The sequence below is a fragment of the Rhizobium sp. WYCCWR10014 genome (assembly GCF_001657485.1).
Classification (GTDB): Bacteria; Pseudomonadota; Alphaproteobacteria; order Rhizobiales; family Rhizobiaceae; genus Rhizobium.
On record NZ_LXFU01000046.1, the window covers coordinates 56,336 to 112,209 of the forward strand.

Annotated in this window: 58 protein-coding genes and 1 pseudogene (2 of these 59 running past the window's edge); 37 read left to right on the forward strand and 22 right to left on the reverse strand. The window is 61.1% G+C overall.

Annotated elements, in window-relative coordinates; genetic code table 11:
- On the forward strand, positions 1-564 hold the 3' portion of the coding sequence (locus A6U98_RS25445; protein ID WP_064653785.1) for a carbon-nitrogen hydrolase family protein. 222 nt of this gene lie to the left of the window's left edge; the window shows 564 of its 786 coding nt (coding positions 223-786); its start codon lies beyond the left edge, outside the window; the stop codon is at positions 562-564.
- Between the two features lie 51 nt (positions 565-615).
- Here A6U98_RS25445 and A6U98_RS25450 read toward each other — a convergent pair whose 3' ends face one another.
- On the reverse strand, positions 616-993 hold the full coding sequence (locus A6U98_RS25450; protein WP_064653786.1) for a VOC family protein: 378 nt from the start codon (positions 991-993) through the stop codon (positions 616-618).
- Positions 994-1,242: 249 nt separating this feature from the next.
- Between A6U98_RS25450 and A6U98_RS25455 the strand changes: the two genes are divergently transcribed.
- From A6U98_RS25455 to A6U98_RS25465, 3 genes are all read left to right on the forward strand, one after another.
- Positions 1,243-1,737, forward strand: coding sequence for an N-acetyltransferase (locus A6U98_RS25455; RefSeq protein WP_064653787.1), 495 nt, complete (start codon positions 1,243-1,245; stop codon positions 1,735-1,737).
- A 55-nt stretch (positions 1,738-1,792) separates the two neighbouring features.
- Positions 1,793-2,302: a GNAT family N-acetyltransferase gene (locus A6U98_RS25460; RefSeq protein WP_064653788.1), complete on the forward strand. Its 510-nt coding sequence runs from the start codon at positions 1,793-1,795 to the stop codon at positions 2,300-2,302.
- A 104-nt stretch (positions 2,303-2,406) separates the two neighbouring features.
- Positions 2,407-3,024 carry a class I SAM-dependent methyltransferase gene (locus A6U98_RS25465; RefSeq protein ID WP_064653789.1) on the forward strand — a complete coding sequence of 206 codons (618 nt, stop codon included), beginning with the start codon at positions 2,407-2,409 and terminating at the stop codon, positions 3,022-3,024.
- 44 nt (positions 3,025-3,068) lie between these two features.
- On the opposite strand, the gene A6U98_RS25470 is transcribed toward A6U98_RS25465, so the two are convergent.
- Genes A6U98_RS25470 through A6U98_RS25480 form a run of 3 tightly spaced genes read right to left on the reverse strand, consistent with a single transcriptional unit; the run spans position 3,069 to position 5,350 of the window.
- Positions 3,069-3,614: an AAA family ATPase gene (locus A6U98_RS25470; protein WP_064653790.1), complete on the reverse strand. Its 546-nt coding sequence runs from the start codon at positions 3,612-3,614 to the stop codon at positions 3,069-3,071.
- 14 nt (positions 3,615-3,628) lie between these two features.
- The gene (locus A6U98_RS25475) at positions 3,629-4,705 is read right to left on the reverse strand and encodes a D-alanine--D-alanine ligase family protein (protein ID WP_064653791.1); all 1,077 of its coding nucleotides are present in this window, start codon (positions 4,703-4,705) and stop codon (positions 3,629-3,631) included.
- 30 nt (positions 4,706-4,735) lie between these two features.
- A complete protein-coding gene (locus tag A6U98_RS25480; protein ID WP_064653792.1) occupies positions 4,736-5,350 on the reverse strand; it encodes a C39 family peptidase in 615 nt (204 codons plus the stop codon).
- Positions 5,351-5,524: 174 nt separating this feature from the next.
- On the opposite strand from A6U98_RS25480, the gene A6U98_RS25485 reads away from it, so the two are divergent.
- A complete protein-coding gene (locus A6U98_RS25485; RefSeq protein WP_064653793.1) occupies positions 5,525-6,433 on the forward strand; it encodes a LysR family transcriptional regulator in 909 nt (302 codons plus the stop codon).
- Between the two features lie 394 nt (positions 6,434-6,827).
- On the forward strand, positions 6,828-9,344 hold the full coding sequence (leuS, locus tag A6U98_RS25490) for a leucine--tRNA ligase (protein WP_064653794.1): 2,517 nt from the start codon (positions 6,828-6,830) through the stop codon (positions 9,342-9,344).
- 58 nt (positions 9,345-9,402) lie between these two features.
- Here the strand turns inward: leuS and A6U98_RS25495 are convergent, their stop codons facing one another.
- Positions 9,403-10,446, reverse strand: coding sequence for a LacI family transcriptional regulator (locus tag A6U98_RS25495; protein ID WP_064653795.1), 1,044 nt, complete (start codon positions 10,444-10,446; stop codon positions 9,403-9,405).
- A 454-nt stretch (positions 10,447-10,900) separates the two neighbouring features.
- Here A6U98_RS25495 and A6U98_RS25500 point away from each other — a divergent pair, with 454 nt between their 5' ends.
- From A6U98_RS25500 to A6U98_RS25555, 12 genes are all read left to right on the forward strand, one after another.
- Positions 10,901-12,136 (forward strand): ABC transporter substrate-binding protein, encoded by a 1,236-nt coding sequence (locus A6U98_RS25500; protein WP_064653796.1) that lies wholly within the window; start codon positions 10,901-10,903, stop codon positions 12,134-12,136.
- Between the two features lie 181 nt (positions 12,137-12,317).
- Positions 12,318-13,223: a sugar ABC transporter permease gene (locus tag A6U98_RS25505; RefSeq protein WP_029870732.1), complete on the forward strand. Its 906-nt coding sequence runs from the start codon at positions 12,318-12,320 to the stop codon at positions 13,221-13,223.
- Positions 13,216-14,160: a carbohydrate ABC transporter permease gene (locus A6U98_RS25510; protein ID WP_028741155.1), complete on the forward strand. Its 945-nt coding sequence runs from the start codon at positions 13,216-13,218 to the stop codon at positions 14,158-14,160. The genes A6U98_RS25505 and A6U98_RS25510 overlap by 8 nt, the downstream gene beginning before the upstream one ends.
- Before the next feature lie 4 nt (positions 14,161-14,164).
- Positions 14,165-15,256, forward strand: coding sequence for an ABC transporter ATP-binding protein (locus tag A6U98_RS25515; protein ID WP_003540428.1), 1,092 nt, complete (start codon positions 14,165-14,167; stop codon positions 15,254-15,256).
- Positions 15,257-15,487: 231 nt separating this feature from the next.
- Positions 15,488-17,947 (forward strand): glycoside hydrolase family 2 protein, encoded by a 2,460-nt coding sequence (locus A6U98_RS25520; protein ID WP_064653797.1) that lies wholly within the window; start codon positions 15,488-15,490, stop codon positions 17,945-17,947.
- Between the two features lie 37 nt (positions 17,948-17,984).
- Positions 17,985-18,746, forward strand: coding sequence for a sugar phosphate isomerase/epimerase (locus A6U98_RS25525; protein ID WP_064653798.1), 762 nt, complete (start codon positions 17,985-17,987; stop codon positions 18,744-18,746).
- Positions 18,747-18,755: 9 nt separating this feature from the next.
- The gene (locus tag A6U98_RS25530) at positions 18,756-19,889 is read left to right on the forward strand and encodes a Gfo/Idh/MocA family oxidoreductase (RefSeq protein WP_064653799.1); all 1,134 of its coding nucleotides are present in this window, start codon (positions 18,756-18,758) and stop codon (positions 19,887-19,889) included.
- 153 nt (positions 19,890-20,042) lie between these two features.
- Entirely contained in the window at positions 20,043-21,074 is a 1,032-nt protein-coding gene (gene mgrA, locus A6U98_RS25535) for an L-glyceraldehyde 3-phosphate reductase (protein WP_064653800.1), read from the forward strand.
- Between the two features lie 95 nt (positions 21,075-21,169).
- On the forward strand, positions 21,170-22,783 hold the full coding sequence (locus tag A6U98_RS25540) for a glycoside hydrolase family 43 protein (protein WP_064653801.1): 1,614 nt from the start codon (positions 21,170-21,172) through the stop codon (positions 22,781-22,783).
- A gap of 512 nt (positions 22,784-23,295) precedes the next feature.
- Entirely contained in the window at positions 23,296-24,222 is a 927-nt protein-coding gene (locus A6U98_RS25545) for an ABC transporter ATP-binding protein (RefSeq protein WP_064653802.1), read from the forward strand.
- The gene (locus A6U98_RS25550) at positions 24,219-24,980 is read left to right on the forward strand and encodes an ABC transporter permease (RefSeq protein WP_064653803.1); all 762 of its coding nucleotides are present in this window, start codon (positions 24,219-24,221) and stop codon (positions 24,978-24,980) included. The genes A6U98_RS25545 and A6U98_RS25550 overlap by 4 nt, the downstream gene beginning before the upstream one ends.
- A gap of 113 nt (positions 24,981-25,093) precedes the next feature.
- Entirely contained in the window at positions 25,094-25,831 is a 738-nt protein-coding gene (locus A6U98_RS25555) for an SDR family oxidoreductase (protein WP_064653804.1), read from the forward strand.
- Here A6U98_RS25555 and A6U98_RS25560 read toward each other — a convergent pair.
- The 5 genes and pseudogenes from A6U98_RS25560 to A6U98_RS25575 all read right to left on the reverse strand — a co-directional run bounded on the left by A6U98_RS25560 (position 25,794) and on the right by A6U98_RS25575 (position 29,169).
- Positions 25,794-26,716: pseudogene (locus A6U98_RS25560) on the reverse strand (LysR family transcriptional regulator). The gene A6U98_RS25555 and the pseudogene A6U98_RS25560 overlap by 38 nt on opposite strands.
- Before the next feature lie 130 nt (positions 26,717-26,846).
- Entirely contained in the window at positions 26,847-27,284 is a 438-nt protein-coding gene (locus tag A6U98_RS25565; protein WP_064653805.1) for an EamA family transporter, read from the reverse strand.
- Positions 27,285-27,451: 167 nt separating this feature from the next.
- A complete protein-coding gene (locus tag A6U98_RS25570) occupies positions 27,452-28,153 on the reverse strand; it encodes a TIGR02281 family clan AA aspartic protease (protein ID WP_064653806.1) in 702 nt (233 codons plus the stop codon).
- The gene (locus A6U98_RS36300) at positions 28,150-28,368 is read right to left on the reverse strand and encodes a DUF1289 domain-containing protein (RefSeq protein WP_082933988.1); all 219 of its coding nucleotides are present in this window, start codon (positions 28,366-28,368) and stop codon (positions 28,150-28,152) included. The genes A6U98_RS25570 and A6U98_RS36300 overlap by 4 nt, the downstream gene beginning before the upstream one ends.
- An 18-nt stretch (positions 28,369-28,386) precedes the next feature.
- Positions 28,387-29,169 carry an adenosylcobinamide-GDP ribazoletransferase gene (locus tag A6U98_RS25575; protein ID WP_064653807.1) on the reverse strand — a complete coding sequence of 261 codons (783 nt, stop codon included), beginning with the start codon at positions 29,167-29,169 and terminating at the stop codon, positions 28,387-28,389.
- A 169-nt stretch (positions 29,170-29,338) separates the two neighbouring features.
- On the opposite strand from A6U98_RS25575, the gene cobT reads away from it, so the two are divergent.
- Together cobT and A6U98_RS25585 are read left to right on the forward strand one after the other, a co-directional pair.
- On the forward strand, positions 29,339-30,355 hold the full coding sequence (gene cobT / locus A6U98_RS25580; RefSeq protein WP_064653808.1) for a nicotinate-nucleotide--dimethylbenzimidazole phosphoribosyltransferase: 1,017 nt from the start codon (positions 29,339-29,341) through the stop codon (positions 30,353-30,355).
- A 139-nt stretch (positions 30,356-30,494) separates the two neighbouring features.
- Entirely contained in the window at positions 30,495-30,878 is a 384-nt protein-coding gene (locus A6U98_RS25585) for a diacylglycerol kinase (protein WP_064653809.1), read from the forward strand.
- Between the two features lies 1 nt (position 30,879).
- On the opposite strand, the gene A6U98_RS25590 is transcribed toward A6U98_RS25585, so the two are convergent.
- Positions 30,880-32,415 (reverse strand): HAMP domain-containing sensor histidine kinase, encoded by a 1,536-nt coding sequence (locus A6U98_RS25590; protein WP_064653810.1) that lies wholly within the window; start codon positions 32,413-32,415, stop codon positions 30,880-30,882.
- A gap of 106 nt (positions 32,416-32,521) precedes the next feature.
- Between A6U98_RS25590 and A6U98_RS25595 the strand changes: the two genes are divergently transcribed.
- From A6U98_RS25595 to A6U98_RS25615, 5 genes are all read left to right on the forward strand, one after another.
- Positions 32,522-33,079 carry a thermonuclease family protein gene (locus tag A6U98_RS25595; protein WP_064653811.1) on the forward strand — a complete coding sequence of 186 codons (558 nt, stop codon included), beginning with the start codon at positions 32,522-32,524 and terminating at the stop codon, positions 33,077-33,079.
- A 4-nt stretch (positions 33,080-33,083) separates the two neighbouring features.
- Positions 33,084-33,716 carry a uracil-DNA glycosylase family protein gene (locus tag A6U98_RS25600; protein WP_064653812.1) on the forward strand — a complete coding sequence of 211 codons (633 nt, stop codon included), beginning with the start codon at positions 33,084-33,086 and terminating at the stop codon, positions 33,714-33,716.
- 69 nt (positions 33,717-33,785) lie between these two features.
- A complete protein-coding gene (locus A6U98_RS25605) occupies positions 33,786-34,274 on the forward strand; it encodes an Lrp/AsnC family transcriptional regulator (protein WP_003540387.1) in 489 nt (162 codons plus the stop codon).
- A 717-nt stretch (positions 34,275-34,991) separates the two neighbouring features.
- On the forward strand, positions 34,992-36,014 hold the full coding sequence (locus A6U98_RS25610) for a porin (RefSeq protein WP_064653813.1): 1,023 nt from the start codon (positions 34,992-34,994) through the stop codon (positions 36,012-36,014).
- A gap of 437 nt (positions 36,015-36,451) precedes the next feature.
- Positions 36,452-37,348 (forward strand): LysR substrate-binding domain-containing protein, encoded by an 897-nt coding sequence (locus A6U98_RS25615; protein WP_064653814.1) that lies wholly within the window; start codon positions 36,452-36,454, stop codon positions 37,346-37,348.
- Positions 37,349-37,375: 27 nt separating this feature from the next.
- On the opposite strand, the gene A6U98_RS25620 is transcribed toward A6U98_RS25615, so the two are convergent.
- The gene (locus tag A6U98_RS25620; RefSeq protein ID WP_064653815.1) at positions 37,376-38,059 is read right to left on the reverse strand and encodes a DNA alkylation repair protein; all 684 of its coding nucleotides are present in this window, start codon (positions 38,057-38,059) and stop codon (positions 37,376-37,378) included.
- The gene (locus A6U98_RS25625; protein WP_064653816.1) at positions 38,056-38,925 is read right to left on the reverse strand and encodes an NAD(P)-dependent oxidoreductase; all 870 of its coding nucleotides are present in this window, start codon (positions 38,923-38,925) and stop codon (positions 38,056-38,058) included. Before A6U98_RS25625 ends, A6U98_RS25620 begins: the two co-directional genes overlap by 4 nt.
- A gap of 164 nt (positions 38,926-39,089) precedes the next feature.
- On the opposite strand from A6U98_RS25625, the gene A6U98_RS25630 reads away from it, so the two are divergent.
- From A6U98_RS25630 to A6U98_RS25675, 10 genes are all read left to right on the forward strand, one after another.
- Entirely contained in the window at positions 39,090-39,506 is a 417-nt protein-coding gene (locus tag A6U98_RS25630; RefSeq protein WP_064653880.1) for a hypothetical protein, read from the forward strand.
- A 148-nt stretch (positions 39,507-39,654) separates the two neighbouring features.
- A complete protein-coding gene (locus A6U98_RS25635; protein ID WP_064653817.1) occupies positions 39,655-40,620 on the forward strand; it encodes an aliphatic sulfonate ABC transporter substrate-binding protein in 966 nt (321 codons plus the stop codon).
- 385 nt (positions 40,621-41,005) lie between these two features.
- Positions 41,006-42,196, forward strand: coding sequence for an FMNH2-dependent alkanesulfonate monooxygenase (gene ssuD / locus A6U98_RS25640; RefSeq protein WP_064653818.1), 1,191 nt, complete (start codon positions 41,006-41,008; stop codon positions 42,194-42,196).
- A 78-nt stretch (positions 42,197-42,274) separates the two neighbouring features.
- Positions 42,275-43,111, forward strand: coding sequence for an aliphatic sulfonate ABC transporter permease SsuC (gene ssuC, locus A6U98_RS25645; RefSeq protein WP_064653819.1), 837 nt, complete (start codon positions 42,275-42,277; stop codon positions 43,109-43,111).
- A 10-nt stretch (positions 43,112-43,121) separates the two neighbouring features.
- Complete coding sequence (locus A6U98_RS25650) at positions 43,122-43,949, forward strand: ATP-binding cassette domain-containing protein (protein WP_064653820.1); 828 nt, start codon at positions 43,122-43,124, stop codon at positions 43,947-43,949.
- Between the two features lie 239 nt (positions 43,950-44,188).
- Complete coding sequence (locus A6U98_RS25655; protein ID WP_003540367.1) at positions 44,189-44,512, forward strand: metalloregulator ArsR/SmtB family transcription factor; 324 nt, start codon at positions 44,189-44,191, stop codon at positions 44,510-44,512.
- The gene (locus A6U98_RS25660; RefSeq protein WP_064653821.1) at positions 44,509-44,907 is read left to right on the forward strand and encodes an SRPBCC domain-containing protein; all 399 of its coding nucleotides are present in this window, start codon (positions 44,509-44,511) and stop codon (positions 44,905-44,907) included. The genes A6U98_RS25655 and A6U98_RS25660 overlap by 4 nt, the downstream gene beginning before the upstream one ends.
- A gap of 58 nt (positions 44,908-44,965) precedes the next feature.
- Positions 44,966-45,187, forward strand: coding sequence for a hypothetical protein (locus tag A6U98_RS25665; RefSeq protein WP_064653822.1), 222 nt, complete (start codon positions 44,966-44,968; stop codon positions 45,185-45,187).
- An 11-nt stretch (positions 45,188-45,198) separates the two neighbouring features.
- A complete protein-coding gene (locus A6U98_RS25670; protein WP_028741178.1) occupies positions 45,199-45,669 on the forward strand; it encodes a DUF1801 domain-containing protein in 471 nt (156 codons plus the stop codon).
- A gap of 110 nt (positions 45,670-45,779) precedes the next feature.
- Complete coding sequence (locus A6U98_RS25675) at positions 45,780-46,247, forward strand: DUF1801 domain-containing protein (RefSeq protein WP_064653823.1); 468 nt, start codon at positions 45,780-45,782, stop codon at positions 46,245-46,247.
- Positions 46,248-46,323: 76 nt separating this feature from the next.
- Here the strand turns inward: A6U98_RS25675 and A6U98_RS25680 are convergent, their stop codons facing one another.
- The 4 genes from A6U98_RS25680 to A6U98_RS25695 all read right to left on the reverse strand — a co-directional run bounded on the left by A6U98_RS25680 (position 46,324) and on the right by A6U98_RS25695 (position 48,767).
- Positions 46,324-46,800, reverse strand: a complete 477-nt coding sequence (locus A6U98_RS25680; protein WP_064653824.1) for an SRPBCC family protein — start codon at positions 46,798-46,800, stop codon at positions 46,324-46,326.
- Complete coding sequence (locus A6U98_RS25685; protein ID WP_064653825.1) at positions 46,797-47,138, reverse strand: metalloregulator ArsR/SmtB family transcription factor; 342 nt, start codon at positions 47,136-47,138, stop codon at positions 46,797-46,799. Before A6U98_RS25685 ends, A6U98_RS25680 begins: the two co-directional genes overlap by 4 nt.
- A complete protein-coding gene (locus tag A6U98_RS25690) occupies positions 47,135-47,821 on the reverse strand; it encodes a glutathione S-transferase family protein (protein ID WP_064653826.1) in 687 nt (228 codons plus the stop codon). The genes A6U98_RS25685 and A6U98_RS25690 overlap by 4 nt, the downstream gene beginning before the upstream one ends.
- Positions 47,822-47,948: 127 nt before the next feature.
- Positions 47,949-48,767: a methyltransferase domain-containing protein gene (locus A6U98_RS25695; RefSeq protein WP_064653827.1), complete on the reverse strand. Its 819-nt coding sequence runs from the start codon at positions 48,765-48,767 to the stop codon at positions 47,949-47,951.
- Between the two features lie 114 nt (positions 48,768-48,881).
- Here A6U98_RS25695 and A6U98_RS25700 point away from each other — a divergent pair, with 114 nt between their 5' ends.
- On the forward strand, positions 48,882-49,607 hold the full coding sequence (locus A6U98_RS25700; RefSeq protein WP_064653881.1) for a DUF2270 domain-containing protein: 726 nt from the start codon (positions 48,882-48,884) through the stop codon (positions 49,605-49,607).
- A gap of 116 nt (positions 49,608-49,723) precedes the next feature.
- Here A6U98_RS25700 and A6U98_RS25705 read toward each other — a convergent pair whose 3' ends face one another.
- From A6U98_RS25705 to A6U98_RS25720, 4 genes are all read right to left on the reverse strand, one after another.
- Positions 49,724-49,990, reverse strand: a complete 267-nt coding sequence (locus A6U98_RS25705) for an usg protein (RefSeq protein WP_003540344.1) — start codon at positions 49,988-49,990, stop codon at positions 49,724-49,726.
- Positions 49,991-50,211: 221 nt separating this feature from the next.
- Positions 50,212-51,042: an ABC transporter permease gene (locus A6U98_RS25710; RefSeq protein WP_064653828.1), complete on the reverse strand. Its 831-nt coding sequence runs from the start codon at positions 51,040-51,042 to the stop codon at positions 50,212-50,214.
- The gene (locus tag A6U98_RS25715; RefSeq protein WP_064653829.1) at positions 51,039-51,845 is read right to left on the reverse strand and encodes an ABC transporter permease; all 807 of its coding nucleotides are present in this window, start codon (positions 51,843-51,845) and stop codon (positions 51,039-51,041) included. The genes A6U98_RS25710 and A6U98_RS25715 overlap by 4 nt, the downstream gene beginning before the upstream one ends.
- 113 nt (positions 51,846-51,958) lie before the next feature.
- Complete coding sequence (locus A6U98_RS25720) at positions 51,959-52,732, reverse strand: transporter substrate-binding domain-containing protein (protein ID WP_064653830.1); 774 nt, start codon at positions 52,730-52,732, stop codon at positions 51,959-51,961.
- Between the two features lie 330 nt (positions 52,733-53,062).
- Here A6U98_RS25720 and A6U98_RS25725 point away from each other — a divergent pair, with 330 nt between their 5' ends.
- Positions 53,063-55,270, forward strand: coding sequence for an OmpA family protein (locus A6U98_RS25725; RefSeq protein WP_064653831.1), 2,208 nt, complete (start codon positions 53,063-53,065; stop codon positions 55,268-55,270).
- A 235-nt stretch (positions 55,271-55,505) separates the two neighbouring features.
- On the opposite strand, the gene ugpC is transcribed toward A6U98_RS25725, so the two are convergent.
- Positions 55,506-55,874, reverse strand: the end of a protein-coding gene (ugpC, locus tag A6U98_RS25730; RefSeq protein WP_064653832.1) for a sn-glycerol-3-phosphate ABC transporter ATP-binding protein UgpC. It continues 720 nt past the right edge of the window; 369 of the gene's 1,089 nt are visible here — the last part of the coding sequence; its start codon lies off the right edge, out of view; its stop codon occupies positions 55,506-55,508.

Here is a 55,874-nt window from a genome sequence, read left to right on the forward strand (position 1 = left end):
CGGTTGCCGAAGTCGGGACCGGTGCTGGTCATGGGGCTGATCGAGATCGATGATGGGCGATTGTTCAACACCGCCGTCGTCGTCGCGCGCGGTGTTCTCCTCGGTCGTTACAGGAAAGCCCACCTGCTGCACGGCGAAGGGGCTTTCGAGGCTGGAAAGGACAGCCCGCTCTTTGCGATCGGTGCCCTGCGCTTCGGGATCAACATCTGCTACGACACCAATTTTCCGGAGGCAGCCGCAAAGGTCGCCGCGTCTGGCGCATCGCTGATCCTATGCCTGTCCAACAACATGATGCCACGGGAGAAGGCGGAAATATTCAAGCCGCTGCATAATGCCGTTCGCGGCGAAAGATGCCGTGAGACAGGCTTGTGGCTGATATCGTCCGACGTAACGGGTGAGCGCGACGGGCGCATCGCCTGGGGACCGACGGCCGTGCTGAACCGGCAAGGGCAGGTCGTGGCGCAGCTCCCGCTGGAGGAGCCCGGCTTGCTGGTCTTCGATTTTCCCTGCGGTGAACAAGACGCAGGGGCTCGACCAAATGACGAGCACTGCGGAATTCGGTAATTCGCGAAAGTTGGATGGGGAGAGTATCCCCACCCACTTCTCATGGCTGGCCTAGATCGGTTGGCCAACGTCAATACGGTTGCCGTCGGGGTCTTCGAACACGAAGGCGCGCAATCCGTAGTCCTTGTCCTGAAGGCTCTTGATAATTCTCAGCCCATATTGCTGGCAAACCGCGTGCAGGGCATCGACATTGTCGACCATCAGGTGGGCAACATTGAAGTGCGCGGCCTTGTGGTTCGGCTGCAAGGTGAGATGCACTTCGCCCTGATCGCGCTTCCGGATCATGAAGCCGACAGGATTGCCGTTCTCGAATATTTTCTTGAAGCCGAGGACATTGGCGTAAAAATCATAGGCCTTGGTCATGTCCTTGACCGGCAGCATGGCGGCAATTCGTCCGAAACGAACACCGTGATCGGCGATATCATTCATCGCAGAACCTCTGATTGCGGAGATGCAAACACCCTCGGACGGTGCCGACAGGGAGAGTGCGCTCCGATGTTTCGATCAGCAGGACGGTGCCCACACCCCTCAGTCTATAGCTTCGGAAAATCCTCGGAGGAAGAGGGGCAACGGATTCCCGCGAGATTCGCGTGGGATCTACGACACTTCGTTTCAATAGGATAAGACACTGTTTGTACGGGCAGCCCTGACGACAACACGCTTGAGGAACTGACAGAGATGCTCATCCGATACGAAACGCTTGTTGATCTCGATGCGATCCATGATCTGACCTCGACCGCCTTCAAGCCGATGCCTTACAGCGACGGTACGGAAGCGGAGATTGTCCGAAGACTTCGCGCGGCGGGCGATCTTAAGATATCGCTGGTGGCCGAGCAGGACGGCGAGATTGTCGGGCATGTCGCGTTTTCGCCGGTGACGATCGACGGCGCGCATGATGGCTGGTTCGGGCTGGGGCCGATATCGGTTAAGCCGGAGAGGCAGCGGCAGGGCATCGGCAAGGCACTGATTGCAAGGGGTCTCGAACTGCTGAAAGAGCGCGGCGCGAGCGGATGCGCCCTGATCGGCAATCCCGAGATCTACAGCCGTGTCGGTTTCAGCAGCGACGGACAACTGAAGTATCTCGACCTCGATACGCGGCTTGTGCAGCGGATTGTCTTTCGCGGACCTCCGCCAAGCGGGATGTTGCAATTCGCCCCGGCATTTGAAAGCTAGAATATTTCGTTCAACGGCCGAAACTACAAACCTAACTGACAGAGAAGGCGACGAGATGTCCGAAACGGGCGCGATGACCATTCGAACCGAGCGTCTTAGGCTCCGGATGCCGGAGATCGGCGATTTCGCCGCCTATGCGGAGATCATGGCGTCGCCGCGATCGGTCGGAATGGGCGGCCCGTTCGATCTGCGCGCGGCATGGGGGATGTTCTGTCACGATGTGGCTCTCTGGCAGCTTTTCGGGCACGGAGCGCTGATGATCGAGCTTGGCGAAACCGGCGAATGCGTCGGTCAGGTGGGGATCAATCACGGACCGCTGTTTCCTGAGAAGGAACTCGGCTGGTTCGTCTATGAAGAATATGAGGGCAAAGGCTATGCTACCGAAGCGGCCTTGGCGTTGCGCGACTGGGCCTTCGCAACGCTCAAGCTGCCATCGCTCGTCAGCTATATCGCTCCCGGCAATGCTGCTTCCGTTGCCGTTGCGGAACGGCTGGGCGCACGCCTCGATCCCGCAGCACCCCGAAGTGATCCTAAGGATCTGGTCTATCGTCACTTCGCTCCCTGAACGGAGAACTTGGTCCTGGGCGCACTGCGACTGGTTGAAGAGGTCTCAGTCTCTACATGTTGATCAGTTAGGGAATCGGGCTCTGCAAGAGATGGGGATATCGGATGACAGGCGAGAAGCGGGAACACTGGGACAAGGTCTACCGCACGAAAGCTGCCGACAGCGTCAGCTGGTATCAGCCGATGCCCGGGCCTTCCTTGCGGGCGCTTGACGAGTTGCAACTGCCGGTCACGGACTCGCTGATCGATGTGGGTGGCGGCGCATCAAACCTTGTCGATCGTCTTGTCGAGCGCGGATGGTCCGACCTCACCGTCCTCGACATCGCCGCGCCGGCGCTCGAGGTCGCCAAGGCGCGGCTGCGGGATGAAGCCGTCCGCATCGCCTGGGTGGTTGCCGACGTCACTTTATGGCAGCCCGACCGCCATTACGATGTGTGGCACGACCGCGCCGTTTTTCACTTCCTCACCGAGCCCGAGCAGCGGCTGGCCTATCGCCGCGCGCTCGAAACCGGCACGGCGCCGGGCAGCGTCGTGGTCATCGCGACCTTTGCGCCGGACGGGCCGGAGCGGTGCAGCGGCTTGCCGGTCCAGCGTTACGACGCGGTGGCGCTTGCGAGTGAATTCTCGTCCACCTTCGCGCTTCAGCGCGAGTGGCGCGAGGAGCACGCAACACCCGCTGGTGGCCGGCAGTCGTTTCAGTGGTGCGTCTTTCGCAGGCGCTGAGGCCTCTGAGACGGCGGCGAGAGGCACGACCCTAATGATTTCGTCTACGGCAGCCTCGTTTCCCGAGAGAGGCAGTCGAGGATGAAATCCGCCCGGTCGGCGACCGTGATTTTCGGCAGCATGACGACGTCGTCGCCGAGCGTCGGATAGACGGCGGCAAGTCGATCATATTCGGCGACCGCCTCGTCGAAGCCATGGCGCCGCTCGGGGTCGGTCGTGTAGATTTCGGGCCATGGCGGCGTGAGAAAAACCCTCGGGTGATAGCGGTGAGCGGCGCTCAATTTTTCCAGGACCGGTTCTCCGGTCAGGTACTGCAGCGCTGCCGTCGCATCGATCAGCCCGCGATCGAAAAACGTCCAGCCCGGCTGTTCACGCGCTGCCGAATGGTCGGCGGTCGCCATCTCGATCGCGCGACGAGCGAAGGCCACCATGTCGACCCAGGGCAGGGCTGCGCCATCGCCCTCGAGCTCTTGGCTGACGATCCGCCGGCCGGGCTCTTCGACGATGGCATAACCGCGGGCGGCAAGCTCTCGAAGCAGCGTCGATTTTCCGCCGCCGGAACATCCCGAAATCAAGACCGACCTGTTCATGTTCGAGCTCCCGCCTAGGCAGCCCGGCGGGCGCGCGCCAAGCCGTGGTCCACCAGGCGGTCGATGATTTCGGCGTAGGTGACGCCGCTTGCCGCCATGGCCTTGGAATACATGCTGATATCGGTGAAGCCGGGGATGGTATTGATTTCATTGACGAGGAACCGCATATCATCCGTCAGGAAGAAGTCGATGCGGGCCATGCCGTCGCAACCGACGGCTCTGAAGGCTTTTGCGGCCACGTCGCGCATGGCGGTCTCGATCTCCTGCGGCAGTTCGGCCGGCACTTTCAGCGTCGCACCTTGCTCGTCGATATATTTGGCATCGTAACTGTAGAAGCCGTGGCTTTCCGCCGGCACGATCTCGCCCGGCCGGGAGACGAAGAGTCCTCCTGCCGCATCCTCCAGCACGCTGAATTCGATCTCACGGCCGCGCACGAATTCCTCGGCGAGCAGCGTGCGATCGTGGCGGAAGGCCTCGGTAAGGGCGAGCGCGAATTCCTGGCTGGCATGGACCTTGGCGACACCGACCGACGATCCCTGCCGCGCCGGCTTGATGAAGAGCGGCAGGCCGAGCTCACCTTCCAAGGCTGCCAGTGAAGGGGCAGCACCCTCATGGAGCGTCACCGCGCGCGCCACCGGCAGGCCCGCCGCCTTCAGCAGGCGCTTGGCGATGTCCTTGTCGAGCGCTGCGGCCGAACCGAGGATGCCGCAACCGGCGAGTGGAACGCGAGCCACCTCTGCAGCGCCCTGTACTGATCCGTCCTCGCCATGCGGGCCGTGCAGCACGGGAAACAGGATGTCGATCCGCGCCAGCTCATAGGGCGCGCCATGAGTTGGGATCGCCAGCACGCGGCCGCGCCCACCCGACACCAGGCAGATTTCCGTGCCCGATGAAGGTGTCGCCAGCACGCCATCCTCAAAACTGCTTAGCAGCCATTGTCCGTCGCGGGTGATGAACACAGGGACGGCGTCGTATTTCTCGGGCTTGAGCGCGCCCATGACATTCGTTGCCGAGAGCACGGAAACCTCATGCTCGGCCGAGCGGCCGCCGAAGAGCACGGCAATGCGTAGCCTGTTTGGGGATGGGGTCATGAAAGCCTCCAAGAGGATTTAAAAAGGGGATCAGCCGTCGACCGATATGCCGCGGTTGGCGAAGAAGCGGTCGAAGACGGCAATCGGTAGCGTCACATCGGCCTGGCTCGCTGCGTCATGGCCGGACGGGTTGTGAAAACGGATCGTCTCATCGCTGGCTGCCGTCACCAGCACCAGGTGTCCGCCTCTCGACGGCGGCTCGCGCTCCGGCCAGCGGATGCCCGAGTTCACCGAGGCGATGAAGAACCGGCGCTTCGCGAGATGCTCCGGAAGGGCCGATGTCTCGGCATCGGTAACCGTCTCCGCGCTAAGCGCGAAACGGTCGGCGGCGAAGCGGACGAAGGGTGCGTAGATCAGCCCTTTGATCGTGGCGTCGATCTCGTTGACGACATAACCGCCATAGGCGGTGCAAGCGCGGGCAAGCTCGAGTGTCGGATGGATCTCGCCGCGCGCGGCAAGGATCATCTTCAGGCAGGCCATGCCGCAGACATTGACCGCCCAGCGCGCATATTCTTCGATCGTCGCGGCCCCAGAATGGCGCCAGAGCGGATCGCTGAGCAAGGCCTTTGATCCCTCGGCAAGCACCGGCAATGTCATGCCGGGTGTTTCCCATTGGCTGAAATAAGGCACGCCGCTCTGCTGCATCCTGTCGATATCCCCGTGACTCGTCTCTTGAGATGGCGGGCAATCTTGGCTTTTTTCGAACCGATGGCCGGCTTGCGAATCCAAGGCTAAGGTGCAGTTTTCTTCAGGTCCACTTAATTAAAATAAGCATATAGGTTAGAAATTATGGCCGATTGATCTACCGGAGAAACGGGCTTGGATTTCTTCCGATTGCGCACACTTCGCGAGCTCTCTCGCCGCGAGACGATGGCGGCGGTCGCCGACGGGTTGGGCATTTCGTCATCGGCCGTTTCTCAGCAGATCGCCCAACTGGAGGACGAAGTTGGAATCCCGCTCGTCGAGCGGCGCGGGCGAGGGGTGACGCTGACACCGGCCGGCCAGCGGCTCGTTGTGCATGCCGACCGGATATTCGGCATTGTCGAGGAAGCCAAGACCGATCTTGCCGAGCTACAGAACATCGTCGCCGGGGACCTGAGGATCGCCGCCCAACCGTCCGCGGCGTCCTCGTTCATTCCCGCCGCAATGCGCCAACTGGCCACCGAACATCCGCATCTCAATATCGTCATGACGACTATGGGACCAGCCGAAGGCGTGGCAGCGCTCCGGGCCTGGCAGGCCGATATCGTCGTTGCCGACGACATATCGTTCGATCCGCACACGCTGGAGGGTGCGGCCGATACGCTGTTCCTCTGCCGCGACCAGCTCTTCGTGCTTCTTCCCGCAGGCCACAGGCTGGAGAGCGAGCCCGTCATCGAACTCGCACAACTGAGAGATGAACATTGGGCGCTCGACGTCGCCTCAAGCGCCTATTGCAGGGCCATCCGCCAGGCTTGCCTCGGCATCGGTTTCGAGCCCGTCATCAACGGTTTCAGCGACAGTTTCGAAGTCGTGTTCGCGCTTGTCGAAGCCGGATGTTCGATTTCGGTGATGCCTGGACTGGCGCTTCGAGATTTTGGCGAAAGCCTGACCGTCAAGCCGCTGGCGCCATCCACCTACCGGAGCATCTATGCGATTGGCCGGCGGGGCGAGGTGCGTAGCCCGAAGGTCGCGGCGGTGCTCGAACAACTGGTAAAGAGCGCGCCGCGAGATTTGAACAGATCCTGATTTTCGCGCGAATGCACTCTTGGCAGGAGCGATCATATCGGGCACTCTTGGTTCATGATTATGGCAACTCAAGCAGCAGACGTTCGCGCACGCGACACACGACTTACCACCACGGCCTCCTGATCGGGGCCGGGTTAACACTGTCGTTTGCTTTCTCCTTATTTGCCTTGAGCCACGTCCATGGACACCAGATCGTTTCCAAAGCCACATCGCGCTTTTTTCGTCCGGAGCGTCGCGCAGACGGCCTATGCCACAACTCCGCACGCGTTTCGACTTAGCTACGGCTGCCGGACGTCACCGGAGCCCCGGCAGCCGTAGCTGCTCCTGAACCAAAGAACGCCTCCATTTTTCAGGAAACGCCGCCGCCAGAGCCGGTTGGCGCCAGGAGTGATGCATGCCTTATGATCCCAAGACGATCGAACCGAAGTGGCAGGCTTATTGGGCCGATCACCGTATTTTTCGAGCGGAAATCGATCCGGCCAGACCGAAATTCTACGCACTCGACATGTTCCCATATCCTTCGGGTGCGGGCCTGCATGTCGGCCATCCCCTCGGCTATACTGCCACGGACATAATGTGCCGCTACAAACGCATGCGCGGCTTCAACGTCCTGCATCCGATGGGATGGGACAGTTTCGGCCTGCCGGCGGAGCGCCACGCGATGCGGACTGGTGTGCATCCCGATATCACGACGAAGCGCAATATCGAGACGTTTCGCGGGCAGGTGCAGAGGCTGGGTTTCTCATATGACTGGAGTCGCGAGTTTGCCACGACCGACCCCGCCTATGTGCGCTGGACGCAGTGGATCTTCCTGAAGCTGTTCGAGAAGGGCCTCGCCTATCAGGCGGAGATCGCGGTCAACTGGTGCCCGGCCCAGAACGCGGTGCTTGCCGACGAGGAGGTCAAGGACGGGCGGTATGTCGAGACCGGCGATCCCGTCATTCGCCGCAGGATGCGCCAGTGGATGCTGCGCATCACGGCCTATGCCGATCGGCTGCTGCAGGGACTGGACGGCCTCGACTGGCCCGAAAACCTGAAAACCATGCAGCGCAACTGGATCGGACGCTCCGAGGGCGCCGAAATCCGGTTTCTGCACGAGCACGGCAAAGAGGTCATGACCGTCTTCACGACGCGCCCCGAGACCCTGTTCGGAGCAAGCTATATCGTGCTCGCGCCGGAGCATCCTGCAGTTGCCGTCATCGTCCAGCCGGAAATGCGCGAGGCGGTGGCTGCCTATGTTGCCGCAGCCGAAGGATTGGAAGAGACGGTGCGGGCCGATGCCGGGCGCAAGAAGACAGGCGTCTTCACCGGCGCCTATGCGATCAACCCTGCCAACGGAGCCCGGCTGCCGGTTTGGGTGGCCGATTACGTGCTGGCTGGCTACGGCACCGGCGCCCTGATGGCGGTGCCGGCTCATGACGCGCGCGACCACGCTTTTGCCCATGCGCACGAGCTGCCGATCATTCGCGTGATCGACAGCGAGGACGATATCGAAAAGGCGGCTTATGAGGGCGAGGGGGCTATGGTCAACTCTGGCTTCCTTGATGGCCTGGGCTCACCAGGGGCGAGATCCGTCACCATCGCCTGGCTGCAGGCGAACGGCGCGGGCTGGCCGAAGGTCATGTACCGCCTACGCGACTGGCTGTTTTCCCGCCAGCGCTACTGGGGTGAGCCGATCCCGGTGCTGCATCTGGCGGATGGCTCGGTGATGCCGCTGCCTGAGGAATGCCTGCCGCTGCTGCCGCCTGAACTGGACGACTACGCTCCGACGCCGGATGGCGAACCGCCGCTTGCTCGTGCGCAGTCCTGGGTCGAAACAATCGTGCCGGGCACCGACATTGCTGCACGGCGGGAGACCAACACGATGCCGCAATGGGCGGGCTCCTGCTGGTATTATCTCAGATTCCTCGATCCGGAGAACACCAGCGAACCCGTCGGGCGCGAGGCCGAGCGCTATTGGATGCCGGTCGATCTCTATGTCGGCGGCGCCGAGCACGCGGTCTTGCATCTGCTCTATGCCCGCTTCTGGCATAAGGTGCTCTACGACATCGGCGTCGTTTCGACGGAAGAGCCGTTCCAGCGGTTGTTCAACCAAGGCATGATCCTTGCTCATTCCTACCGTGATACGGCGGGCCGGTATTACGTGCCTTCTTCCATCGTCGAAGAGGAGGGCAGATGGTTCGCTGGGTCGGTCGAAGTGCAGCGCGCCGTCGAGAAGATGTCAAAGTCGCGGTTGAACGTCGTCAATCCCGACGATGTCGTCGATCAGTTCGGGGCCGACGCCTTGCGCCTGTACGAAATGTTCATGGGACCTCTGGATGCGGCAAAACCCTGGCAAACCGCTGGCGTGATCGGTGTGCGCCGGTTTCTGGAGCGCGCCTGGCGTATTGTTTGCGACGAGAGCTACGGGCTCTCTTCAGCGGTGCGGGAGGCGGCCCCAAGCCCACAGCTTCTGTGCCTGCGCCACCAGACGGTGAAGACCGTGACGGCGGATATCGAAGCAAAGCGGTTCAACACCGCGGTTTCCCGACTGATGGAACTGGCCAATGCACTGACGGTGGAAGCTGCGCGTCCGCGCGAAGTGGTGGAGACATTCGTGCTGTTGCTTGCACCCTTTGCGCCTCACATCGCGGAGGAGTTATGGAGCAAGCTTGGTCACGGGGAAACACTGACATGGGTTTCCTGGCCCACCTTCGACCCTGCGATGATCGACATGGAGACCCGCGAATATGTCGTGCAGATCAACGGCAAGGTTCGCCACCGCTTCGAAGCCGCCGCCGACCTCGGCGAGGCGCTGCTGGCAGCGGCGCGATCCGAACCCTCCGTCATCGCCTTGCTCGACGGCAGAATGGTGGTCAAGGAAGTTCTGGTCCCGGGGCGACTGGTGAATTTCGTCGTCGAAGATCTGTGAAGAACCAAAGCTGATCGTCGGGATTTGAGCCCGTCGATCCGTTCCCTCAACCAACGGCTTACCTGCCACTCTCCGGCCAGGTCGGCTGGCTTACGCTTTGCAGCAGTTCCGGTTCGACGCCGTCGATGCGGGCGATGACGGCTTTGGCCATTTCGCGGCCGGCCTGGCGCACGTCTTCCTGGGCGGTGATGATCTCGGGGCGGATCCAGTTCAGGATCGGTACCGATTGTTTGGAAACCATGTCGAGATCACGGCCGAGCGCTTTGCCGGCCGCCTCGATGCCGGCATTGACGGCGATCGCCGCGCTACCGGCCGAACAGACGATGCCGTCAGGGGCATTCGCCGAGCGCATCATCACCTCGACGGCGTCGCGGATATCGGCAAGCGGTGCATCGATGTTGACACGCAGTGGCACTTCCTCGGCGCCGTAGTCATGCAGGCCGGTCTGGAAGCCGATGCGGGTGTGGGCGTAATAGGTGAGCTTGCTCGGCGGCTGCAGCAGGGCGATGCGGCGCCGGCCGCGCTTGACGAGCTTTTCCACCGCCTGATGCGCGAAGGCCTCGTTGTCGAAATCGTGGAACGGGTGCGTGAGACCCGCATCGGTGCGTCCATGCGTGGCGAAGGGCATGCCGCGCTCCGTCAGCAGCCGCACGCGCGGATCATCCGGCTCGATGCGGGAGATAATGACGCCGTCCGCCGAGCCAGTATCAAGGATATAGCGCACCGGCAGCATCGGGTCCTTGCTGTGGGAATGCGGCGTGATGACGATATGATAGGGCGTGCCGGATAGCACCTCGGAGATGCCGAAGACCATCTGGCTCGAGAAGCCCATGATCTCCTCGTCGATGCTGAGGACGAGGGCAATGACATTTGTCTTGCCGGTGCGCAGGCGCACGCCGGCCCTGTTCGGCTGGTAGCCGAGTTGGCGGGCGACCATGCGCACCCGCTCCTTGGTTTCCGCCCCGATATCCGGTGCATCCTTCAGCGCGCGCGACACCGTCGTCACGCCAAGGCCGGTCATGAAGGCGATTGTCTTCAACGTCGGACGCTCGCGCGCTGCCGGCGTCAATGCCGCGGTCCCGAATTTTCCCTTGTTTTCCATCCCTTTAGGCCTGCCTCGCGCGAATTGGTGTCGCTTATAGAGGCTTTTTCCAGCGCCGTAAGCCCGCCGCCTGCCAAAATCGCGCCTCCCTGAGGAAAGCAATCTGTAACGATACAGTAGAAATGTCGAGTGCTTTTTGTTGTGTGCATTGCAGCATCATACGCATAGGTTGAATCGGCGATTTGTGCGCTGTTTTTTTGCGATTGCGAAGAGGCTGAATCGTGCGGCTAAATTTAGCATGTAAAATTACTATTTTTATTCAAACAGATAAAGTGAAAACGCATGTGCGAGAACGGCCGACTGAATACCGCTTCAAGGGATGCGACGCTTCTGATGGAAACAGGCAGAAGTAGCAATTCCCGTTATCGCGGAAAAATTTGCCTGCGGGCAGTTGCGTGGAGAAATCGATTGATCTAAGTTTTTCCGGCAACGTTTCAGTGAGGGAGGAGAACTCATGAAAATCCGTATAATGGCGGCCGTGCTTGCCGCTTCGGTCGCGCTTCCGTTCAGCGCCGCCAACGCCACCGATCTCGAAGTCACGCACTGGTGGACTTCGGGCGGCGAATCCGCTGCCGTCGCCGAGCTGGCAAAGGCATTCGACGCCACCGGCAACCACTGGGTCGACGGTGCTATCGCCGGTTCCGGCGGCACTGCCCGTCCGATCATGATCAGCCGCATCACCGGCGGCGATCCGATGGGCGCCACTCAGTTCAACCATGGCCGCCAGGCCGAGGAACTCGTTCAGGCCGGCCTGATGCGCGACCTGACCGATGTGGCGACCGCCGAGCACTGGAAGGACATCGTTCGTCCATCGAGCCTGCTCGATTCCTGCACCATCGACGGCAAGATCTACTGCGCTCCCGTCAACATCCACTCCTGGCAGTGGCTGTGGCTTTCGAACGCCGCCTTCAAGAAGGCCGGCGTTGAAGTTCCGAAGAACTGGGATGAGTTCGTCGCTGCGGCTCCGGCTCTCGAAAAGGCCGGCATTATTCCGCTCGCAGTCGGCGGTCAGCCGTGGCAGGCGACTGGCGCCTTCGACGTGCTGATGGTTGCGGTCGCCGGCAAGGATACCTTCAACAAGGTCTTCAAGGACAAGGATGCGGAAGTTGCCGCCGGTCCCGAAATCGCCAAGGTGTTCAAGGCGGCCGACGACGCTCGGCGCATGGCCAAAGGCAGCAACGTCCAGGATTGGAACCAGGCCACCAACCTTGTCATCACAGGCAAGGCCGGCGGGCAGATCATGGGCGACTGGGCGCAGGGTGAGTTCGCTCTCGCCGGTCAGAAGGCCGGTACCGACTATACCTGCCTGCCGGGCCTCGGCGTGAACGAGATCATCTCGACGGGCGGCGACGCCTTCTACTTCCCGCTGCTGAAGGACGAGGAAAAGTCCAAGGCGCAGGCCGTGCTTGCCAAGACCCTGCTCGATCCCAAGACCCAGGTTGCCTTTAACCTGAAGAAGGGTTCGCTGCCGGTTCGCGGCGACGTCGATCTCGCCGCCGCCAACGATTGCATGAAGAAGGGTCTCGAAATCCTCGCCAAGGGCAACGTGATCCAAGGCACCGACCAGCTGCTTTCGGCCGACAGCCAGAAGCAGAAGGAAGACCTCTTCTCCGAATTCTTCGCCAACCCATCGATGACGCCAGAAGACGCTCAGAAGCGTTTCGCCGGGATCATCGCTTCTGCTGACTGATCTGCAGACTTGCTGCCTTGCGGTCCGGCTCCCATAGGGGCCGGATCGGTACGGACGGTCGGTGATGGTCCGGCGGGTGGCGGCGTCCCTCCGGTATCTTCGACGGGTTCGGAGGTGGGGACGACAGGCGGCGCCTTGCCGTTTTGTTACTTGTCGCAATTGCGATTGAGGAGAAGTGTTTATGACGGGTCAAGCGCGAGCAGGCCGGCCAAACAAGTTACTGCGCAATCTGAATGCCAAGATTGCGTCCATTCCGATGATCCTGACAGCGCTGGTGATCTTTGTCGGCGGGACGTTGTGGACGGTCTTTTATTCCTTCACCAATTCCAAGCTCCTTCCGCGGTTGAGCTTTGTCGGCTTCGATCAGTACGAGCGCCTCTGGGCTGCGCCGCGATGGGTGACGGCGATCGAGAATCTGGCTGTCTACGGCATCCTCTCGCTGATCTTCAGCCTGGTCATCGGTTTCATGCTCGCCGCGCTGATGGACCAGAAGATCCGTTTTGAAAACACTTTCCGCACCATCTTTCTCTATCCCTTCGCGCTGTCCTTCATCGTGACGGGCCTCGTCTGGCAATGGGTTCTGAACCCCGATTTCGGCATTCAGGCGGTGGTGCGCTCGATGGGGTGGACGAGCTTCACCTTCAATCCGCTCTATACGCCTGAAATCGTCATTTACGGCATTCTGATCGCGGCGCTGTGGCAGGGGACGGGTCTCGTCATGTGCCTGATGCTTGCCGGCCTGCGTGGGATCGACGAGGACATCTGGAAAGCGGCGCGTGTGGACGGCATTCCGATGTGGAGGACCTATCTCTTCATCGTCATCCCGATGATGCGGCCGGTCTTCATCACGACGATCGTCATCATCGCCTCCGGCATCGTCAAGGTCTACGACCTCGTGGTCGCGCAGACATCGGGCGGACCGGGCATTTCCTCGGAAGTCCCGGCGAAATATGTCTACGACTACATGTTCCAGGCGCAAAACCTGGGGCAGGGCTTTGCTGCCTCGACCATGATGCTCGTCACAGTCGCGATCATTATCGTTCCGTGGGCCTATCTGGAATTCGGCGGAGGGCGCAAGCGTGGCTGATGTAGGAACTCTCAACACCACGGCTGCGGGCATCGACGCCGTCGCGCCGAAACTCGGCGAAGGCCCCAGCGGCCCCCGGCCGCGCCCGGCGGTGTCGGCGCGCAACATCATGCTCTATGGCACACTGACGATCGCAGCGCTCTACTATCTGCTGCCGCTCTATGTGATGGTCGTGACGTCGCTGAAGGGCATGCCGGAAATCCGTCTCGGCAACATCTTTTCGCCGCCGATGGAGATCACCTTCGAACCCTGGGTGAAAGCCTGGGCGCAGGCCTGCACCGGGCTTAACTGCGATGGCCTATCGCGCGGCTTCTGGAATTCGGTGCGCATCACAGTGCCGTCGGTGATCATCTCGATCGCGATTGCGTCGGTGAACGGTTATGCGCTGGCAAACTGGCGCTTCAGAGGATCCGAGCTTTTCTTCTCGATCCTCATCGTCGGCGCATTCATTCCCTATCAGGTGATGATCTATCCGATCGTCATCATCCTTCGCGAAATCGGCATCTACGGCACGCTGACCGGCCTCGTTGCCGTGCATTCGATCTTCGGCATGCCGATCCTGACGCTGCTCTTCCGCAACTATTTCGTGTCGCTGCCGGAGGAACTGTTCAAGGCGGCGCGTGTCGATGGGGCGGGCTTCTGGCAGATCTTCCTGCGGATCATGCTGCCGATGTCGCTGCCGATCTTCGTCGTCGCGATGATCCTGCAGGTGACCGGCATCTGGAACGACTTCCTGTTCGGCGTGGTCTTCACCCGGCCGGATACCTATCCGATGACCGTGCAGCTCAACAACATCGTCAATTCCGTCCAGGGCGTGAAGGAATACAACGTCAACATGGCAGCAACGATCCTCACCGGTCTCGTGCCGCTCATCGTCTACTTCGTGTCGGGACGGCTGTTCGTCCGCGGCATCGCCGCCGGCGCAGTGAAGGGTTGATCTCATGAATATGAATGCAAGCGTTTCCATCAAGGATCTGTCCCTGAACTTCGGTGCGGTGAGCGTGCTGAAGGATCTCAATCTCGACATCAACGACGGCGAATTCCTGGTGCTGCTCGGCTCCTCCGGCTGCGGCAAGTCGACCTTGCTGAATTGCATCGCCGGCCTGCTCGACGCCTCGGAAGGGCAGATCTTCATCAAGGGCAAGAATGTTACCTGGGAAGAGCCGAAGGACCGCGGCATCGGCATGGTGTTCCAATCCTACGCGCTCTATCCGCAGATGACCGTCGAGAAGAACCTGTCCTTCGGTCTTCGCGTCGCCAAGGTGCCGCAGGCCGAGATCGACAAGCGGGTGGCGCGTGCCTCCGAAATCCTGCAGATACAGCCGCTCCTGAAGCGCAAGCCGGCCGAGCTCTCCGGCGGCCAGCGCCAGCGCGTGGCGATCGGCCGGGCACTGGTGCGCGATGTCGACGTCTTCCTGTTCGATGAGCCGCTGTCCAACCTCGACGCCAAACTCCGCTCGGAGCTGCGCGTCGAGATCAAGCGCCTGCACCAGTCGCTGAAGAATACGATGATCTACGTCACCCACGACCAGATCGAGGCGCTGACGCTCGCCGACCGCATCGCCATCATGAAGAGCGGCATCATCCAGCAGCTCGATGATCCGACGACGATCTACAACAGGCCGCGCAATCTGTTCGTTGCCGGCTTCATTGGCTCGCCGTCGATGAATTTCCTGCACGGCGAGCTGGTCAAATCAGGCGACGGCATTGCCTTTTTGGCCAACGGCGTCATTTTCTCGCTCGCTGCCTACGACGCTAGCGAGACGCTGCAGCCCGGCCGCAAAGTGGTGCTCGGCGTCCGCCCAGAACACATCAAAGTCAACGAGAATACCGGCGGCGAAGAACATGACGCCACCGTCGATATCGAGGAGCCGATGGGCGCGGACAATCTGCTGTGGCTGAAACATGCCGGTCACACGATGTCGGTACGTGTCAACGGCGCACGCCGCTTCAACGTCGGAGCGAAGGTGAAGCTCAGCTTCGACATGACGGTCGCCTCGGTCTTCGATGCCGAAAGCGAGCTGCGTCTCTAGAAGGTTCTGTGGGCTGGGCGAATTCGGCGAGAGGGCCAACCCCACCCTCCGTCATCCTCGGCCTTGTGCCGAGGATCCATGCCCGTGGCTGCTGGTGGATGCGGTGTGGATCCTCGGGTCAAGCCCGAGGATGACGAGAGCGAGGCGGGCAGAAGGAGCCCTGACGAACGACAACGACCGGACGACGACCAAACGCCGTCTCTTTCAAAATCATAAATCGGAAACGATATCGTGACGCATCGATCAACTACTCCCAACATCGACCTTTCCGGTTCGTGGCAGCTTGCCTCCGTCGATGGCGAGATCCGCACCGCGATCATCTTGCCGGGCGACGTGCACACCGCGCTCCACCGCGCAAGCCTGATCCCAGATCCCTATTTCGGCCGCAACGAGGAAAAGGTGCAGTGGGTCGCCGAACGCGAATGGGCGGTCGAGCGCAGCTTCACGCTTCAGGAGGTCGAGGGCGACTGGTATCTCGATATCGATTATCTCGACACGGTCGCCAGCGTCCACGTCAACGGCTTTCTGGCGCTCGAAGCCGACAACAGCTTCCGCCGCTACCGGCCTGATGTCTCCAGCATGCTGAAATCAGGCGACAACAGCATCCGCATCGTCTTTGCCTCCAACGTCGCCGTCGGCGCTGCGCGACAGAAGCAACAGCCCTTCTACATCCCCTACAGCACCGGCAATTCGCCGATCCCCGACGGCAACATGTTGCGCAAGCCGCAATGCCATTTCGGCTGGGACTGGAACATCGCCATTGCGCCGCTCGGCCTTTACGGGACGATCGCGCTGAAAAAGCTCGAAACTGCGCGCATCGAACACGTCGTCACCCGCCAGACCCACAATAATGACGGCTCGGTCGATCTCAAAGTGACGGCGACGCTGTTTTCCAAAGGGCAAGACATTGCCCAGGTCTATTTTGACCTCGACGGCGAGCGCGTGCGCCTGGATGTTGGCGTCAATGGCGAGACCCATGTCAACCACCTGTTCCATATCGACAATCCGCGCCTCTGGTGGCCGTCTGGCAGCGGCGAGCAGGCGCTCTATAGGCTTTCTGTCGAATTGCCGACGGATGAGGTGTCCAAGCAGATCGGTCTTCGCACCGTCGAGCTGATCACCACGCCGGATGCGGCCGGCAGCCGCTTTGCCTTCAAGGTCAACGGCCGCGAGATCTTCTGCCGCGGCGCCAACTGGATCCCGGCCGACGCACTGTTTTCGCTGTCTTCGCCAGAGAAGACCGAAGACCTGCTGCAATCGGCCAAAGCCGCCAACATGAACATGATCCGCGTCTGGGGCGGCGGCTTCTATGAGCAGGATCATTTCTATGATCTCTGCGACCGGCTGGGCCTCATGGTCTGGCAGGACTTCATGTTCGCCTGCAATCTCTACCCCTCGACCGAGGACTTTCTCGACAATGTGACGATCGAGGTCGATTACCAAGTGCGCCGGCTGTCCTCGCATGCCTCGATCGTGCTCTGGTGCGGCGACAATGAGCTGGTTGGGGCGCTCACCTGGTTCGAGGAATCGAGGAAGGACCGCGACCGCTATCTCGTCTCCTATGATCGCCTCAACCGTACCATCGAGCAGGCGGTGAAGAACGCGCTGCCCGGCGCGCTCTGGTGGCCGTCGAGCCCGGCGTCCGGTTATCTCGATTTTGGCGATGCCTGGCATGCGGACGGATCGGGCGACATGCATTACTGGTCGGTCTGGCACGAGAACAAGTCGTTCGACAATTACCGTTCGGTGCGTCCACGCTTCTGCTCGGAATTCGGCTTCCAGTCCTACACCTCGCTGCCCGTGATCAGGACCTATGCCGAGGAGAAGGACATGAACGTCGCTTCCCCCGTCATGGAGCTGCACCAGAAGAATGCCGGCGGCAACGAGCGCATCGCCGGCACGATGTTCCGTTATTTCCGCTTCCCCAAGGATTTTCCGAACTTCGTCTATCTCTCCCAGATCCAGCAGGGGCTGGCGATCAAGACGGCGGTGGAATACTGGCGGTCGCTCAAACCCCATTGCATGGGCACGATCTACTGGCAGCTCAACGACACCTGGCCGGTGGCCTCCTGGTCGAGCCTCGACTATGGCGGCCGCTGGAAGGCTATGCACTACCTCGTCAAGCGCTTCTTCCAGCCGGTCGCGGTCGCTGCCATTCCTTCCGATGACGGAAAGACGATCCGCTTCTCGCTGGTCAACGACACGCTTGCCGATGTCAGCGTTGATCTTGCCGTCTCGATCCTGACGGTAAAGGGCGAACGCCGGCACCTGAAGGACGTGCAGGCCGTGTGTTCGCCGGATGCGGCCGTCACTGCCACGAGCATCGACGTCTCCGATATTCCCGAGGGAACGCTGCTTGCCTGGCGCTTCACCGCGTCGAACGGCACGGGCGGTGCGGGGCATTACGTCAACGGCACCTACAAGGCGCTGGAGCTGGAGCCCGCGGGGCTTGCTGTCACCCACGAATATGTCGAGGAGAATGGCTCTGTCGACATCAATGTCACCGCGAAGGGACTTGCGCTTTTCGTGATGATCGAGACGGAGACGGACGGCAAATATTCCGACAACGCCTTCGATCTTGCGGCCGGCGAGAGCCGCCGCATCACCTTTACCCCGGCACGGCCGCTTGATCGCGGCGCGCTTCCGGAGTTCCGGTTCTACGACCTCTATTCCTGCCAGTCGGCGGATTGATCCTGCAAGAATGGGCACGAGGCCCAAGGAGAACATGATGACGAAACTTAGCTACCAGCTCTATAGCGCCCGCAACTTCCAGCCCTATTCGGCGATCTTCGAAAAGCTTGGCAAGGCTGGCTATGCCGAAGTCGAGGGCTTCGGCGGCATCTATGCCGATCTCGATGATGCCGGGCTGAAGAGCCTTCGCGCTGAGCTCGACAAGAATGGCCTGGTTATGGCGAGCGGCCATTTCAGCCCCGATTTCCTCGAGAAGGAGGTCGAGAAGTCGCTGAACATTGCCAAGATCCTCGGCATGGATTCGATTTATGCGCCGCATCTGGCGGCCGAGGAACGCCCGTCCGACGCTGCCGGCTGGGCTGCCTTCGGCAAGCGCCTGCAGGAGATCAGCAAGCCCTACAAGGCTGCCGGCTACGAATTCGGCTGGCACAATCATGATTTCGAATTCTTCAAGCTGCAGGATGGCTCGCGGCCGATCGAGCACATCTTCGAAGGCGCGCCCGACATTTCCTGGGAAGCCGATATCGCCTGGGTTATCCGCGGCGGCGCCGATCCCTTCGCCTGGATCGAGAAGCTCGGACCGCGCATCACCGCTGTCCATGTCAAGGACATCGCACCGGCCGGCGAGGCGACGGATGAGAGCGGCTGGGCCGATGTCGGCCACGGCAAGGTCGAGTGGGCCAGGCTGATGACGGCGCTGCGCGCCACTAAGGCCAAGCACTACGTCGTCGAACACGACAACCCGAATGACATCGACCGCAATATCAGCCGCTCGATCGCATCCTTCCAGACCTACTGAGGCTTCATCATGACCAGGGAACTTGGCGTCGGCATCATCGGATGCGGCAACATCTCCACCACTTACTTCTCACTGGCACCGCTCTTCAAGGGGCTGAAGGTGCTGGCCTGCGCCGATATCAACGCGCAGGCGGCCGAGGCGCGCGCCAAGGAATATGGCGTCAAAGCGCAGACGATCGACGAGCTTCTCGTCAATGACGAGATCGACGTCGTCGTCAACCTGACGATCCCGGATGCGCATTTCCGGGTATCGAAGGCGATCCTCGAGGCCGGAAAACACGTCTATTCCGAAAAGCCGCTGGTGCTTTCACTTGAAGAGGGCGAGGAGCTTCGCCGCATCGCCAAGCAGAAGAACCTTGCCGTCGGCTGCGCGCCGGATACCTTCCTCGGCGGCGCGCATCAGCTTGCCCGCAAGTTCATCGATGATGGCGGCGTCGGCCGGGTGACTTCGGGCGCCTGCTACGTGATGAGCCCCGGCATGGAGATGTGGCATCCCAACCCGGATTTCTTCTTCCTGCCGGGCGGCGGCCCGATCCTCGATCTCGGCCCTTATTACATCGCCAACCTGATCAACCTGATCGGCCCGGTCAAACGTGTCGGCGGCATGACCTCGATGGCGTCGCCGACCCGCACCATCACCAGCCAGCCGCGCAACGGTGAGATCATTCCGGTCAAGACGCCAACGACCATCCAGGCGCTGCTCGAATTCGTCAACGGCGCCACGGTGACGCTGACGGCGAGCTGGGATGTGTGGTCGCACCGCCATGCCAATATGGAGCTCTACGGCACCGACGGTTCGCTCTACGTGCCGGATCCGAACTTCTTCGGCGGCACCGTCGAGGCAAGCGGCCGCGACAAGGACATCAAGCCGCTCGATGCCTGGGAGCATCCATTCGGCAAGATCAACCAGGAAAGCCCGAACGGGTCGCGCGCCAATTACCGCACCGCCGGGCTTGCCGACATGGCGATGTCGCTGATCGAGGGCCGCGATGCGCGCTGCTCGCTCGACCGCACGCTGCACGGCGTCGACGTCATGACCTCGATCCTGAAGTCGGGCGAAGAGGGCCGTTTCATCGACCTGACCACGACCTGCACGCAGCCGGCCGCCCTCGGCATCGAAGAAGCGCAGGCGCTTTTGAAGTGATAAGAAGATGCCCGGGATCCCACTGGATCGCTAGGCATCCCGCCAGAACCGTCATCCTCGGCCTTGTGCCGAGGATCTGCAAACAGGATGGCAGATGCCCGGCACAGGGCCGAGCATGACGACTAGACAGATATTTTTATCAAGGAGAGTCTCATGAGCTGGCAACCGGCCGCAGACCGTTATTCGAAAATGAAATATAACCGCACGGGCCGTTCCGGCCTGAAGCTGCCGGCTGTCTCGCTCGGCCTTTGGCACAATTTCGGCGGCGACACGCCGCATGACCGCAAAATCGATATGTGCCGCACGGCCTTCGACCTCGGCATCACCCATTTCGACCTCGCCAACAATTACGGCCCGCCTCCCGGCAGTGCCGAGACCGCCTTCGGCGAAATCATGCGCACCGAATTCGTCGGGCTTCGCGGCGAGCTGATCATTTCCTCCAAGGCCGGCTACGACATGTGGCCCGGCCCTTACGGCGAATGGGGCAGCCGCAAGTATCTGATCGCCTCCTGCGACCAGAGCCTGAAGCGCATGGGCCTCGACTATGTCGACATCTTCTATTCACACCGCTTCGACCCGGAAACACCGCTGGAAGAGACCTGCGGCGCGCTCGATCATATCGTCCGTTCCGGCCGGGCGCTCTATGTCGGCATTTCCTCCTATAATTCGCAGCGCTCGCGCGAAGCAGCCGCGATCCTCAAGGAGCTCGGTACGCCGTGCCTGATCCACCAGCCGAGCTATTCGATGCTCAACCGCTGGGTTGAGGACGACAGGCTGCTCGATACGCTGGATGAGGTCGGCATGGGCTCGATCGTGTTCTCGCCGCTTGCCCAGGGTATGCTGACGACGAAATATCTCGGTGGCATTCCCGAAGACAGCCGCGCGGCGCAGAACCACTTTCTCAAGCGCGACTACATCCGCCCCTCGATCATCGACAATATCCGCAAGCTCAACGAGATCGCCGAAAGGCGCGGCCAGACGCTGGCGCAGATGGCGATCGCCTGGGTACTGCGCGGCGGCCGCGTGACCTCGGCGCTGATCGGCGCCAGCCGCTCGTCGCAGATCGTCGATTGCGTCAAGGCGCTCGACAATCTCGAATTCAGTGCCGAGGAACTCGCCGAGATCGACGTCTATGCCCGCGAGGCCGACATCAACCTCTGGGCCAAGTCCGCCGAACGCGAATAGTCATGTCAGGCCCGGAGGCAAGTCTTCCGGGCCTTTTTCTGCTATAATCTGATGTACGTACAGCAAAAAGCACGCCGGTCGGAGGAGACCCTGTCATGATCCGCAATCCCATTCTACCGGGGTTCAACCCCGATCCGTCGATCTGCCGCGTCGGCGCGGATTATTACATCGCCACCTCGACCTTCGAATGGTATCCCGGCGTGCAGATTCATCATTCGCGCGACCTGGTGAACTGGACGCTGGTACGCCGGCCGCTGGAGCGGAGGTCGCAGCTCGACATGCGCGGCAATCCTGATAGTTGCGGCATCTGGGCGCCGTGCCTGTCCTATGCCGACGGGCAGTTCTGGCTGGTCTATACCGACGTCAAGCGCTACGACGGCAATTTCAAGGATGCGCCGAACTACATCGTCACGGCACCCACGATCGAGGCCGAATGGTCCGAGCCGGTCTATGTCAATTCCTCCGGCTTCGATCCTTCGCTCTTCCACGACGATGACGGCCGTAAGTGGTTCGTCAACATGCAGTGGAACCACCGGACCGAAAGTTATGGCGGCTCGCCGAAATCGCCGGCCTTCGACGGCATCCTGCTGCAGGAATGGGATCCGGCGGCAAAGGCGTTGAGGGGGCCGATCAAGAACATCTTCGCAGGCAGCCCGCTCGGCCTCGTCGAAGGCCCGCATCTCTTCAAGCGCAATGGCTGGTATTATCTGACCACCGCCGAGGGCGGCACCGGCTACGACCATGCCGTCACCATGGCGCGGTCGCGAAAGATCGACGGACCCTATGAGATGCATCCGAACATGCATCTCATCACCTCCAAGGATCATCCGGGCGCGGTGCTGCAGCGGGCAGGGCATGGCCAATATGTCGAAACGCCGGAAGGCGAGGCCTATCACACCCATCTTTGCGGCCGGCCGCTGCCGCCAAAGCGCCGCTGCACGCTGGGCCGCGAGACATCCTTACAGAAATGCGTCTGGCGCGACGATGACTGGCTCTATCTTGAAAACGGCACCTCAGTGCCGGATGTCGATGTGCCGGGCCTCTTTGGCGCGGTGCCGGTGGAAAAGCCGATGCGCAGCGAATACAACTTCGACGGCGGCACATTGCCCGCCGATTTCCAATGGCTGCGCACGCCCGAGCCCGAGCGCATCTTCAACCTGACGGATCGTGCGGGCCATTTGCGCCTGATTGCGCGCGAAAGCATTGGCTCCTGGTTTGAGCAGTCGCTGGTCGCCCGCCGCCAGGAACATCACAGTTTCCGCGCCGAAACCGTGATCGAGTTCTCGCCCGACACCTATCAGCAGGTGGCGGGGCTGACGCATTATTACAACCGCCACAAGTTCCACGCGGTTGCCGTAACGCTGCACGAAACACTCGGCCGCTGCGTGACGATCCTCTCCTGCAACGGCGACTACCCGAACGGACGCCTCAGCTTTCCCGCCGAAAGCGGCGTGGCGATCGCCGCGGAGGGCCGCGTCCAGCTCGCCATGGAAATCCGCGAGAACGACCTGCAATTCTTCTGGCAGACAGAAGGCAAGGGCGCCTGGCAGCCGATCGGCCCGGTGCTCGATGCCGGTGTGATTTCCGACGAGGGCGGACGCGGCGAACACGGCTCCTTCACCGGCGCTTTTGCCGGCGTGTTTGCCTTCGATACATCGGGCCGGGCAAAGGCCGCGGATTTCGACTGGTTCAACTACGACGAGCTGTAGGGGGGCACCCTGGTCCTTTTCATCCCTACGGGCGGAAAGAGCCAAGGTGCGGAAGGAACGCAAAAAAGAAAGCCGGCACAGGGCCGGCTAAGACGAACGCGGCTGAACAGGGGATACTGGCCGGTTCCAAGCACTTCGTGACTGAACAATAACTTTCACTACATGCCGAGGCAGCAAAAATGGGGCGCAACGAGAACACCCGAGACGGCTCCGCAAAGGGGTGGGCGGCGGGGCGGATGCCGGTGCTGGCCTCGGTTCTCTTATCGGGCACGAATATCACCGGATGATGACATCTGAAACCAGCTGCCGCCTTTCTTTTCGCCGGCGAGGTCGGCTTCCTCGCGAAGTCCCGATGCCGGCTATCTCACCTGCGCCAGGGGGCGCCTAAGCCAGCGGGCCAACTGTGTTAGCAGTACGCGAATGCAGTGTTCATGCGCTTAAGGATGTTAAAGCGTTACAAAGGGACTATATAGCGGGCCGAAGTAACTTCCAAGAATCCGCAAGAGTACCGCATGGCCCCCATCATTTCCGTTCAGAACCTCACCAAGACCTACTCCAATGGGTTCGAGGCCCTGAAGGGCATCAATCTCGACGTCGAAAAGGGTGAGATCCTGGCGTTGCTCGGGCCGAACGGCGCCGGCAAGACGACGCTGATTTCGATCATCTGCGGCATCGCAAATCCGAGCGGCGGCCGGGTACTGGTCGCAGGCCACGACGTCGTGAAGGATTTCCGCGCCACCCGCGGGATGATCGGGCTGGTGCCGCAGGAGCTCACCACCGATCAGTTCGAGACGGTGTTCAATACAGTGAGCTTTTCGCGCGGGCTGCACGGCAAGAAAGCCAATCCTGCGCATATCGAGAAGGTGCTGCGCGCGCTGTCGCTCTGGGACAAGAAGGACAATATGCTGCGCCAGCTCTCCGGCGGGATGAAGCGACGGGTGCTGATAGCAAAGGCGCTCTCCCATGAGCCGGATATCCTTTTCCTCGACGAGCCGACCGCCGGCGTCGATGTGACGTTGCGCAAGGACATGTGGCATGTCGTCGAAGAGCTTCGAGCCTCCGGCGTCACCATCATCCTGACCACCCATTATATCGAAGAGGCCGAGGAAATCGCCGACCGCGTCGGTGTCATCAACGGCGGCAAGTTGCTGCTCGTCGAGGACAAGGCAGCGCTGATGGCCAAACTCGGCCGCAAGCAGCTCATCCTCGATCTCACCGAACCGCTGAGCCGCCTGCCGGATTGTTTTGCCGGCAATGGACTGACGCTCGAAGCGGACGGCAACCGGCTGACCTATGATTTCGACACTGGCAACGAGCAGGAAAGCATTGCGGCACTGCTGACCCGGCTCGGCGAGAACAATATCCATTTCAAGGATCTCTCGACGCGGCAAAGCTCGCTCGAGGACATCTTTGTGGCGCTGGTGGGAGCGGAAAAATGAACATCGAGGCCGTCAAATCGATCTACTTCTTCGAAATGGCGCGCACGCGCCGCACGCTGCTGCAGAGCGTCATCTCGCCCGTGATCTCGACCTCGCTCTATTTCATCGTCTTCGGCGCCGCTGTGGGATCACGCATTCAGGAGGTGGAGGGCGTGTCCTACGGCGCCTTCATCACGCCCGGCCTGATCATGCTGACGCTGCTTGGCCAGTGCATCAGCAATGGCTCCTTCGGCATCTATTTCCCGAAATTCACCGGCACGATCTACGAGGTGCTTTCGGCGCCGGTGGCGATGACGGAGATCCTGCTCGGTTATGTCGGAGCGGCGGCGACCAAGGGGATGCTCATTGGCTTCATCATCCTCCTGACCGCCAATCTCTTCGTCGACGTCAGGATCGAGCACCCCTTCATGATGATCCTGTTCTTCCTGCTGACGGCGATCACCTTCAGCCTCTTCGGCTTCATGATCGGCATCTGGGCCGGCAATTTCGAACAGCTGAACCTCATTCCCATGCTGGTCGTGCCGCCGCTGACCTTCCTCGGCGGAAGCTTCTATTCGGTCAGTATGCTGCCTCCCTTCTGGCAGGCGGTTAGTCACCTCAACCCGGTGCTCTATCTCGTCAGCGGATTCCGCTGGAGTTTTTACGGGATCGCCGACGTTAATCCGGCGATCAGCCTGGCGATGATCACGGTGTTTCTGGTGCTCTGCCTGGGAACGCTCGCCTGGATCTTCAAGACCGGCTACCGGCTGCGGAACTGATCAATCACCCGAACGCGCGCCATCGGAAAACCCGATGACACTATCGGTTTCTTCCGTTTTTCTTCCGCTCCGGCCCGAGGCATCTGCTGCGTCAACCAAGAAGGAGACGGCAGATGACGGATATCAGGATCGAAGGCGCGAAGATCATTATTTTTGGAGGCAGTTCCGGAATGGGGCTGGCGCTGGCGAGGCGCTTGCTCGGCGAAGGGGCGGCGGTGACGATCGCAGGACGCAGCGAAGATAAGCTTGCGGCGGCTCGCCGCGATCTCGGCGAGCATCCTGGATTGGCGACGGTTGCCGTCGATATATCGCGCGAGGAAGAGGTCGCGGCGCTGTTCCGCAATAGCGGGCCGGTCGATCACATCGTCAGCACGGCGGCCGATATCGAAGGCGCCTATCAGCTGCTGCCTAAGATCGAACTTACGGCGGCGCAAAGGGTGGTCGAAAGCAAGTTCTACGGGCCGCTGCTGCTGGCAAAATATGGTGCCGCCCGTTTGCCACCGTCAGGATCGATCACCTATACGTCAGGTGTCGCGGCCTACCGGCCGGCGGCGCGTGGATCGGTGGTCGCAGCCGTCAATGCGGCGCTCGAAGGCATGGTCAGGGCGCTTGCTGTTGAACTGGCGCCGATCCGGATCAACGCGGTGTCGCCCGGATGGGTGGACACGCCGATCTGGAGCTTCGTCGCCGGCGACGCCAAGCAGGCAACGCTTGATGCGATGGCACAGCGCCTGCCGGCCGGACGCGTTGGACGGCCCGATGATATTGCCGATGCGATCCGCTTCCTGATCGGCAATGGCTTCACGACAGGCACTATCCTGCATGTCGAAGGCGGGCATCGGCTGGTCTGAACGGCGAGAGTTCTTCGCTTGCCGATTGCAGCAGGAGGGTAAGCGCCGGCGGCTGCACGCGCCTGCGCCGCCACATCATCACCAGTGAAGCGGCAGGTGGATTGCCCGGCCACGGCAGTTCGACGACGTCGCCCAGGATTGCGGCCTGGCCGAGCGCAAGGCGTGGCACAAGGCCATAACCGGTGCCGGATGCAACGAGTCGGATGACGTCGCGATGCTGTCGGCTTCCGTGACGATTGATGGTGCTGCAATGCGCGCTTCGGAAAAGGCCGTGTCGAATAGGTGCCGGTAGACGCAGCCGGTTTCGGTGGTGACGAAGGGCGCGGTGCTCAGTGCTGCGAGGCTTGCGGGTGGTCGGGCTTGAGAATCGCTGCCGGCAATCAGCACCAGTGGTTCGCAGCAGATTCGGCGCGTCAGCAAGCGTTCATCTTGCTGTCCGCGATCGAAGGTGAAGGCGATATCGATCGAGCCCTGTTGCAGTTGCGCAAGCAATTCGCCGCTGCCGCCGACCTTGAGCTTGAGGCCGACGTCTGGGTTCTTCTTGCGAAAGAGTGATAGCCACGGCGCCAGCCTTTCGGCGGCGATGGTTTCGAGCGTACCCAAGGTGATGGACTGTTCGGCGCTGCCGGCTGCAGCACTGACGGCGGCCTTCGCCTCGTCGTTCAGCGCCAGTATCTCTTCGGCATAGGCCTTGAGAACCGCGCCTGCCGATGTCGGGACCACGCCCTGCCGGGAACGGTGGAAGAGCTCTGCGCCCAGTTCCTCTTCCAGCGCCTGTATCTGGTCGCTGAGGCTCGACTGAGCGAGATTGACCTCGGCAGCGGCGCGCGTGAGATTTTCGTGCCGGATCACCGCAAGGAATGTCTTCAATTGTCGTGGGTTCATGTCGGGCTCCGGTACGGCGCGCAGCGGCGCCTTGACCCAGGATATCAACAAAGCAGAACGCGCTGCAACGCAGGAGCATGGGGCGGCGAACTGCTCATCTTGTGCTGTTGCATATTGGACCGGTTTCCCGTCAGGCGCTGCTGACGAGAAGGGCGCCCGAGATGATGAGGAGGGTGCCGGCGACGAGCTTCATTGTGTCGAGCTCGGAGGCTTCGCCGAGAAAGACGGCGCCGATTGCCAGCGTCACCAGCACGTTGCAGCTCCAGATTGGGGCGAGTTTCGAGACCGGGACACCATAAGTGAAAAGCGCAAAGCTGATGAGGCCGGTGCCGACGGCAAAGCAGCCACCGGCGGCGGCAGCAAAACCGAGACCTTCGGCGGTCCATGGGGCAGGGCGCCAGATCAGCGCTGCGATCACGCCGGCAAGCGCGCAGGCAGCGCCGAAGGCGATCAGATAGACGGCGGAGCCGGTGGAGGATGTGGCGCTCTGCTTCTGGAAGATGGCGGTGATGCCCCAGAACAGGGCGGGCAGAATGCCGCCGATGACGATCGGCCAGAGTGAATTCATTGCGAAACTCCTGTCGCACCCATGGGTCAAGGCCTCGCCTGAGGCGAAGGCCGGTCAAACATGCGGTGCCACCAGACTAGGAGTTTCTTTTTGCTCTTTGTGGTCTTGTTGTTCTTGCCGCTCAAGCTGGCAGATCCGGTCGCCGCCGTAAAGCGGCGGGGCCGCAATTAGTCGCGCATGCGGAGTTCGTCGGTCTGCATCTGCAGCGAGCCCAGCGTTTCGAGAAAGCTCATGCCGAGCAGGCTCTGGTCGAGCCGCCCGTCCTCGGAGACGCTGGCTGCGACATTGTTGCGGACGATCGGGCCGATCGCCACCTGGTGGAGCGTGACCGGTGCTGCGCGGCCGCGGCCGTTGGCGGTCATGACAGTCATGGAATAGGTGAGGCGGGAGAGGTCGATGCCGATCCGTTCGGCATCTTCGCGTGACAGCGCCACCATGCTGGCGCCGGTATCGACGAGCATTTCGACCGTCTGGCCGTTGACCGCGACATCGGCTTCGAAATGGCCGTTCAGCAGTTTGTGCAGAATGATCTCCTGGCCGCCCTCACTTGTGGTGACGACGACGGCGCGGCCGGGAACGAGGCCGGCGAGCAGCCTGTTGCCGACGCCGAGCGCTTCCTGGCGATAGAGGTAGACGGTTACGAGCGCCAGGATGATGACCAGCCAGATCATCATCTGGCGCATCGTTTCGCCAACACTGCGCCGGCTCGCCCAGATGCCGGCAGACAGCATCAGTGCGATCGGCAGCAGATAGACGACGCGGCCGAAGTCATCGCTCTGCAGGCCAAGGATGCGGCTGCTGTCATTGTTGACGATCAGCACGGCAAGGCCGATGCCGATTGCGACGAGGAAGACGGTCAAACGAATCATAGAGGCCGCTCCGGCCCGGCGACGAGGCTTGATTTCATATGGTTCGGCACCGTGGCGGAACCTGCAAGCCTTGCCGGCAGCAGCGCCATGATCCGCCTTCGCTCAGTGTCGGAATAGCTCGTCCAGCTGCCGATTTCCTGAAGAGTCCGGCCGCAGCCGGCGCAAAATCCGGTGGCTGAAACCAGGGAGCAGAGGTGAATGCAGGGTGTTTGCATGAAGGATATATCGGAGTTTCAAAGAGCCGTGGCAAGGGCGCAAAGAGTGGCGATCTCGCAAATTTGCTGCGTCGCGCCCAACGTATCGCCGGTGTGGCCGGCAAGCTTGCGGCGGATGAAAGCGGTGAAGGCAAACCCTGCGATGCCGGTGGCGAGCAGGCTTGCGACCAGCGGCCGCAGGCCGAATGCCGGCCAGATCAGAAGCGCTGCGACGAGGCCGGCTGAGGCGAGCGCAAACTGCATCGCCGCCTCGTCCGGCTGGCCGGTCGAGGCGGCCACGCCATCGGCCTTTGCCGGCGCCAGCCGCTGCCAGTGCCAGGCGATGGCGCCGCGGCTGAGAGCCGCGACGGCGGGAATGGCGAGGGCTGCAGTGAGCGGCGCGGAATGGCGGGCGATCACAGCAAGCGCGGCTGCGCGGATCGCGAAGGAGAGGATCAGTGCTATCGCGCCATAGGTGCCGATCCGGCTGTCTTTCATGATGAGGAGGCTCTGTTCGCGGCTCTTGCCGCCGCCGATGCCGTCAGCCGTATCGGCCAGACCGTCCTCGTGCAGCGCGCCGGTGACGAGGACCTGGATGGAAAGCGCGATCAGGGCTGCCACCAGCGGGTCCGCACGCAGCCCCAAAAGGAGGAGGAGGGCGAGTGCGGGAATGAAGCCGATGACGATGCCGGCGAAGGGAAAGGCGCGCACCAGCCGGCCGAGCCTGCCGTCATAGCCTTTGAACAGCGATTGCGGCATAGGAATGCGGCTGAGGAAGGCGACGGCGCGGGCGGTATCGACCGCATGGTCCTTGATCTTCATTCTGCTTCGTTCTGCCAGAGGTTTCGGCTTGTGGTCTCGGCTTATGGTCGCGGCGGCGCTTTTGGAGTTGTTCGCCTCGTCCGCCCGCTTTAAGAGAGTTGCCATCCGCAAAGAAGCTGATTTGCGGGGAAAAAACAAGAATACCCGGATTTATAGGAAAACCGCACAGATGAGCGTTTCAGGCCTGCCGTTCGACGATTTCCGTACCCTTCTCCGCGATCTGCCGGGGCCGGATGCCCGCGCGCTGGTGGCCGCGCGCGAACGCGACGCGCAGCTGACCAAGCCGCCGGGCGCGCTCGGACGGCTCGAGGAAATCGCCTTTTGGCTTGCTGCCTGGACCGGCCGCACACCTGCCGTCAACCGGCCGCTGGTGGCGATCTTTGCCGGCAATCACGGCGTCACCAGGCAAGGCATCACGCCCTTTCCGCCCGCGGTGACGCAACAGATGGTCGAGAACTTTGCAGCCGGCGGTGCGGCGATCAACCAGATCTGTGTCGCCTATGATCTCGGACTGAAAGTCTTCGATCTGGCGCTCGACTATCCCACCGGCGACATCACCGAGGAGGCAGCGCTTTCCGAGCGCGATTGCGCCGCGACCATGGCTTTCGGTATGGAGGCGATCGCCGGCGGCACCGACCTGCTTTGCATCGGCGAGATGGGCATCGGCAATACGACGATTGCGGCGGCGATCAATTATGCGCTCTACGGCGGTTCGGCGCGCGACTGGGTTGGACCCGGCACCGGTTCGGAAGGCGAGATGCTGGAGCGTAAGATCGCGGCGGTGGAAAAGGCGGTGGCCCTGCATGGCGACCATCTCGACGATCCGCTCGAGATCATGCGTCGGCTCGGCGGCCGCGAGATCGCAGCGATGGCCGGCGCCATCCTTGCTGCGCGCATGGAACGCATCCCGGTGCTGATTGACGGTTATGTCGCGACCGCCGCGGCAGCGATCCTGAAAGCCGCCAATCCATCCGCGCTCGATCACTGCCTGATCGGCCATGTTTCCGGCGAGCCTGGACATCTTCGCGCAATCGAGATGCTCGACAAGACGCCGCTTCTGGCGCTCGGCATGCGGCTCGGCGAAGGCACCGGCGCTGCGCTAGCGGCCGGTATCGTCAAGGCGGCTGCCGCCTGTCATTCCGGCATGGCGACCTTTGCCCAGGCAGGTGTGTCGAATAAGCATTAAGGCCGCAGTGGGCGCCGTCGATCCGCACGCGTTCGCTTGCACGGCTCAAGTGGATTCGGTATTTGCGTACTCGCTCATCAAAGAGGAGACGGCAAAGCCTCTCCGGGTCTGTGATGCAACGGGAAGAGGAGAGGGCATCTTGACGAAGCCTGCGGTGACGAAAGAGACCGGACTTCGGCATTTCATCGCCGCCGCCAGCTATTCCTGGGCGGGCTTTCTGCGGGTGCTGAAAGAGGCGGCCTTCCGCCAGGAACTCGGTTTCTTCGTCGTTTCGATCGCGGCGCTGGCGCTCGTCGGTGCTAGTATCGGCGAGATCGTCGTCGCGGTGCTTCTGTTTCTCGGGCTCTTTTCGATGGAGGCGATGAATACCGCTGTCGAAGAGGTGATCGACCGGATTTCGCCGGAGATTTCAATCGTCGGCAAACATGCCAAGGATCTCGGCTCCTTCGCGGTGACCTGCATGATCGCCGCCTGCTGCCTCTATCTCGGCTTCATTTTTAGCAAACACCTGTTTTTTAGCTGAATCAGGCAAAACTCTTGCGTTTGCGCGCGACGGCCTGAGCCTCCTCGACGGCCGGCAGGCTCTGGAGCACGCGCTTGGCAGGCAGGATGGCGATGACCTCGGTGCCCTCGCGCAGCTTCGATTTCAGTAGGAACTGCCCGTCATGTTTGGCAAGGATCGCCTGGACGATCGGCAGGCCGAGGCCGGTGCCCTGTTCGGCACTCTTGATGGCGATCGAGCCTTGGCCGAAGGCCGACAGGACGACGGGAATCTCTTCTTCCGGAATGCCGGGGCCGTTGTCCTTGATCGATATGTACTGACCGCCGCCGGCCGTCCAGCCGACCTTGACGTGGATTTCGCCGCCCTGCGGCGTGAACTTGACGGCATTGGAGAGAAGGTTGAGCACCACCTGGCGCATCGACTTTTCGTCGGCCCAGATGGCCGGCAGCTGCCGCTCGAACTGGTCCGAAATGGCAATGTTCTTGGCGCGGGCGCGCAGCTGGACCATGCCGATGCAATCTTCGGTGATATCGAGAAGCGAGATCGCCTCCTCGCTCAGTTCGTATTTGCCGGCCTCGATGCGCGACAGGTCGAGGATCTCGTTGATGAGGTCGAGCAGATGCTGGCCGGAGCGGTGGATATCGCCGGCATATTCCTTGTAGGTCGGATTGGCGAGCGGCCCCATGACTTCGGCCGACATCACCTCGGAAAAGCCGAGGATGGCGTTGAGCGGGGTTCTGAGTTCGTGCGACATGGAGGCAAGGAAGCGCGACTTGGCGAGGTTTGCCTCTTCGGCGCGGCGGCGAGCCTCGTCCGACATCGATTTCGCCACTTCCAGCTCGGCGATCAGGTCGTCCTTCTCCGATTGGTAGGAAAGGATCCTGAGGTTCGACTTGAAGAGCCGGTCGCTGATATAATTGAAGAAGACGAGGGTGGTGGTGAAGAGCCCCGTCAGGCTGATTTCGAGGAGGTCGCGCGACAGACCGCTCTTGGCGGCAAGCGCCAGGACCGCCGGCGAGAAGGCGGCGAGCACGGCGGGCGTCAGCATGAAGTTCGACATCGCCGTGACGGAGAGCGCGATCAGGAGCGTGGCGCCCTTATAAAGAATGAAGTTCGACGGCTCGCAGGTGTCGCAACCCTGCAGCGCGAAGACGGCCCAGCAACAGCCAATCAGGAACTGGCCGGAGAGCAGCAGGCGGCGCCATTTGCGGGCGCTCTCGGAGGTGATCTCCTGCCGGCGCGCGCGCCTTGCAAGCAGGATATTGCCGGCGTGACAGGTGAGTGTCAGCAGCGCCCAGAAGATCAATTGCGTATTCTGGGTGAAATAGACGCCAAGCGCGGTGATGATGACCACGAAGAGCGGCATGATCGTCGCGCCCTGCAGCACCGACGCCACATACATGTCGAGCACGTCACGATCGAAGGAGGAATTGGACGCATGACCGGACTGAAGACGTTCGCGCGTCTGCCGCACGGCCTTGGATACGGCCTTGTTGCGGTGGCTGCGCGACCTGTCGACGATGATCTTGTCGGTCGATGTGCTTACGCCGGTACTCATGTGCACGTTGAAACTTCATCCCAGGGTGGATAAGAGCTTAACCGGCAATTCTTAAGAAGATGTTTGCCATCTTTGCCAAGGATTTGTTTTTTAAGGAGGCAAAAGCGTGACACGGGGCCTGCGCCTGATTCGCGACGGCGTGATTGCTTTTGCCCTGCTGGCGCTCGTGGCGCTGATCGCCGCCAAGCTCAACGATGCAGCAAAAATCGAGCATGCGGGCGCCTTCCATGCTGCCGACGGCGACAGCCTGGTATTGGGAGACGAACGTTTGCGCCTCGAAGGCATCGATGCGCCGGAACTCAACCAGAGCTGCGAGCGGGCGGGGAAAGCCTGGGCCTGCGGGCGCGCGGCACGCGAGGCGCTGCAGGACATGGTGCTGGCATTGGGAACGCTTTGTCAGGGCAGCCGGCGTGATCGCTACGACAGGCTACTCGTCGTCTGCCGGAGCGGGGCGGGCGGCGACATCAATGCCGCCATGGTGCGCCGGGGCATGGCGATTTCCTATGGCGATTATGTCAAGGAGGAGGCCGAGGCGAAGGCTCAGAAGGCCGGTCTCTGGGCCGGGACGTTCGAGCGGCCGCGCGATGTGCGCGATCATGCGCGCCAGAGTTCCAGCTTTGATGGCGCCCTGCGCTTCATCGGGCAGATCGTCGGATGGGAATAAAGCCATGAGCGACCAAGCCATGCTGGAGGCGCTGCGGCGGGAGATCGCCTGCTGTCGCATCTGTCGCGACGCACCGGCGAAAGGCCTCGAATACCGGCTGCCGCACGAGCCGCGGCCGGTGGCGGTGATCTCATCCAGCGCGCGCATCCTGATCGCCGGGCAGGCGCCCGGGCTTCGGGTGCATGAGAGCGGCCTGCCGTTCGACGATGCATCGGGCGACCGGCTGCGCTCATGGCTCGGCGTTGACAGGGCAAGCTTCTACGACCGCGACCGATTCGCCATCGTGCCGATGGGCTTCTGCTTTCCCGGCTACGACGACAAGGGCGCGGATCTGCCGCCGCGGCGCGAATGCGCGCCGTTCTGGCGGCTAAGAGTGATCTCGGCCATGCCGCAGATCGAACTGGTGCTGGTCATCGGCCAATATGCGCAGGCTTGGCATATGGCCGGCGAAAGGCGGGACAATATGACCGAGACGGTGCGAGCGTGGCGCGACAGTCTTCTGTCCGACCGATCGCCGGCGGTGCTGCCGCTGCCGCATCCGAGTTGGCGCAACAGCGGCTGGCTGAAGCGCAATCCCTGGTTCGAGAAAGAATTGCTCCCGGTCTTGCAGGATCGGACGAAAATGCTGCTTTCCTGAAACAAAATTCTTTTAGTTGTGCGGAATCGCGTTATACAAAGAAAATAATTCGAAAGGACTGTTGTGCGCATGGATCGCCTCGACCGAAAAATACTGCGTCTTCTGCAAGAAGATTCGACGCTTGCCGTTGCCGATCTCGCCAAGAAAGTGGGGCTTTCGACCACGCCATGCTGGCGGCGCATCCAGAAGATGGAAGAAGACGGCGTCATTAAGCGTCGAGTCGCCATCCTCGATCCAGAGAAGGTCAACACCAAAGTCACCGTCTTCGTGTCGATTCGCACAGCCACCCATTCAATCGAGTGGCTACGCCGCTTTTCCGAGGTGGTGGCCGAATTCCCCGAAGTGGTCGAATTCTACCGGATGAGCGGCGATGTCGACTATCTCCTGCGAGTCGTCGTCCCCGATATCGCCGCCTATGACGCTTTTTATAAGCGGATGATCGCCAAGATCGAGATTCGCGACGTTTCCTCAGCCTTTGCGATGGAGCAGATCAAGTATTCGACGCAACTGCCGCTCGACTACATGATTCTCGACAATGCCAAATCCAACGAGGATTGAGGTCAAGCGTGCGGCGATGACCGCACGCGATCATGCAAAATCCAACGAGGGACTGGGACCATGTGTGAGTCTGGTCGGGGATATGCCCGTTGGAGGCGAGGTGTGATACTATGGCCGCACGCGGGAATGCCGGTTCGGCAAGGCCAAGTTTTGGGATGTGCGGTCGGCGACTGCAAAAAAGCCTCAAAAATAGCGAAAAAACGCTCAAATCGCCCTTAATTTCTGAAAAAGTGAATAGCCTGGTAAGGATTCCCGGGTTATGGTCGATGAAACCAGTGGGCGATATGTCATAATTTTGTCTCATTGGTATCGAATTCAGGACACCATGTTCTAAACCGCCACCTTGTTTGTGCTTGTTAGCCGGCGGTAGAGTTTATGCGCTTCACCGGTATGTTCGACGGGGGTCGGACGGTGGAGAATTTGACAAAGGGGTGTAGCGTTTGCGGCTTGCGATGGAAGATTTCCGTCGCGGAGCCGTTTGGCATGTCTTTCGTCTAAATATCTGTAATTGTTGTATAAAAATCACGTTGTCGGGGAAAGTATCCCGTGAGAACCCATCCGACGTGTATCGAGAATTGCTTGATAGGTCCTTGTATGTGATGACGGTTTGGCGGTTCGATCGATCCGCACGCCGAGATGGCTGTTCAAACTGGGCCGGCTTCAAATCGACTACCCGATCTGAAGCCAGCCCCGATCGACAAAGGAATGGATTGGTAAATGAACATCAGAATGGTTTTGCTTGCATCAGCAGCAGCATTTGCTGCATCGACGCCGGTTCTTGCAGCTGACGCTATTGTTGCTGCTGAGCCGGAACCGGTTGAGTATGTTCGCGTCTGCGACGCCTACGGCACCGGCTACTTCTACATCCCGGGCACCGAAACCTGCCTCAAGATCGAAGGCTACATCCGTTTCCAGGTTGATGTTGGTGATCAGCCGCTCAACGGTTCGGACAGCAACGACTCGGACTGGGATGCAAGAACTCGCGGTCAGGTTCAGTTCACGGCCAAGAGCGACACCGAGTATGGTCCGCTGACCGGCGTCATCGTCATGCAGTTCAATGCTGACAATGCCACGGATCAGGACGCTATCCTCGACTCTGCTTATCTCGACATCGCGGGCTTCCGCGCTGGTCTGTTCTACAGCTGGTGGGACGATGGTCTTTCGGGTGAAACCGACGACATCGGCTCGATCGTAACGCTGCACAATTCGCTGCGTTATCAGTACGAAAGCGGCACCTTCTACGCTGGCATCAGCGTCGACGAGCTGGAAGACGGCTTCTACAAGACGGGCGAAGAGCCGAACAACGTCGGCGTTGCCTTCGGCGTCGGCGGCACTGCCGGTGCATTCAGCTATCAGGTCACCGGTGGCTGGGACTTCGACAACGAAGACGGTGCTGTCCGTGCAATGGGTACGGTTGACATCGGTCCCGGTACGCTCGGCCTCGCCGCCGTATACTCTTCCGGCCCGAACTCCTACTACTCCGCAGCTGAATGGGCTGTCGCTGCCGAATACGCTATCAAGGCAACCGACAAGCTCAAGATCACTCCTGGCGTCCAGTACTACGGCGACTACTACGTCGCCGGCGACGACTTCAGCGATGGTGATGCCTGGAAGGTTGGTCTGACGGTTGATTACCAGATCGTCGACAACTTCTACGCAAAGGCTTCGGTTCAGTACCTCGATCCTGAAGATGCAGACGACTCCACTTCGGGCTACTTCCGCCTGCAGCGTTCGTTCTAATCGACTAATGAATGCTCCCGGTCTTCTGACCGGGAGCACTTAAATCAGTTTCTGATCCGAGTGACCTCCGATCAGCTACGGGGACGGGTCCGGTCTTCCCTGCCGGACCGTCCTTGCAGCGTTTTTGAAGCGCAATCTTCAAGGCAGTCTTTCAGGATCGCCTTTTCAGGTGAGGCGAACCGGTACGTTGCATAACGCACGTCGGCATGTGCCAGCCTTGTTTCTTGAGGCACCCCGTTTTTCAATTTTTCAAATCCACCGATAGAATTGTCGTGCGGACGGCTGTTTGTCCGTCTCCTCTTCGGCATCGGTTTGTTTTGTCACAAGTCGCGAAAAGAAAATCCAATGCCGACAATGTGATCACAGCTTTTTGGGAGAGAGGATACAACCCTTGCTGGGGGCCGGCATTCATTCCTACTCTCGGATAGCTTGTTCTTATGGACGATCTCAACGACTACTATTATTTCGCCGCTGTCGTCTCCAGCGGCGGTTTCGCTTCTGCAAGTCGCGATCTCAAAATACCACGTTCGAAACTCAGCAGGCGAGTCAGCCGGCTTGAGGAAGGGCTTGGCGCGAGGCTCATAGAACGCTCGACCCGTCACTTCCGGGTGACTGAAATCGGCCAGGCTTTCTACGAAAGATGCCAGACCATCCTGCAGGAGGCCGATCGCGCCAAATCGATCGTCAGCGAGGCTCAGTCCGATCCGCAAGGTGTGGTGCGGATGGGCTGTCCGCTCGGTCTCGTCGACATCTCTGTCGGGGGGATTCTGCCCGAATTTCTGGAACGTTATCCGAAGATCAAGCTGCAGATCATCGGCTCCGACCGGCGCGCCGATCTCATCAACGAACGGATCGACCTCGAGGTGAGGGCGACCAACGAGCCGGAGACGCAGACGAGCTTGACGATGCGCAAGCTCGACCGTATCAGGCGTATCCTGGTCGCAAGTCCGGCGCTGGTCGAGCGTACCGGCAACTTGAATTGCGTGGACGAGCTCGCCGACCTGCCGACGCTGGCAATGACGTCATGGGTGTCGTTCCACACCTGGGAACTGGTCGGTCCGAATGACGCCAAGCAGGTGATTCGGCATCAGCCGCGACTCACCTGCCGCAGTATGACCGCCATCCTCGACGCAGCTCGTGCCGGGCTCGGCTTCGGGCTTCTGCTCGAAAGTGCCTGCGAGGCCGATCTCAAGGCCGGCAAGCTGGTGCGGGTGCTGCCGGACTGGCAGTCGGAGGAGAGCCAGTTCTACATCGTCTTCACGACAGCCAAGGGCATGCCGCCGGCGGTGCGGGTGCTGATTGATTTCCTGGTCGAAAAGTCCAGGCAGCATTGATTTAGTTATTCGAGCCGGCATCTCGCCTTATCTCAACCGTGCCAACAGCTTTTCGCCGGCCAGTTCCCTGGCGGCATCCTTGCCGATCCAGCGGGTGGTTTTGTCGGGGCTTTCCGCCAGGATCCTTGCGAGTGCCAGGGCCGGCGCATGGCAGGCGAGGTTGCGCTTGCCGATATTGCGAAGCGCCCAATTCACCGCCTTGCGCACGAAGTTTCGGGGGTCGCCGGCATGGGCCTCGATCAGCGGCAGCCAAGCGAGGATGGTCGCATCAGGTTCCTTCTTCAAGTGAACGGCGGCACCGGCAATCATGGCGAAGGCGGTGCGCCTGATAAATTCGCGCTCGTCGGCGGCGAAGTCTGAGATGAGCTCGTCCAGCCGGGCTTCAACGAAGAGATCGGCGGCGCAATCGACGATCTCCCACGAGTTGAAATCATTGGTCCAACTTCGAGCCTCTTCCATGGTCAACCGCTTCGGCTCGGCGGTGTAGAGGGCGAGCAGGCGGGCCTCGCGGATATCGCTTCGCCAGAGCTGCATTGCCCTGGCGTGATCCTTCTTCGCCAGTCCGGCGACCGCCCTGATATCGGGATTGGAGATACCGAGGGCGCGATCGGTGACGATGCCAAAGCGCGCCATGCCGGCAACATCCTCCTCCGAGCGCAGCGTTTCGAGATGCGCGATCAATTCGGCCGCATCGGAGGAGGGGCCGATCATTTTTCGAGGCGGGCGAGCAGCGAGGATGTGTCCCAGCGATTGCCGCCCATTGCCTGCACGTCGCCATAGAACTGGTCGACGACGGCGGTGACCGGCAGCTTGGCGCCGTTGCGGCGGGCTTCGGTGAGCACGATGCCGAGATCCTTGCGCATCCAGTCGACCGCGAAGCCGAAATCATACTTGCCTGCGTTCATGGTCTTGTGGCGGTTTTCCATCTGCCAGGAGCCGGCTGCCCCCTTGGAGATCACCTCGACCACCTTTTCGATATCGAGGCCAGCACGCTTGCCGAAATGCAGCGCTTCGGCAAGTCCCTGGACGAGGCCGGCAATGCAGATCTGGTTGACCATCTTGGTCAACTGGCCCGAGCCTGCCGGTCCCATCAAACCAACCATGCGGGCATAGGCGTCGATGACAGGTCTGGCGCGTTCGAAGACGGCCTCGTCGCCGCCGCACATGACGGTCAGGACACCGTTTTCAGCACCGGCCTGGCCGCCGGAGACAGGAGCGTCGATGAAATCGACACCTTTTTCCTTTGCCGCGGCATAAAGTTCGCGGGCGACTTCAGCGCTGGCGGTGGTGTTGTCGATCAGCACCGAACCTGGCTTCATGCCGTGCACGGCGCCGTTCTCGCCCAATGTCACCGACCGGAGATCTTCGTCATTGCCGACGCAGACGAAGACGAAATCGGCACCGGCGGCGGCCTCGGCCGGGGTGGAGGCAGATTTGCCGGAGAATTTCTCGGCCCAGGCGGCGGCTTTTTCGGCGGTACGGTTGTAGACGGTAACATCGTGGCCGCCCTTCGTCTTCAGATGGCCCGCCATGGGGAAACCCATGACGCCGAGACCGATGAACGCGACTTTAGCCATATGTCCTATCCTTTTCCTCAAGTGCGGGTCCGAGGATTAACCGAAACGGCGGGAGCAGAAAAGCCCGTGAAGACGGACTTCCTTCCGATTGACGCATATGAGGCTGGCCACCGTTCGGGGCAGCCCTAGATCGGGGAGAGGGCACAATGTTTCCGGAGGGTGACATGAGCGAAATTCCGACGATCAAGCCGCGGCGCAAAGGCCGCAGCGGAATACAGGCTATGCTCATTCCATCGCTGCAGATGGTCGCAGAGCAGATTCGATCAGCACCGGAAGGTGTGCTTACCGACGTCGGCGTTCTCCGCCGTCGTCTCGCTGACCAATATCGGGCGGATGCCTGTTGCCCGGTAACCGTGCAGCGGCATTTGCGCGCGATCGCCGAACTGTCCTTCGGCGCATTGGAGAAGAGTGAGCCGGTTTCGACGGTCACGCCCTATTGGCGCATCGTCGATCCCGCAAGCCTGCTTGCGAACCGTCTTGCCGGCGGCCCCACCTTTATCCGGGAGCGTCTGGCCGCCGAAGGTTGGGAAGGAAGCGGAATAGTAGCCGGCATAGCGGACGCGCGAAAAAAATCCGCTTAAGGGCGATTTCCGGGCCGCAAAATTTCAGCAAAGGCCGAATCTCGCAAATAAAATTGTCGATATAAATTATAGATTTCATCATCATGGCATTCATCACTGACAGGTCGACCAGCCGAACAGGCTTGGCACCATGAAAAAGGGGAAAGTCATGATTTCACGTCGACAAACGCTCGGGCTTTTCGCAGCGACCGCGGCTACGGCAATCCTGCCGGCTGTCAGGCCGGCACGCGCTGCTGCCAGCGAGTTCCGTATCGGTTGGCAGAAGAACGGCGTGCTGGCGCTCGCCAAACGTCGCAGCGCACTTGAGAAGCGGCTTGCCGATCGCGGCATTACCGTCAGCTGGTCGGAATTCACCTCCGGCCCGCCGCTTCTCGAAGCATTGGGCGCCGGCGCTCTCGATTTCGGCGCGACCGGCGATGTGCCGCCGCTCTTTGCCCAGGCGGCCGGCGGGCAGCTCTATTATGTCGGTCTCTACAAGGGTAGCCCGGCAGCCTCGGCCATCCTTGTGCGCAAGGATTCGCCCATCAAGACGCTTGAAGACCTCAAAGGTAAAAAGGTCGCTTTCAAGCGCGGCTCCAGCGCGCATAATGTAACCGTCAAGGTTCTGCGCAAGGCAGGCCTGAAGCCCGAAGATGTCGAGCAGCTCGATCTTTCGCCGCCGGATGCCGCCGCTGCGTTCAAGAATGGCAGCATCGACGCCTGGTCGATCTGGGATCCTTATCTGGCGATTGCCGAAACCGATCCGGAAACACGTATCCTGACGACCGCCGAAGGCATCGTCGACTCCTACAGTTTCTTCCTCGCCAATCGCGATTTCACCGATGCCAATGGGCAAGTGGTCGTCGACGTGATCGATGAGCTCGGCAAGGTCGGCACGTCTGCCCAGAGCAATCTCGACGAGACGGTGAAGGAACTTTCCGAGATCACCGGCGTGCCGGTTGACGTGACGCGCGTAACATTGACGCGAAAGGGCGCCGATCTCGGCAGCGTCTCGACCATCACCGATGCCGCCGCCGCCTATCAGCAGGCGCTCGCCGACGAGTTCTACGGGCTCGGTATCCTGCCGAAGAAGCTCGTGACCGGCGATATCGTCTGGCGTCCCAAGGCGAGCTGATTTTCCGGCCAGGACCAAGATTTCCACGAGGCGGCATGGAGAGGGTCTTCATGCCGCCGAACCGGAAAAATATTCTCCAAATCGGAATATAATAGCAAATTGATATTGTCGATCTAATTGGTGGTCTATGTCAGTATCCTGACGATCGACGCGGACACCGAAAGGCGTCGGCCAGCCACCATCCGATCGACAGGGATATTTCAGTTGCTCACGCATAGATGGACAGCCGGCCTTATTACAGCCTCCGCCACCACCGCGATCCTCCCAAGCATTCGCGCGGCGGCGGCGCGGAGTGGGCAGACAGTCTGCGTGTCGCCGCTTGCCAGCGGCCATCTCGACCGCGCGAGTTGATTTTCGAATTCCGCAGCTAAAGGACCGTCTTCCAATGACCACCATCTCCCATACAGGCACATCCGAGCCCATCAATTTCCTCTGGTTCATCCCGACATCGGGTGATGGCACCTATCTCGGCTCCTCCGATCTCAACCGCGCGCCCGAGATCGGTTATCTCACGCAGATCGCCCAGGCCGTCGATAGGCTCGGCTATTCCGGCGTGCTGCTGCCGACCGGGGTTGCCTGCGAAGAATCCTTCGTGACCGCCGCAGCCCTTGCCGCCAAGACCGAGAAGCTGCAGTTCCTGGTGGCGATCCGCCCCGGCACGGCATCGCCCGCCTATTACGCGCGTCTGGCGACGACGCTCGACCGCATCTCCAACGGCCGCCTGCTGCTCAATATCGTCGTCGGCGGCAGCCCGGCGGAGCTTGCCGGTGATGGCATCCATCTTGAGCATGACGAGCGCTACGCCCATGCCGAGGAGTTCTTCACCGTTTTCGAGGAGCTGCTGGAAAAGGGAACGGCAAGCTTCGACGGCAAATACATAAAGGCGACCAATGCGCGCCTCGGCTTCCCCTCGGTGCAGAACCCGCGCCCGCCGCTCTATTTCGGCGGCTCGTCGGATGCCGGTATCGATTTCTCCGTCGGCCGTGTCGACAAGTACCTGACCTGGGGCGAGCCGCCGGCACAGGTTGCCGAGAAGATCACCAAGGTGCGCAAGGCTGCCGGCGAACGCGGCCGCGAGGTGAGCTTCGGCATTCGTCTGCACTTCATCGTGCGCGAAACCGATGATGAAGCATGGGAGGCGGCCGAGCGGCTGATCCGTCATCTCGACGACGATACGATCCGCGAGGCGCAGGAGCGATTCGTCCACGAGTCCGACTCGGTTGGCCAGAAGCGCATGGCCGCCCTCCATGGCGGGCGCCGCGACAAGCTCGAAGTCTCCCCGAACCTCTGGGCCGGCGTCGGCCTGGTGCGCGCCGGCGCGGGCACGGCGCTGGTCGGCTCGGCGAAGACGGTGGCAGCGCGCCTTCGCGAGTATCAGGAGATCGGCATCGATACGGTGATCGGCTCCGGTTATCCGCATCTCGAAGAGGCCTATCGCGTCGCCGAACTGCTTTTCCCCGAACTCGGCATTACCCGCGAGCAGCAGCGCCTGGGCTTCAACAACGAGTTCGGCCGCAAGCAGGTCTTCGCAGGCGGCAGCCATGGCGGCAATCTGAAAGTCGTTTCCGGCTCCTGAGCTCGAACAGAGCGTGACACCGTCGCAAGCCGTTCAAGGCTTGCGGCATCCTGCTTTCGATAAGTGCGAGGACAATGCATGTCGACTTTCGATACTCCGTTTGTACGGTCTGTCGCTTCCGAAAAGGCCGGGAAGGCGGGTCTGCGCCTGCCGTTGCCCGGCCTGGAGAAGCTGACGCCTTACTTAGTGCCGGTGGCGATCGTGGCATTCTGGCAGCTTGCCTCCTCTGTCGGCTGGATCTCGTCGCGCATCATGCCGTCGCCGGCCGATGTCGGCCTTGCCTTCTGGTCGACGACGGTTTCCGGCCAGTTGCCGAATGACGTGCTGGTCAGCGCCGGCCGCGCCTTTGCCGGCCTTCTCGTCGGCGGCTCGATCGGCTTCCTGCTCGGTATCGCCAATGGCGTGTCGCGTATGTCCGAGCAGCTGACGGATACGACGCTGCAGATGCTGCGCACCATTCCGCATCTGGCGATGATCCCGCTCGTCATCCTGTGGTTCGGGATCGGCGAGGAATCGAAGCTGTTTCTGACCTCGCTCGGCGTGCTCTTCCCGGTTTATCTCAACACCTATCATGGGGTGCGCAATGTCGATCGCGATCTGATCGAGATGGGCAAGGTCTATGGCATGGGCAATTGGACGCTGTTCCGCAAGGTGATCTTTCCCGGCGCGCTGCCATCGATCTTCGTCGGCCTCAGGTATGCGCTGGGCATCATGTGGCTGACGCTGATCGTATCGGAATCGATCGCCGCATCCTCAGGCATCGGCCACATGGCCAACAATGCCCGCGAATTCATGATGACTGACGTCGTCGTGCTCGCCCTCGTCATCTATGCCGTGCTCGGCAAGCTTGCGGATGTCATCGCCCGGGTGCTGGAGCGGCGGCTGCTCGCCTGGAACCCGGTCTATCAGAAATAGGAGAGACGCCATGACATCGATCGCACATGAGCGTTTTCACGCCGTCGTCGAAGAGCCAGCTTATGCGCGCGAAAACGCGCCGGCAGTGGGCCGTAGTGCGCCCGCGGCGATCAGCCTGACGGGGCTTGAAAAGAGTTTTGGGGCCAACCGCGTGCTGCGCGGCATCAATCTGCATATTCCGGCCGGCCAGTTCGTCGCCGTGATCGGCAAGAGCGGCTGCGGCAAGAGCACGCTGCTGCGCATCCTGATGGGCCTCGACGAGCCGAGCGCCGGCGAGCTGCATTTCGAGGATGCCGACGGCGCGCGGGCGAGCCCGAACGCGCGCATCGTCTTTCAGGAGCCGCGGCTGCTGCCCTGGCTCAGTGTCGCAGACAATGTCGTCGTCGGGCTCGGCGACGGCATCGACAGCCGGGCGGCGGCAAAGGCGGCCGATGCCGTGCTTGCCGAAGTCCAGCTTGGCGAAAAGACCGGGGAATGGCCGGCGCGGCTTTCCGGCGGGCAACGGCAGCGCGTGGCGCTGGCGCGGGCGCTGGTCAGCCGGCCAGGCGTGCTGGCGCTCGACGAACCGCTCGGCGCCCTCGATGCGCTGACGCGAATCAGCATGCAGGAACTCATCAACCGTGTCTGGCGCGAACTCGGCTTCACCGCCGTGCTCGTCACCCATGACGTCAGCGAGGCGGTGCATCTCGCCGACCGGGTCATCGTGCTCGACGAGGGTCGGATCGCACTCGATCTTGCCATTCCCTATCCGCGTCCGCGCCGGCACGGCCATCCTGGCCTCGCCGAGCTGGAAGGCCGGCTGCTTGCCGCGATTCTCGGCACCGACGGCGGCCATTGATCCCAGGGCTAATCGCGACGCTGCATGACCTCGGCATGGGCGAGGCGTGTCGATGGGGGCATGCATGCCCAATGGCGAAAATGCATAGCCGCTTGGGTATGTGAAATTCAGCCGCTTCTCCGCGCTGCCACACGCGCTAAATCAAACAATATTCTCTCGAGTTGTTTTACGTCCAGCTTGACTCACTCATACCTCCATGGCTATACGTCAATCCATAGCCAACGGGGTATGGATTGTAGATGTCGGACACCCAAGACGTGCTCTTCAGAACGCTCGCCGATCCGACCCGGAGGGCTCTTTTCGAACGGCTGTGCCGCGAAGGAGAGAAGACGGTCGGGGCTCTGACGGCTCGGGCCGGGGTCTCGCAACCAGTCGTCTCGAAACATCTCGGAATCCTGAAGCAGGCCGGATTGGTCCGCGACCGCCATGAAGGTCGCCAGACCCACTATAGCGCCCAGCTCGGTGCGCTGGCGCCGCTGGTCGACTGGACAAGTGAGATGGCGGGCTTCTGGCAAAATCGGTTCGACCAGCTGGAAGATCTACTGAAAAGGATGGACCAATGAACGAAACCCGTTCCGTCATCGTCGAACGAGAGATCCCTTTTCCGCCGGAAAAGATCTGGCGCGCGCTCACCCAACCGCATCTGATCGCGGACTGGCTGATGAAGAACGATTTCGTGCCGGTCGTGGATCACCGTTTCAAGCTGAGCGCAGATTGGGGCTCCGTCGACTGCCAGGTCCTGGAAGTCGAGCCGAACAAAACCCTGTCTTATACCTGGGCTGCCTATGATCTCGTGAGCATCGTCACCTGGACTCTCACGCCCACGGGCGCGGGCACGCAACTGCGTATGGAGCAATCGGGCTTCCGACCGGATCAGCGTCAGGCCTACGGGGGCGCCAGGAGCGGGTGGGAGCGGTTCTTTGCAAATCTCGAGCAGGTCCTGGCGCGGATAGAGTGAGACCGCTGCCAAAACGGATCACGTCATCGGCTTCGGCTCGTTTTCGCAGGAGGTTCCCTTGAATTGGAATAACTGGCTTCGGCAAATCCACCGCTGGCTGTCCATTGCCTTTACGCTGGCCGTCATAATTAATATCATCGCGATGGTGCAGGAGAAATCATCGGTCTGGGCGGGCCTCATGGCGCTGCTGCCGCTGACCTTGCTGCTGCTCACCGGTCTCTACTTGTTCGCGCTGCCATATGCCACCAGGTGGCGCGGCGCAGGACGCAGCGGAGGGTAGGAGTGAAGGCAATGTCCGGGAAGACATCCAAGACCGCAGCAAAGGTCACAAAGAAGACAGCCGCCAAGCCTGATACCGCGGAGCCGGTCCTTCTCTCGGGCGGCAACCCTCAGATCGCCAAGGGTTACGGCGACGCTCCCGTGCAAGCCTATATCGCCGCCATGCCCGGCTGGAAGAGTGACGTCGGGCATCGCCTCGATGCGCTCATCACCCGCACGGTGCCCGGGGTGTATAAGGCTGTGAAATGGAACTCGCCCCTCTACGGCATCGAAGGGCAGGGCTGGTTCCTCGGTGTCCATTGCTTCGCGAAATATATCAAGGTTGCTTTCTTCCGCGGCACGTCGCTCAGCCCCATCCCGCCCGGCGAGTCCAAACAAAAGGAAGTGCGTTACTTCCACATCCATGAAGAAGACCAACTCGACGAGGCTCAGCTCGCCGCCTGGGTGGAACAGGCCAGCCAATTGCCCGGCGAACGAATGTGAACGGACACTAGCACGATGCGTAGATTCAAAGCGTTTGAGCGTCCTTGTGCGTCCGAAAGGACGTACGCGCTCTAGGCCATCAGCACTTAAGGGATGGAGGGGAGATATCGATGAGGAAAGCCATGGCAACCCTCAAGAAGAGCGGCTCCAGCGAAGAGAAGGACGGAGACTCTCCTTCTCGTTTGATCGATGCGAGAATCGAGGAGTTGAGCGATTGGCGCGGCAAGACGCTCGCTCGGGTCCGAACTCTCATCAGGCAGGCCGAGCCCGACGTGGTCGAGGAATGGAAGTGGAGAGGCGTTCCGGTGTGGGAGCACGCCGGGATCATCTGCACCGGCGAGGCCTACAAAAGCGTGGTGAAACTGACCTTCGCCAAGGGCGCCTCGCTGGAGGACCCTTCAGGTCTTTTCAACTCCAGCCTTGACGGCAATACCAGGCGCGCCATCGATTTCCACGAAGGCGACGAGATCGACGAGGAGGCGTTGAAGGCGCTCATTCGCGGTGCTGTCGCACTCAACACTTCAAAGCGGGCCGCCGCACGTTCTGCCGGCTCGCGGAAGAAACCAAGCAGCGCTTGAGGCTTGGCTTATTTCGCCTGAAACGCGTCGCGTCAAACTTGTCATGCGAGGCGATTTGGTTTTGCGCGACATGCGATCAGTGGATCGGGCTTTCCTCGCGCTCGAGGAAGAGTTCCAGAGTGTCCAGGCCGATCTCGGTGCCCTGGAGGCGGGCGCCGTTATCGGCGTAGCCGTCGAGGAAGACCACCTGTTCGGTAAAGACCATTTTCGTGCCGCCGGGTGCGGCTTCGAAGGCAACGGTTGCGAGCGACACGGAGATGCGGCTTTCCCCAAGCTTCATCTCATAGGCATAGATGATGCGGGCATCGGGCACGATATCGATGTAATGGGCGTCATAGGCGTGGAGAAGGCCGTCAGTATCGGCGACGTAGTTCCTTTCCGCGCCACCGGGGCGGAAATCGAGCCCGTAGTCCAGCGGCACCCACTCGCCATGGCAGGCGAACCATTGCCGTTTGGATTCCGGTGTTGACCAGGCGCGGAAGGCGCGGGAAATCGGCGCCTTGAGATGGCGTTCGATGACGAGAGTGACGTGTTCGGCGGATCGTGTCGTCATTCGGGAAGGGTCTCCGTTTCATTGGCGAGAAAGTGGTCCAGCCTGTCGAAGGTGGTCGTCCATTGGATCTTCCGCTGTTCCACCCAGCGCTCGACGGCGGCAAGCGCGTCCTGCTGCAAGCGGTAGGTTCGCACCCGGCCGGATTTTTCGGAGAGCACGAGGCCGCTCTCCTCCAGCACCTGCAGATGTTTCATCACCGTCGGCAAGGCAACCGCGAGCGGTGCGGCCAGCTCGGTGACGGAGGCCGGGCCGCGGCCGAGGCGATCGATCATGCCGCGGCGACTGCGATCGGAAAGCGCATGGAACATGCGGTCGAGATTCGCCTGGCTTTCGATCATCCCGCCGCATCCCGGAAGCGGGCCGGCAGCCTCTCTTTGTAGGGATAGAACTTGAAGTAGGGGCGGGCCTCTTCCAGCGCCCTTGCAAAGGACGGGCGCGCCAGCAGCCGATCGTAATATGCGCGAAGGTTCGGCCGTTCCGGAGTGAAGGGGATCAGCGTCTCGGCATAGAAAAGCGCGGGGGCGGCGGCGCAATCGGCCATGGTGAAGCCGTCACCTGATATCCATTGCTTGTCGGCGAGCTGCTTTTCGATCATCGCATAGGCGGTTGCGAGCGTCGCCTTCGCGGCGGCCACCTCGATTTCGTCCGCCGTGCCCTCGGGGCGTCGGCGATTGCTGACGATGGTCTGCATCGGCGCCTGGACATAGTGGTCGAAAAAGCGGTCCCAGAGGCGAACCTGCAGCGCTCGGTCGATCTCCAGCGGCAGCAGGCGAACGGGGCCGGGATAATACTGCTCGAGATATTCGATGATGATCGATGTCTCGGGAATGGTGCTCTCGCGCGCCTCGTCCCGCAGCAGCGGCATCTTGCCGATCGGCCAGAAGCGAAAGAGATCGGCGCGCGAGCTTTCGTCGGAAAGATCGACGATGCGATTCTCGAAGGGAGTGCCGTTTTCATAAAGCGCGATCAGCACTTTGTGGCAGAAAGAGGCGAGCGGATGCCCATAGAGCACGAGCGACATGCGGCGACCTTTCTATCGTTGCGGTAAACTTTACCGATCGACTAACTATCAGGTCGTGACGCATCACGCAATAAATACTTCGCCAACCGTGCAAGTATTCCGCCAGCCAATATATCAGGTGTTGGCGTCAGCCATCATACCGGGCGATCACCAGATGGCCTGGTGTCGGCTGGCCGTTTTCCATGCGCACGTTGATATCCGATATCTCGATGAGTTCGAAGCCGGTGGCCGTCAGGCGTTCTCTGACATAGGCGTCGGCATGGGCGAAGCGCTGGTGTGGGCCGACCATGTAGGCGCGGCCGGCGAGTATTTCCTCGGGCAGGGTTTCAGAGGAGAAGATGAACAGGCCGCCCAGCGTCAGGTTCTCGGCGGCGCCGAAGAACAGCGGTTCGAGCGCGCCGAGATAGGGCAGCACGTCGGTGGCGGCGATGATGTCGAAGGCTTCCTCGTCGTTGTCGTCTAGGAAATCCTCGACCTCGGCGACGAAGAGCGTCTCGTAAAGATCCTTCTCATGGGCAATCTCGACCATCTTCTCCGATATATCGATGCCGGTCATATCAGCGCAGAGGTCGCGCAGCGCGCCGCCGGTGAGGCCCGTGCCGCAGCCGAGATCGAGCAGCCGCTTGAACGGTCCGAGCTTCAGCGCCTGCAGGCGTTGGCGCACCAGCATCGGCACGTGATAGCCAAGCTGCTCGACGAGCACGTCCTCGAAAACCTCGGCATGCTGGTCGAACAAGGTCTCGACATAGGCGTCGGGCGCCTTGACCGGCGTTTCGCCGCGGCCCATCGCGGCAATGCGCACGGCCGCACCGCCGTGATCGTCGGGATCGAGTGCCAAGACTTCCTCATAGGCTGCAACGGCGGCGTCGACATCGCCGGCCTTTTCCAGCGCCAGCGCGCGGTTATAGGCCTCGCCAAGAGCTTCTTCGTCGATCTTCTTTGCCATCGCAGTCCATCGTCCTTTTGTTTCAGGCATGCGTCTAAGGCGGCTTTCGATGTTTTGCAATGGCGCGATTACGGGCGCAGAATGGCCGAAAAGAAGACCAAGGGAGGAAAGGCCATGAAAACGGAGCCAGAGAGGACATCATCGGCGAGGGAAGGAGAGACCGGCCGGGCATATCTGCTACCTACGACACCAAATGAGGTCACCAACACGCTCAGCCATTATTACCGCGGTGAACTCGGGCGGATGACGAGCTGGCGCGACCGCATCGACCGAACGTCCAACTGGGCGATCACCGTGGTCGCCGCACTCCTCTCGGTGTCGCTGTCGACGCCGACCTCGCATCACGGAGTGCTGCTGTTCGGGATGATGCTGGTGACGCTGCTTCTGATGATCGAGGCGCGGCGCTACCGCTTCTTCGATATCTATCGCGCTCGCATTCGCCAGATCGAGCGCTGCTATTTTGCGCAAATCCTGGCACCCGACGCCAATGCCGGCAGCGAATGGGCGGTGGTGGTCGCCAGAAGCCTGCGCAAGCCGCGCTTCCTGCTCAGCTATCAAGAGGCGATGCACCGCCGGCTCAAACGCAATTACGGCTGGATGTACTTCATCCTGTTGCTCGCCTGGTGCCTGAAGATCTCGACGCCGAAGCTGCAGACGGAGGGCATGCCGGCGCTGCAGGCGCAGTCATGGGCCTATGTCATCGACAATGCCGTGCTCGGGCCGATTCCCGGCCTTGCGGTCATTGCAGTCGTCATCGCCTTCTATCTCGGCATGCTTGGTTTCGCCTTGCGCCCGGATCGCGACGAAGGCGAATTCGGCCATGGAGAGGCGCATGTCTGATGCGGCCTACGGCGCCCCGTCTTTTCAGACGCGCCAAGGACGCTGTAGCACTTCGAGTTGCTGCATGATGTCTCGCGAAAACCGCTCACGGCTTGCGGTATCGTGCTCAGAGCCGCTCAGTGCAGGATGAACTCGCCCTTCAGTGCCCGCCACTCGGTTGCCGAGATCAGCTTGCGGTGGATGTAGCGCACCGAATGCAGTGGCCCGTCCAGCTTCTCTTCCCAGAATTTCAGGAAGCCGCGCATTTCAGGAAAGTCGGGGGCGAGGTCGTAATCCTGCCAGACATAGGTCTGTAGGATCACCGGGTGGTCCGGCAGACGGTAGAGGATCTGGGCGGTCGTCAGACCATAGCCCTTCAGTTGTTTTTCCATGTCCTTGTGCATCGTATTCCGCTTCTTCTTGTTCCCACTCGCGCGCTTATTAGCGCTGCATGATATGGAAACATGCGAGTGGTTAACGGAAGCTTTACAGATACTTCGTAAAAGGACAATTTATTTTTGATATCAATGGTTTGGCAGCATCGTCCCAAGAGTGCTGCCAAATTGGTTTTTGTTTGATGAATGCCATTATCCCAAAGCCCCGACACAGTTTTTGGCGTCACGCATCAGCGCTTGAGGTGCCGGGTCAAGCGGGCCTCGAACCAGGCCCAGAGATGGCGCAAGGCCTCAACGATGGTGAGGTAGAAGATCGCCGCCCAGAGATAGGTCTGGTAGTCGAAGGTGCGGGAGAAGGCGTAGCGGGTTTCGCCCATCAGGTCGAGCACGGTGATGATGGCGACGACCGCCGAGCCCTTGATCAGCAGGATGATCTCGTTGCCATAAGGTCGAAGTGCGACGATGAGAGCCTGCGGCATGATGATCTTGCGGAAGGCGATGAACTTGTGGATGCCCAGAGCATTCGCCGCCTCGTGCTGGCCATGCGGCACGCTTTCGATGGCGCCGCGCAGGATTTCCGCCTGGTAGGCCGCGGTATTTATGGTCATGGCAAAGAGGCCGCAATACCAGGCATCGCGGAAGAACCACCAGATGCCGACGGCCTCAAGCTGCGGTCGGAATATGCCGAGGCCGTAATAGACCAGGAACAGTTGGGCGAGCAGCGGCGTGCCGCGGAAGAAATAGATGTAGCCGTAAGCCAGCGCATTCAGCAGCCGGTTCTTTGACATGCGCGCCACGGCAAGCGGCAGCGATAGGATGGCGCCGCAGATGACGGAAATGAAAACGAGGCTCAACGTTATCCAGAGACCATGTAGGTAACGCGGCCCGTAGCGGGCGAATTTTTCGGGATCCCAGCCGTTGACGACGGAGATCACCAGCAGCGCGCCCAATACAACCCAGACGCCGACGAGAATATAGCCGACTACGCGCGCCGGCGTCATCGGCTTCATCACCTCGCGGGGTGCTGGCTGCGGCGGGATCAGCGTTTCGGCGTAGCTCATCGACGGATCTCCGATCGCTTGGCCCAACGCTCGACATAGACGAGCAGAAAGGAGGAGAGGATGGCGAGCACCAGATAGAGGCAACAGGCCAGACCATAGAAAAAGAAGGGTTCCTTGGTCACCCGCACGGCGACGCTCGTCTGCCGCAGGATATCGGCAAGGCTGATGATCGAGACGTAGGAGGTGTCCTTCAGCAGCACCATCCAGAGATTTGTCAGGCCCGGCAGCGCGATGCGCACGAGTTGCGGCAGGATGATCAGGCGTAGCGTGCGGCCGCTATGCAGCCCAAGCGCGTCGCCTGCCTCATATTGCCCCTTGGGAATGGCGCGGAAGGCCGAGAGCAGCACTTCCGAACAGTAGGCGGAGAAGACGACCGAAAGCGCGATGACACCGGCGAAGAAGGCGTTGATCTCGACCGGTGGTCCGTCATAACCGACGAAGGTCAGCATCGACTGGATCAGCATCTGCATGCCGTAATAGATGATGAAGAGCGTCAGAAGCTCCGGCAGGCCGCGAAAGATCGTCGTGTAGATACCTGCCGCCAGCCGCAGCGGCTTTTCCTCCGACTGCTGGCCGAGCGCCACCAGGAAGCCGATGGCGAGCCCGATCGGCAGGGTGACGATCGCCACCGAAACGGTGACCTGCAGGCCAAGCGCGATCTCGTCGCCCCAGCCGGTATCACCGCAGGCAAGGATCGTCGACTGACCTAACCAGGTAAAGATGCCAACGGGTCCGCACAGCGGATCGAAAATGTGCACAATCCAGCTCCAGAAGGAGCCCAGCGCGGAAAATAATCCGCCCATGCGAGAATTCCCCTCACGGCTTTTGCCGTTTTAATCTTGCCATCTTTGTCAAACAAAAATGGCGGAAGAGCAAGCCTCCCGCCATTACCTTCATCGGCCGGATAGCGAATTTCTTATTCGCCGTAAACGTCGAAGTCGAAGTACTTGTCCTGGATCTTCTTGTACTCACCGCTGGCGCGGATCGCAGCGATCGCCGTGTTCAGCTTTTCCCTGAGCGGATCGCCCTGGCGGATAGCAATGCCTGCGCCGTTTCCGTTGATTTCCTTGTCGACCGGCAGGGTCGTCAGGATCTTGCAGCAAGCGCCGGCGTCGGACTTCACCCATTCGGAGAGAACGACGACGTCGTCGATGACGGCGTCGACACGGCCGCTGGCAACGTCGAGCTTGTATTCGTCGGCGGTCGGATAGAGCTTCAGCTCGGTGTCGGCGAGATGCTTCTCAGCATAGTTGGCGTGCGTCGTGGAGGTCTGCGCGCCGATCACCTTGCCCTTGAGGCCGGCGACGTCGGAGATGGTCGAATCCTTCGGCACGGCAATGGCCGGCGGGGTGTTGTAGTATTTGTTTGAGAAATCGACGAGCTTCAGACGCTCCGGGGTGATCGACATGGAGGAAACGATCATGTCGAACTTCTTGGCATTCAGAGCCGGGATGATGCCATCCCAGTCGGTGCTGACGAAGGTGCATTCGGCCTTCATTTCAGCGCAGAGCGCCTTGGTAATGTCGATGTCGAAGCCCTGGATTGTGCCACTGGCATCGACGAATTCGAAGGGCGGATAGGTCGAATCGGTGCCGATCACATATTTCTCGCCATCGGCCAAGGCCGAGCCGGCAAAAAGGGACATCGCCGCGATCGAGGCTGCCGCGAAAATACGGGTAGAGTTAAGCATGAGGATCCTCTCTGTTGGTAGCCGTCGCTCCTTTTTCTGTTGGGCTGACGGCCGCAGTTCAACGGTACTGAGACCGCCTTGCGGCGATAATCAGACTTTTTTTCATGGAATTGCAACACAAATCCCACCGCAATTGTGCGGTGCAAATAGCAGGCGAGATGAACGCCGGCAGACTGCAACATTCACGCGAGGTTAATCCCCACCTTCCTAGAACCGGAACAAATCGGCGGCTCGGCAATTGCCATTCCGCCGTTTCGCCTCAATGCGAAGCTAGGGGCGGAACCAGGGCCTTGCGGCCTCAAGAAGCTCAAACAGGATCGAGGAAACCCGATGGGCATGAAATCAAGATTGTTCGCGAGCGCGGCTTTTCCGTTGCTTTCTCTTTCGCTGGCTCTACAGCCGGCAACGGCGATGGCGGCCGTGCGCGACGTCACGACGCAGGCTTCGGCCGTGCGGCAAGCCGAGCAGGGCAGCTTCGAGGTGGCGCAGGATGCGCCTTCCGAAGAGGAGTTGCTGAAGAAGAAGCGCAAGCAGCAGGAGGAAGCCCCGGCCGAACAGGCGCCGGCCGCCGAGAAGCCGGCGCAGCAGGAAGCGCCGGCCGAAAAGCCGAAGGCTGAGCGCAAGGAAGCTCCGGCGCCCGAACCCAAGGCAGCGCCGGAGGCGCCCAAGGCCGAAGCAGCGCCGAAAGAGGAGCCTGCTCCGCAGCCGGAAAGCAAGCCCGCGCGGAAAGCCAAATCGGAAGCCCGGCCCGAGGCAAAGCCGGAGGCCGAGCAGCCGGTAACCCAGGAAAAGCCGAAAAAGCCGAAAAAGCAGGAAACGCAGCAGGCCGAGCCCGAACAGCAGCCGGCAGCAAAGGAAGCTCAGCCGGAAGCCGAGCAGGCGCAGCCCGAAGCCAAACCGGAAGGCGGTAAGCGGGAGAAAGGGCAGGACAAGGCCCAGGGCCGGGATAAAGGCAAGGGCAAGGCCGAGAAAGAAGCTCAGCCTGCCGCTCCCGAGGCCGTGACGCCGACTGCGGAACAGGCCAAGCCCGAAGCCACGCCTGAGGCAAAACCCGCCGCCGAGGCGCCGGCCGAGAAAAAGCCGGCAAAGGGTGAGACTGCAGCCCCTGCAGAAAAGGCACCCACAGACAAAGCAATCGAAGGCAAGGCAACCGAAGGCAAGGCGACCGAGGACAAGGCGGCGGCACCGGAAGCCGTGCCCGCCGAAAAGCCCAAGGATGGCACGGCAGCAAAGCCTGCCGGTGAACAGCCCGCCGGCGCACAGCCAACCGCTCCCGCAACTGACACTGCCCAGCCACTGCCGGATGCCAGCGGCGGCCAGCAGGTTGAGCAGGCTATTCCGGCACCGGAAAAGGCTTCGCCCGAGGAGCTGGAGCGCCGCAAGAAGATCGCCGCAGATCCGGCCAAGAGCAGCGAGACCGTCGTGCTGCCCGTGGAGAACGGTGCGGCCGTGCTCGACAGCGACAAGGATGCGGACCGCAGCAAGGGCCGGGAAGGCCGCCGCGACCGCGACAGGCAGCGCGCCGACAGTCAGGAGGTGAAGGTGCCGACCTCGGATGCCGATGCACAGGCCGCCACCGGCGGAAAGGCGCCGGCGCCGGTCAAGCTTGAGGCTGTGACGCGCGAGAAGGGCAGGAAGCTCGACGAGCGGCCGCAATTCGTCCGTCCGGACGGCGCGCGCTTCGACGACCGTGGGAGCGACGACAGCCGTGTGATCATCCAGTACGACAACAGGACGATCGTGCGCGGCGACGACGACAGACGTTTCCTGCGCGACGGCGAACGGCCGAGCTACGAAGAGCTGTCCGGCGACCGCTACCGCGAGACGATCACGCGGCCGGAAGGCTATCGCATCGTGACGATCCGCAACCGTTACGGCGACATCATCCAGCGGTCGCGCGTCGATGCCCGCGGACGCGAGAGCGTGCTCTATTATTCGCAGGATCTCTATGACGATCCCGACCGCGACTATTTCGAGGATCCGGGCGCCGACCTGCCGCCGATGCGGCTGCGCGTACCGCTCAGCGACTACATCATCGACACCCGCAGCGACCCGAACCGGGACTATTACGAGTTCCTGAGCGAGCCGCCCGTCGAGCCGGTCGAGCGCGTCTATTCGCTGGATGAGGTGAAGTATTCGGCCCGTATCCGCGACAAGGTGCGTCGCATCGACCTCGACACGATCACCTTCGCGACCGGCAGCGCCGATATCCCGATGACCCAGGCGCGCACCTTGCGCAAGGTCGCCGACGCGATCAGCCAGGTGCTCGAGAAGGATCCGAGTGAAACCTTCCTGATCGAGGGTCATACCGATGCTGTCGGCTCAGACCAGAGCAACCTGATCCTGTCCGACCAGCGGGCGGAATCGGTCGCCAACGTGCTCTCCGACGTCTACGGCATCGCGCCGGAGAACCTGGCGACGCAGGGCTATGGTGAGAGCTACCTGAAGGTCAACACGTCGGCCCCTGAGCAGGAAAACCGCCGCGTCACCATTCGCCGCGTCACGGCACTGGTCCGCCCGGTCGCTGCCAACAAGTAACGATGTTGCCCCTCCCCATTTCCGGGGAGGGGCATTTCGGTCTTGCTTCTTCTTTCCAAGTGGCTTGAAGGATGGTTGAGAAGTGCGGCTCGCTCTTCTCCCCGGCGGGGCGGTGCCGGCAGGAGAGCGGATTGTCGTCGATCATCGAGGCATCGCGACGCCTTTAGCGCCTATGCGGGGCTGCCGACGCCACCTATCTTTGAATTCATACTGCCGTATAAGTTCACGATGCTTCTCAGCCCACCGTGTCTCCGGTACTTTTAAGGAAAAAGTGCATTTTTTGGGTATCAATTGGAACGCTAATTCTGTCATCCGGGCCAACGCGCGATGACGCGTCGATTTGGGCAGTAAAGGCCGCTGACCCGACCTTGCCGATCGCCAGTGTATATGGACCGAGGGGCTCGATATCGGCGACCTGAAGGCTCACCGTTGAAACGTTGGGATCCCTAACCATAGTATGCTCCGGTCGGATTCCGAGAACCACCGATTGTCCCACTGCCGCCGAAAGGCGCTCGGCTTTTTGCGTAGGAACTGCGATGTCGACGTCACCTTCAGCTTGGAAGGCAATTCCACCGGAGTTTTGCACAAGTCGCCCCTCGATGAA

Coding starts and splice junctions, on each gene's coding strand:
- A6U98_RS25635 (WP_064653817.1), top strand. CDS start 39,655: ATGATTTCACGTCGACAAACGCTCGGGCTTTTCGCAGCGACCGCGGCT.
- A6U98_RS25705 (WP_003540344.1), bottom strand. CDS start 49,990: ATGCACAAGGACATGGAAAAACAACTGAAGGGCTATGGTCTGACGACC.
- A6U98_RS25625 (WP_064653816.1), bottom strand. CDS start 38,925: ATGGCTAAAGTCGCGTTCATCGGTCTCGGCGTCATGGGTTTCCCCATG.
- A6U98_RS25540 (WP_064653801.1), top strand. CDS start 21,170: ATGATCCGCAATCCCATTCTACCGGGGTTCAACCCCGATCCGTCGATC.
- ssuC (WP_064653819.1), top strand. CDS start 42,275: ATGTCGACTTTCGATACTCCGTTTGTACGGTCTGTCGCTTCCGAAAAG.
- A6U98_RS25615 (WP_064653814.1), top strand. CDS start 36,452: ATGGACGATCTCAACGACTACTATTATTTCGCCGCTGTCGTCTCCAGC.
- A6U98_RS25575 (WP_064653807.1), bottom strand. CDS start 29,169: ATGAAGATCAAGGACCATGCGGTCGATACCGCCCGCGCCGTCGCCTTC.
- A6U98_RS25605 (WP_003540387.1), top strand. CDS start 33,786: ATGGATCGCCTCGACCGAAAAATACTGCGTCTTCTGCAAGAAGATTCG.
- A6U98_RS25495 (WP_064653795.1), bottom strand. CDS start 10,446: ATGGAAAACAAGGGAAAATTCGGGACCGCGGCATTGACGCCGGCAGCG.
- leuS (WP_064653794.1), top strand. CDS start 6,828: ATGCCTTATGATCCCAAGACGATCGAACCGAAGTGGCAGGCTTATTGG.
- A6U98_RS25710 (WP_064653828.1), bottom strand. CDS start 51,042: ATGAGCTACGCCGAAACGCTGATCCCGCCGCAGCCAGCACCCCGCGAG.
- A6U98_RS25565 (WP_064653805.1), bottom strand. CDS start 27,284: ATGAATTCACTCTGGCCGATCGTCATCGGCGGCATTCTGCCCGCCCTG.
- A6U98_RS25700 (WP_064653881.1), top strand. CDS start 48,882: ATGAAAACGGAGCCAGAGAGGACATCATCGGCGAGGGAAGGAGAGACC.
- ssuD (WP_064653818.1), top strand. CDS start 41,006: ATGACCACCATCTCCCATACAGGCACATCCGAGCCCATCAATTTCCTC.
- A6U98_RS25675 (WP_064653823.1), top strand. CDS start 45,780: ATGAGGAAAGCCATGGCAACCCTCAAGAAGAGCGGCTCCAGCGAAGAG.
- A6U98_RS25555 (WP_064653804.1), top strand. CDS start 25,094: ATGACGGATATCAGGATCGAAGGCGCGAAGATCATTATTTTTGGAGGC.
- A6U98_RS25505 (WP_029870732.1), top strand. CDS start 12,318: ATGACGGGTCAAGCGCGAGCAGGCCGGCCAAACAAGTTACTGCGCAAT.
- A6U98_RS25470 (WP_064653790.1), bottom strand. CDS start 3,614: ATGAACAGGTCGGTCTTGATTTCGGGATGTTCCGGCGGCGGAAAATCG.
- A6U98_RS25600 (WP_064653812.1), top strand. CDS start 33,084: ATGAGCGACCAAGCCATGCTGGAGGCGCTGCGGCGGGAGATCGCCTGC.
- A6U98_RS25460 (WP_064653788.1), top strand. CDS start 1,793: ATGTCCGAAACGGGCGCGATGACCATTCGAACCGAGCGTCTTAGGCTC.
- A6U98_RS25655 (WP_003540367.1), top strand. CDS start 44,189: ATGTCGGACACCCAAGACGTGCTCTTCAGAACGCTCGCCGATCCGACC.
- A6U98_RS25550 (WP_064653803.1), top strand. CDS start 24,219: ATGAACATCGAGGCCGTCAAATCGATCTACTTCTTCGAAATGGCGCGC.
- A6U98_RS25620 (WP_064653815.1), bottom strand. CDS start 38,059: ATGATCGGCCCCTCCTCCGATGCGGCCGAATTGATCGCGCATCTCGAA.
- A6U98_RS25610 (WP_064653813.1), top strand. CDS start 34,992: ATGAACATCAGAATGGTTTTGCTTGCATCAGCAGCAGCATTTGCTGCA.
- A6U98_RS25545 (WP_064653802.1), top strand. CDS start 23,296: ATGGCCCCCATCATTTCCGTTCAGAACCTCACCAAGACCTACTCCAAT.
- A6U98_RS25590 (WP_064653810.1), bottom strand. CDS start 32,415: ATGAGTACCGGCGTAAGCACATCGACCGACAAGATCATCGTCGACAGG.
- A6U98_RS25660 (WP_064653821.1), top strand. CDS start 44,509: ATGAACGAAACCCGTTCCGTCATCGTCGAACGAGAGATCCCTTTTCCG.
- A6U98_RS25525 (WP_064653798.1), top strand. CDS start 17,985: ATGACGAAACTTAGCTACCAGCTCTATAGCGCCCGCAACTTCCAGCCC.
- A6U98_RS25650 (WP_064653820.1), top strand. CDS start 43,122: ATGACATCGATCGCACATGAGCGTTTTCACGCCGTCGTCGAAGAGCCA.
- A6U98_RS25475 (WP_064653791.1), bottom strand. CDS start 4,705: ATGACCCCATCCCCAAACAGGCTACGCATTGCCGTGCTCTTCGGCGGC.
- A6U98_RS25680 (WP_064653824.1), bottom strand. CDS start 46,800: ATGACGACACGATCCGCCGAACACGTCACTCTCGTCATCGAACGCCAT.
- A6U98_RS25670 (WP_028741178.1), top strand. CDS start 45,199: ATGTCCGGGAAGACATCCAAGACCGCAGCAAAGGTCACAAAGAAGACA.
- A6U98_RS25630 (WP_064653880.1), top strand. CDS start 39,090: ATGAGCGAAATTCCGACGATCAAGCCGCGGCGCAAAGGCCGCAGCGGA.
- A6U98_RS25530 (WP_064653799.1), top strand. CDS start 18,756: ATGACCAGGGAACTTGGCGTCGGCATCATCGGATGCGGCAACATCTCC.
- A6U98_RS25685 (WP_064653825.1), bottom strand. CDS start 47,138: ATGATCGAAAGCCAGGCGAATCTCGACCGCATGTTCCATGCGCTTTCC.
- A6U98_RS25480 (WP_064653792.1), bottom strand. CDS start 5,350: ATGCAGCAGAGCGGCGTGCCTTATTTCAGCCAATGGGAAACACCCGGC.
- A6U98_RS36300 (WP_082933988.1), bottom strand. CDS start 28,368: ATGCAAACACCCTGCATTCACCTCTGCTCCCTGGTTTCAGCCACCGGA.
- cobT (WP_064653808.1), top strand. CDS start 29,339: ATGAGCGTTTCAGGCCTGCCGTTCGACGATTTCCGTACCCTTCTCCGC.
- mgrA (WP_064653800.1), top strand. CDS start 20,043: ATGAGCTGGCAACCGGCCGCAGACCGTTATTCGAAAATGAAATATAAC.
- A6U98_RS25450 (WP_064653786.1), bottom strand. CDS start 993: ATGAATGATATCGCCGATCACGGTGTTCGTTTCGGACGAATTGCCGCC.
- A6U98_RS25695 (WP_064653827.1), bottom strand. CDS start 48,767: ATGGCAAAGAAGATCGACGAAGAAGCTCTTGGCGAGGCCTATAACCGC.
- A6U98_RS25455 (WP_064653787.1), top strand. CDS start 1,243: ATGCTCATCCGATACGAAACGCTTGTTGATCTCGATGCGATCCATGAT.
- A6U98_RS25720 (WP_064653830.1), bottom strand. CDS start 52,732: ATGCTTAACTCTACCCGTATTTTCGCGGCAGCCTCGATCGCGGCGATG.
- A6U98_RS25570 (WP_064653806.1), bottom strand. CDS start 28,153: ATGATTCGTTTGACCGTCTTCCTCGTCGCAATCGGCATCGGCCTTGCC.
- A6U98_RS25515 (WP_003540428.1), top strand. CDS start 14,165: ATGAATATGAATGCAAGCGTTTCCATCAAGGATCTGTCCCTGAACTTC.
- A6U98_RS25715 (WP_064653829.1), bottom strand. CDS start 51,845: ATGGGCGGATTATTTTCCGCGCTGGGCTCCTTCTGGAGCTGGATTGTG.
- A6U98_RS25500 (WP_064653796.1), top strand. CDS start 10,901: ATGAAAATCCGTATAATGGCGGCCGTGCTTGCCGCTTCGGTCGCGCTT.
- A6U98_RS25465 (WP_064653789.1), top strand. CDS start 2,407: ATGACAGGCGAGAAGCGGGAACACTGGGACAAGGTCTACCGCACGAAA.
- A6U98_RS25725 (WP_064653831.1), top strand. CDS start 53,063: ATGGGCATGAAATCAAGATTGTTCGCGAGCGCGGCTTTTCCGTTGCTT.
- A6U98_RS25690 (WP_064653826.1), bottom strand. CDS start 47,821: ATGTCGCTCGTGCTCTATGGGCATCCGCTCGCCTCTTTCTGCCACAAA.